This is a genomic window from Ahrensia kielensis DSM 5890 (assembly GCF_000374465.1).
GTDB lineage: Bacteria > Pseudomonadota > Alphaproteobacteria > Rhizobiales > Rhizobiaceae > Ahrensia > Ahrensia kielensis.
The window spans coordinates 57,672-115,342 of sequence record NZ_KB894529.1 but is presented as its reverse complement, the minus strand read 5'-3'; the positions used below and the strand labels follow the sequence as shown (position 1 = coordinate 115,342).

Sequence of the window (57,671 nt, the reverse complement as noted above, 5' to 3'; positions counted from 1 at the left end):
GCCTTTCAGTGAAGTCGCATCACTTGCTATTAGCGGAGAGCGCATTTTCGAAGGCCGATCAAATGTCTCACTCATGTTGGATAATTTTCTCAATAACGCGGAATGGCAACATGGCGATGTCTATATCAAGCTGCTGCAAACCATAGTCATGGCTTTCGTTGGCACTTTATTCGCAGTCGTGATTGCATTCCCATTATCCTTTGTCGCTGCACGCAACATTACACCTAATCGCTTTCTCAATCAGATATTCAAGCGCTTCTTCGATTTCTTGCGCTCCGTGGACATGTTAATTTGGGCATTGTTCTTTACACGCGCCTTTGGACCGGGGCCATTGGCAGGCATCAGCGCTATATTCTTCACAGATACAGGAACGTTCGGAAAACTTTATTCAGAAGCGCTTGAGAATATCGATGATAAACAACGCGAAGGTGTGCGTTCAGTTGGCGCTTCGCCTGCCGCAGTACAGCGCTTTGGTGTGGTGCCCCAAGTTTTACCTGTCTTTGCCAGCCAAGCCCTTTACTTTTGGGAATCAAACACACGGTCGGCAACAATCATTGGCGCGGTTGGGGCGGGCGGAATTGGTTTGAAACTTTGGGAAGCAATGCGTACCAATCAGGATTGGGAAAATGTATTTTACATGGTGATACTGATATTGATTGTCATCTTCGTGTTCGATTCAGCATCTAATGCCCTACGTAGTCGATTGATAGGAAAGCAGCAAAGCTAAACACTATGCGATATGGAATTTATTATACGCCGCCGCAAGAAAGTGCCTTGTCGCATCATGTTGCGCAATGGTTGGGCCGCAATGCTTTTACTGGCGAGACAATTGAAACAAAGCACGGGCTTGATGCTTTGCTTGCTTCGCCGCGCAAATATGGTTTTCACGGCACGCTGAAGGCTCCTTTCCATTTAGCCAATGGGGTGCGCGAAGACGAGCTTGTGGAGCTGTTTGAAACATTCGCCGCAGGCAGCGAAGCTTTCACTGTTCCCCAAATTCAACTGTCCAAACTTGGGCCGTTTTTTGCGTTGACGCCTTCTGAACCAAATGGACAGCTTGAAGCGCTCGGCAGCGCTGCTGTGCGAACATTCGAGCCCATGCGTGCACCGCTTAGCCAAGCAGATATAGAACGCCGCAATCCTGCCAAGCTTTCAGAGCAACAACGTATCTACCTTGAGCGTTGGGGCTATCCCTATGTAATGGCTGAGTTCCGTTTTCATCTAACACTAACTGGTCCTGTCGATGAAGCTAATAGTGAGCGTGTCGAAGAGGCTCTTCGAAAGCATTTTAGCATATTCCTCGATAAGCCTTTGCCAATAGAAACACTCGGCCTTTTCGTCGAGCCTGAACGCGGCGCACCGTTTTCGGTTTTGCGCGTTGCATCTCTTTTATAAATGAGAAGAAAATGACCACTGAAACAATATTCCGAAATGCAAAAATCGTGCTGGAAAATGAAGTCGTACATGGCTCCATCGTCATCAAGGACGGCAAGATTGCCGACATATCCGAAGGTGCAAGCACGATTGGTGAAGACATTGATGGCGATTATATATTGCCAGGTTTGATCGAGTTGCACACCGATCACCTTGAACAGCATTATTCACCGCGCCCTGGGGTTACTTGGAACCTGACGGCGGCGATACAAGCGCATGATGTTCAAGTCGCAGCTTCTGGTATCACCACAGTTTTTGATTGTCTTAGACTTGGGGCAGACGAAGATGGCGGCTTTGAAAACGGTGAAATGAGTGCAATGTCATCGGCAATAGCCGCAGCGCAAAGCCAAGGTCGTTTGCGTGCTGAACACCGCATCCATTTGCGCTGCGAAGTATCAGCGCCAAATGTTTTGGAACATTATGAAGAGTTTGTAGACGACCGCAATGTTGGCCTTGTTTCTCTTATGGACCATGCGCCGGGCCAACGTCAGTTCCAGACGATGGAACAGTACACTTTGTATTATAAAACGAAACGTGGGCTAACAGATGAGCAATTCAATGCGTTCGTCGCGCGCCGTAAAATGCAATCATCAAAGTATTCAGACAAGCATCGACAGTTTCTCGCCAATGCATGTCATGAGCGAAACATCGCTATTGCGAGCCATGATGATGCAACGGTTGATCATGTTGAAGAATCGAAAAATTTAGGTGTTTCTGTAGCGGAATTTCCGACCAGCTTAGAGGCGGCAACAGCATCGCATAATGCCAGTATGGGTGTTCTAATGGGCGCACCGAATGTTGTGCGCGGCAAATCTCACAGCGGCAACATTGCTGCACGTGATCTGGCGCGGGAAAAGGTATTAGACATCCTTTCATCCGATTATGTGCCGTTCAGCCTTATATATGCACCTTTCGTGCTTGCTGACGAAGTTGAAGAAATTTCGATCTCAAATGCGGTCGCTATGGTGTCAGCCAATCCGGCAAAACAAGTAGGGCTCCAAGATCGCGGCCGGTTAGAAAAGGGTCTACGTGCAGATTTTTCACGTGTGCGCCGTGAAGCAGGAAGTATTCCTGTTGTGAAATCTGTATGGCGTGAAGGGCAGCGCATTGTCTGATAGTCAGCCAATTTCAGGCCGGATTTTTGTCGTTGTGGGGCCGAGTGGTTCTGGCAAGGATACGTTGATCAATTGGCTGCGGGAGAAGCTAACGGACGAACAAAAATACATGTTCGTTCGCCGCAGCGTAACACGTTCTCCTGACGGCCAAACCGAAGATCACGACACGTTGACGAAGGAACAATTTGAGCTAGCTAAACAAAAAGGCAAGTTCGCGGTAACATGGGACGCACATGGCTTAAGCTATGGTATTCCCATTGGTGTATTGGCCCATGTGCATGCTGGCGGCATCGCGATTGCAAATGGCTCAAGAAGGGCTTTGGCCGAAATGCACAAGCAGTTTCCGCATATGGTTGTTGTAAATCTTCGCGTTGATCGTGCTGTGTTGGCTGGCAGGCTTGCGGGTAGAGGCCGCGAAGATGCCGAACAGATCAAAAAGCGGCTTGATCGTATGGACATACCATTAGCGGGCGATTTGACTGTTTTTAATATCGAAAACTCCGGTCCGATTGAAAAAGCAGGAAGATCGTTCATCGAGCTTTTATCTGATTTGGAGCATGTGCCAGCTACATAATGACTGGGTAATCTGCACATAATGGGTCAAACTAAGCCCAATTTCATAAGCGCCATGATTGTTTGTCTTGGTGCTTTTTTGGGTGCCACTAAAACTTTTCCTGTTATTTTAGCTATTTCCTTTGCTATTGCCTCTCGGCAATCAATTGTGTTGATGTGTGCTAATTTTAAGCGCAGGTTTAAATCAGGAGATAGTTTTACGGTGCAACAGATGTCTGAAAGTTCTTTAGAGGCAGCATCTGAGATGAGTGCACGCGCTAAACGTGAACGGAAGTTGAGCGGTAAAATGCTCATCTTTTTGCAAATTGCTGCACTTGTAGCGGCATTGTGGTTTCTTGTTTGGCCAAGGCTAGAGCGTCATTTTTTACTGCAAGCAGCCGAACAAAATGAAGTCACCTTGCGCTTGGTTGGAGACAGCATACGCGCCGCGCTTGATCGCTATGCACCATTGCCGCATTTGATCGCAGAGCGCCCAGAGCTTGGCATGCTTTTACAAGAACCTTCACGCTCAGATTTAATCGACATAACCAATAGCATTTTGCTCAATACTGCGCTCTCCGTTTCGGCGTCAGACGTTTACCTTATGAATACAGCGGGAACGACAATTGCCGCCAGTTCTTATCATAAAACGCGCTCATTTGTGGGGCGCAACTTTAATTTCAGACCATATTTCAAGCAGGCAATGGAGGGAGAGCTCGGTCGCTATTTTGCACTGGGTACTACATCGGGAGAGCGGGGATACTTCTTTGCCGCTCCTGTGCGTGAAGGTGCAAAAATATTAGGTGTTGTTGCCGTTAAGTTTACCGTGGATGCTTTTGAAGATGCTTGGCGCAGCGCCGCTTCCAATATCATTGTGACCGACCATAATGATATTATTTTTATGGCAAGCAATCCTGAGTGGTTGATGCGCGCGACGAAAGAGCTTTCTCCTAACGTGTTGAAATCAATTGAAGAAAATCAACAATATCCACTAGAGCGCGTTACAAACCTTGAAGTGACACATACCTTTCTTAGTTCTGCGACTGATATTTTGACAATCGAAGGCACCAGTTTTGTTGGTTCATCTGACGAAATGAGCAAGGCGCCTCATTGGACTGTCACGTCACTTGTGCCGATCAAGCCTGCTCAATTTCAAGCTTTACTCGCGCTCATTGTCTTTTCGCTTCTGGCTTTGATTTCTATTTTGGGAATTGCCTTTTTAAGGCATAGAACCGCACAGCAAATACGAACACAAAAGCTACTTGAGCGCCGCGTGAAAGAACGCACGGCTGCCTTGAGCCATGAGATTGAAGAACGCCGAAACACCGAAGAAGAACTGCGACGCACACAGGCAACCTTAATTCAGGCCGGAAAATTGTCGGCGCTGGGCCAAATGTCTGCAGCCCTTAGCCATGAGTTCAATCAACCGCTTGCAGCTGTAAAGTCCTATGCTGAAAATGCGCGTGCATTTCTTGATCGGGGGCAGGTGGACGAGGTGCGCGACAATATTGGTAGAATATCCAAAATGGCCGACAGAATGGCGGCAATTTCAAAGCATTTGAGAAACTTTGCGCGCCGACCTCAAGAAGCTGTCGGACCGGTTTCTCTTTTAACCGTTATTGATGACGCTCTGGCTGTCAGCGAGCCACGTCTTAAAACCAGCAAGGTTGTGCTCAAATATGAGCGTCCTGAACAAGAGCCATTCGTCATCGGCGGTCATGTGCGATTGCAACAGGTCATTGTAAATCTTATCTCAAATGGGATCGATGCAATGAATGGTGAAGGCCTGCTAGAGCTTAAAGTCATATCAACACAAAACGGCTGGCAAATTAATATGCGCGATCATGGTGTTGGCATATCGCCTGATGCCATTGCACAAATGTTTGACCCATTTTTTACGACAAAAGAAATGGGCAAGGGCTTGGGTTTAGGGCTGTCAATTTCTTACAATATTGTACGTGATTTTGGCGGTAATCTTTGGGGCAAAAATCACAGCGAAGGTGGTGCAGAGTTTGGTGTTGATCTCGTTGCTGCTGACCATCTTTCGATTAAGGCTGCCGAATGACTGAAACAATCTTATTTGTAGATGACGAAGAAGAACTGCTTATTGCAGCCAGCCAGACGCTCAAACTGGCTGATTTGCCCGTCACAACATTTTCAGAAGCTGAATTGGCCTTGAATAAGGTTGCGCGAGATTTTCCTGGTATCGTTGTTAGTGATATCAGAATGCCAAACATGGACGGAATGACGCTTCTGCGCAGAGCTTTGGAGATTGATCCAGCTTTACCCGTTATCCTAATCACAGGAAATGGCGATGTAGAGCTTGCAGTTGAAGCCATGCGAGCTGGTGCCTATGATTTTCTGGAAAAGCCTTATAATCCTGCGCATCTGATCGAAGTTGTTCGCCGTGCCCTCGATAAACGACGCTTAACACTTGAGAACCGCCTTTTGCGTAATCAGGTTGGCAGCAGGGATGCTATTGAAGCGCGCTTGATTGGGCGCTCCAGCGTTATGGTGCGGTTGCGCGAGCAGGTTCGCGCTGTTGCTGCAACAGATGCCGATATCCTTGTTCAAGGAGAAACGGGAACAGGTAAGGAAGTTATCGCCCGTGCAATCCATCGCGCATCTGCGCGTCAAACCAAACCATTTGTTCATATCAACTGCGCAGCACTACCCAAAGATCTGGTGGAAAGCGAACTGTTTGGCCATGTTTCAGGTGCATTTGCGGGCGCCGTAAAAAGCCGCTTTGGAAAGTTGGAACATGGCCGCGGCGGCACAATTTTCCTTGATGCGATTGATTGTCTGGAAATGAACGTTCAAGCGAAGTTTCTACAAGCGATCCAAAGTCGCCAAATAACGCCTTTAGGCTCGAACGAGATCATAGATCTGGACGTTCGTTTTATAGCAGCCTCTAAAGAGCCGCTTGATAAAGCTGTAGCCGAAGAGCGTTTTCGTGATGATCTGTTCTACCGTTTGAATGTTGTGACATTATATGCGCCGCCATTATCGGCGCGCCGCGATGACATTCCGCAGCTCTTTATGCATCTCGTTGCTGAAGCTGCGACACGCTACCGATGCCCGATGCCAGAAGTGGACAGCCAAACATTGTCTAAAATGGCAACAGGGACATGGCTAGGCAATGTGCGTGAACTGCGCAATGCCGCAGACCGTTATGTGTTAGGTTTAAGCGTCGATGACGATGATCAAATCATCGGTGATCAGAGCTTGGCCGAACGTATGAACACCCATGAACGCGCCATAATTTCTGCAACATTGGCAGCACATGGTGGGGCGCTCAAACCAACCTATGAAACGCTGGGTGTTAGCCGCAAAGCACTTTATGAGAAGATGCAAAAGCACGGATTAGACCGCGAGAATTTTTCTTAATCCTTTTTGTTGCGAGGATTTGTAACACATTCTACCCATGCAATTAGCCCTGATGTCCCGAAATCGACCCAAAGCTTAAATCTAAACTGGGAATTAGCTTTTCCAGCCAAGCTGTGGTCTTGTATAAGGGGCGCTGCTTTTGTTTTCTCGCCAAGTTCCAAAACCAAGAGGAACGAGACGGCGCTGCCGTATCGTCGGTGGAACGGGCGTATGCCCAAAGAAACATATGGGAGAGATATTATGAAATTCCTTGCAATCCTTGCATCTTGCACAATTCTATCAGTCGGCACCGCTTTTGCTCAGTCAGAAGTCGACAAATCCGATTGGCCTGCCAGCTTCACAGTTGGTACAGCGTCACAAGGCGGCACATATTTCGTCTATGGTTCCGGCTTTGCGAAAATCATCTCAGAAGATCTGGGTGTTCCAGGCGGCGGTGAAGTCACTGGCGGTCCAATGCAGAACATGGCGCTCGTTCACACAGGTGAAGCGGCATTCGGTATGACAACCATGGGCCCAGCAAATGAGTCACTCAAAGGCACAAACCCAATTGCGCCTGGACTTAACATGGATAAAGCTTGTGCGATGTTCCCGATGTACAAAACTCCATTTGGCATCACGACATTGTCTTCAACAGGCATCAGCTCAGTTGCCGATATTCCTGAAGGCGCAAAAATCGGTTTTGGCCCTGCAGGATCAACATCCGACACTTACTTCCCAGCAATGCTGGAAACGCTCGGCGTAAAGTTTGAACGTCGTAACGGTTCATGGGACGACCTTGGTTCGCAATTGCAGGACGGCCTTTTGGACGTTGTTGCGTTTGCAGTTGGTATTCCGACACCGGCAGTAAGCCAGCTCGAAGCGCAGTCCACAGTTAACTTTGTCGATTTTACGGACGAAGAGCAGGCGAAAATTATCGCTGAATTCCCTGTTGCGGATTTCACAATTTCATCAGGCACATATTCGACATTGGACCGCGATTTGAAATCAGTTTCAATGTGGAACTTCGCTGTTGCTAACTGTGATCTGCCGGAAAGCTTTGTTTACGAAGCAACCAAGGCAGTCATGGCTGACCATGACCGCATGATGGGTGTTCATAAAGCAGCAAGCGAAACGCTTATTGAAAACTGGGACAAGAATAAAGTTCTTAAGTGGCATTCAGGTGCAGCAAAATGGATGAACGAAAATGGTGCATCTATTCCAGCTGACATGACCTACGGCGGCTAATACTAGCGCCCACTAAATCGAAGGGCTGTCTTGCGACAGCCCTTTTTAGCCATCGATTATTTTGTTTGTTTGCTAACTTGCTGGCTGCTTGTGCGACCAAGCTAATTAATCGGAAAACAAAAAATAAAATCCGAATGCTTTCTGGGGGAAGAAGATTATGAGCGACACCACTCTCGATGACGAAGCTGTAAAGCCAATCAAAGCAGAAGGCGTTGATGAAGAGCCGGTGGAGAGTAACCGCCGACTATTCCAAGGAAAACTTGGGGTTTTCATGGCGGCCTATGCGGCTATTTATGCCTTGTTTCACATGCTCGCGCTTAACGGTGTTTCAATATCAAATCTGACGGGTGTGAATATCCCGTTTTTGCCAAATTTTCCGATGGAAACTTGGAATTTTCGAATTATCCATGTCGCAGGTGCTTTGGGACTTGGTTTTCTACTCTTCTCTGGTCGCAATTTTGCCGATGACGGACAAAAGCCTGCGCCCATGTTTAACATCGCCGCTATCGGCCTTGGCCTTTTAGCGCTTTTCAGTTTTGGTACGGCGCTTTCGTTCGCTGTGGAAATCAGCAACGGTGCCATGTGGAACGGCATTGACCCGACTATTAAATTTAACGAGATATGGCTTTATGGCGTGCCGCTTTTAGTGGCAACTATCGGGGCAATCGTTCTGTCATGGTTTGATAGTCGTCAACGCGGATCAATCTCCGGCCTTGATGTCACTTTGCTTATTTGCGGCGTTTCGGTTGCAGCTTATCTCATCATCATTTTTAGCACGCAGATGCGCAACTCAACGGGCACACCATTTGCGCCAATTGGAATGTCCATTGCTGCGGTTGCAGGCACTGCACTCATTTTGGAAATGACGCGGCGTGTGGCCGGACTTGCCTTGGTTATTATCTCTGCAATTTTCTTAGCCTATGTTTTCATCGGGCAGTATTTACCAGGTGTTCTTAATTCGCCTGCGATATCGTGGCAGCGCTTTTTCAGTCAGGTTTATACAGATGCGGGCATTTTAGGGCCGACCACAGCGGTTTCTTCAACCTATATTATTCTGTTCATTATTTTTGCTGGTTTTCTACAGGCGTCTAAAGTTGGTGATTATTTTGTGAACTTCGCTTTTGCTGCCGCTGGGCGTTCGCGCGGCGGGCCTGCAAAAGTTGCGATTTTTGCCTCGGGCTTGATGGGGATGATCAATGGCACATCTGCCGGTAATGTGGTTGCTACGGGATCGCTCACAATTCCGCTGATGAAGCGTGTTGGATATTCGTCAAAAGTGGCGGGTGCTGTAGAAGCTGCAGCTTCAACGGGCGGTCAAATTATGCCGCCGATTATGGGCGCTGGTGCGTTCATCATGGCTGAGGTGACGGGGATTGCGTATCAAGATATCGCGATTGCCGCTATTATTCCGGCTATCCTTTATTACGTATCTATTTATTTCATGGTCGATTTTGAGGCTGCTAAGCTCGGCATGAAGGGTATGAAGAAAGAAGAACTGCCTATTTTTGGTGAGCTGATCAAGCAGATATATCTTTTCATTCCGATTATCATTTTGATTGTCGCACTATTTATGGGCTATTCGGTAATACGCGCTGGAACGCTTGCGACTGCGGCCGCTGCGATGGTTAGCTGGCTGACACCGTACCGGATGGGCATAAAATCAATTGCCAAAGCGTTTGAACTATCAGGCTTAATGTCCATTCAGATTATCGCTGTGTGTGCGTGTGCAGGCATCATCGTTGGTGTGATTTCACTGACAGGCGTGGGCGCACGGTTCTCGAACCTTTTGCTCGGCTTAGCTGAAACCTCGCAGCTCTTGGCCATGTTCTTTGCTATGTGCATTGCAATTGTGCTTGGTATGGGCATGCCGACAACTGCGGCCTATGCGGTGGCCGCTTCGGTTGTTGCGCCGGGCTTGGTACAGCTTGGTATCCCGCTTTTGACGGCGCATTTCTTCGTGTTCTATTTTGCTGTTGTTTCCGCAATTACGCCGCCCGTTGCACTTGCATCTTATGCTGCAGCGGGAATTAGCGGTGCCAACCCCATGGAAACCAGTGTCGCCTCGTTCAAGTTTGGTATTTCAGCGTTCATTGTACCGTTCATGTTCTTCTACAACGGCGCGATTTTGATGGATGGGACATGGCCCGAGATCATCCGCGCAGCTATAACGGCAATTTTCGGCGTATTCTTATTGTCTGCTGGTGTTCAGGGCTGGTTCGTTGGTGGCCGTGTCGCATGGTTCATGCGTCTGGGGCTTATTCTGGCAGCTCTGTGTATGATTGCAGGTGGCTTAATCAGCGATCTCGTCGGCATTGGAGCAGCGGTAGGACTGTACTTTATACAGCGTACATTCAAACCTGATGCAGATGCGCAAATCTCTGTTTCAGGCAGTGATTGAGTGAAACAAGAAGCTTAAGAGCACATAAGGCTCTTAAGCTTCAAACGATTTGCGAATTTTCTCAATCTGCGAATGTTGAGAATTTTCCGAACGCTTTTTGACCCAAGACGTAAAGTTCTCAGGTGTCATGCTTCTTGAATAATAGAAGCCTTGAAGAATATCTGCACCTGACTTTTCAGCCAATAAAACCTGCTCCAGTGTTTCAACGCCTTCAACGGCAACTTGAGAGCCAAGAGAATGCGCCATTTCAATGGCGGTTTGCATTATGACTTTCACACGGGGATCGTTGATGGCGCCTCTGATGAGCGAGCCGTCAAGCTTAATCAAGTCAACAGGAATAGATGCCAGCCGTGTTAGATTTGAAAAACCTCTACCAAAATCATCGATTGCAACAGTAAAGCCCTTTTCCTGAAGTGCATTTACAGTCTCGTTGAACACACCGCGTGAAGCATCCATAACATTTTCGGTAATTTCAATCTGCATGCGGCTTGGATTAATTTTTGCAGAAGAAGTTTGCTCAATCAGATTGGGTATAAAACTATCAGCGGAGAAATGCTCTGTTCCGATATTTATAGCAATGTTGAGGTTGAAGCCTTGTTCGTCAAAATATTTGATGTCGCGCAATGCGCGGCCAATAACCCATTCGCCCAAATGTTTCATCACATGAGTTTGTTGGACAGCAGGTAAAAATAGATTTGGCTGTATAATGCCATGTATTGGGTGTTGCCAACGAACCAAAGCTTCAGCTGATGTAACTTGTTGTTTGGTAAGACAAAATTTTGGTTGATACTCTAGGTAAAGTTCGTCGTTCTCTATTGCATTCAATACAGCTGCAAGTATCTCGCTCTTTCCCCCAAGAGCGCCTTGTGTGCTGTATAATTGGAAGCGATTTTTGCCATCTGCTTTAGCTTTATACAAAGCCACATCAGAGCGTCTAAGCAGATCTTCGATATTTGTGCCATGATCTGGGTAAAGCGCACCGCCTGCTGATTGATCACATGCGATCTCAACACCAGCAACATTGATTTGTTTAGGAAATGATTTGCGCAAGTTTTCGCAGACTTCAGATATGTTCGTTGTTGAATCAGGTAATGGCAGAAGAATTGCAAATTCATCGCCGCCAATACGCGCAATGACTGGGTGGGCCGATGGCAAACCACGGAAATTGACGTCCATGAATTTTTTTGTTGTTGGGTAAAGGCTTTTTGCAAACGATTTTAGTACTTCATCGCCGATACCATGTCCGCGAATGTCATTGATCTCTTTAAATCCATCGAGATCGAAGAAAATCAGAATACCTTTTCTACCTTGCGAAACACGTGTTTCGATCTGCTTTTTGCTTTCGGATTCAAAATAAGCGCGGTTGCCAATACCGGTTAGCGCGTCTTCAAAAATCTGTTTGGCGAGCTGTTCTGAATTCTGCAGCACCGTTGCAGTCAGTTCGTTATATGCATCCACAATATGTGTGAGTTCGTGAATGCTCGTTTCAGCCTGACTTGGCGAAACAGCCATTGGACGACCAGTAGTGGATTGCTTTTTTAAAGTTACAGCAAGATTTTCCAGCGGTTTAGCCAACCATCGGATGGAAAAATACAACAGTAGAATAGCTGCGATTACGGAGCCGATAAGGCCGATGAATAAAGGGGTTAAATTTTCAAATATTCTTGCCCGAACTTCACTAAGCTCTTGGGGAACCATCACGCCCCAACCAGAATGTTCAACCGAAGAAATGCCAGCAATCATGTCCGATTGCGTGGCAGGCGAGTAAAAGTTTTCAATCCCAGCCTCGCCATTCATCATGCGTTTGACTGCTGAAACTTCGGAAATGTTTTTTATATCATTAGCCCAAGCTTGGTTCGGGTGTGCCAATACATTGCCAGCTTGATCAACAATCGCTGCGTGACCGTTTCTTCCAAAGGATACTTTTTTCGCCATATCAACGAAATATTCTGTACTAATGCACCCTATAACGAAGTTATCACCGCTGTTGCGGATGACGTGAATTGTCGGAGAACCTGTTCTCGATTTTTGAACTGGTAGAAACTGAAGCTTGGAACTCTTCGGCGTGTTTTTAATTTTTTCGAGTAATTTTGGATCAATAAACTCTAAGTTTGTCGTCCGCTTACTATTGGTGGAAAAAAGAATTTTGCCATAATCCGGAGATACAATAGAAACATCGTCAATATTCAAGTTTTCCATAAGTCTTTGAATATATTTTGTATCAACATTTTGTTGTAACGATGCTGCCGTTGCATTCACTACTGTTCGAACATCTTCTTCATAGTGATGTAAGCTATCGGCAACACTTTCGGCTAAAAGTAAGTTGCGCTCTTTCACTTCCTTTAACTCATATGCAGCCGTGCGCTGATACGTCATCCAAGTGAATGTGATGACAGGAAGCAGTCCAATTGCCAAAAAAGCAAGCAGAAAAGCTGATCGAATGCGGATCGTCATTGGCATTTATGCTCCCTAAATCATTGAAGATACATGGCCATCCTGACAAAATTTACATGAATGAGGTTGTAAAGTGCTTAACGAAAAAGGCCGTTTGCGCTGTAAATTCTATGTTTTACGCCCTGTTTAGCTTGAGGCAGGTAGCTTGCTGGCCCTCTTTTTGTGCTCTTAAAGTATCCATTATCTGTATTGTTTGGCGCGGTATATTAACTGTTGACCTTCCTGCTGCTGGAAGCCTTACAAAAGCTTATGTAAGGAGCTGACATCATGGACAAGAAAGAAAATACGTTGAGCAAAACAGGCAATCACAGTTGTTGTGGCGGAAACCACGCTGAGCACCACGACCATGGCGCGAAAACAACTGCATCGTTAACGAGCACTGATATTTTAGAAGCGGCGACAATTCCGGTTGATGGTGTCGTTAAAGATCCTGTGTGCGGCATGAGTGTAAAGCTAGATGCTGGCAAACCAAATTTTTCTTACAAAGGCAATGATTTCCATTTTTGCAGCCAAGGCTGCCATGACAAATTTGAAAATGATCCTTACTTTTACCTGTCAGGAAATAAGGCGAAGAAGAAAGACGCTGCGCCAAAAGATGCAAAATATACCTGCCCGATGGATCCGGAAATAGTTCAAGACGGACCGGGCACATGTCCTATTTGCGGTATGGCTCTGGAACCTATGGATGGTATCGCAGAAGGCCCAAACCATGAATTAATAGATTTCACTAGACGCCTCTGGCTAAGTGTTGGCGCAGCAATACCATTGTTGATTTTGACGATGGGACCAATGATTGGCTTGCCCGTTCGCGAGTGGCTTGGCGAGAAGGTGAGCCTCTATATTGAATTTGCGCTTGCAACACCTGTGGTCATTTGGGCTGCATTACCATTTTTCCAGCGCGGCTGGACGTCGGTTAAAACATGGAACTTGAACATGTGGACACTGATCATGATCGGTGTCGGTGTTGCATATCTATACTCAACCATTGCAACATTTTTGCCAAATTTATTTCCATCTGGTTTGCAAATGGCAGGTGGCCATATGCCTGTTTATTTCGAGGCAGCTGTCGTCATTGTTGCGTTGGTTTTTGTGGGCCAAGTATTGGAATTGCGCGCACGTGAACGCACGGGCGATGCTATTCGCGCACTGCTGGACTTGGCACCTAAAACAGCACGGCGCATTACGCCCGATGGCGATGAATATGATGCGCCGCTTGAAAACATCATCAAAGGCGATCGTATGCGGGTTCGCCCCGGCGAAGCAATTCCCGTGGATTCTATCGTTATAGAAGGTCGAACAACCATCGATGAAAGCATGCTAACTGGCGAACCGTTGCCTGTTGAAAAAACTGAAGGCGATAAAGTAACCGGCGGCACGCTCAACAAAAATGGTTCTTTGATTATCGAAGCTACCCATGTTGGCGATGAGACGATGCTCGCTGGTATCGTTGCAATGGTGTCTTCGGCTCAAAGATCACGCGCGCCAATTCAAGGGCTTGCAGATAGAGTAGCATCATATTTCGTGCCGACAGTTGTTCTGGTTGCAGTCTTAGCATTTGTTATTTGGATGTTGATTGGCCCCGATCCGGCATTTGTGTTTGCGATTATTTCGGCTGTGTCTGTTTTAATTATTGCCTGTCCTTGCGCACTTGGCTTGGCAACACCGATGTCGATCATGACAGCAACGGGCAGGGGCGCGCAGGCTGGTGTTTTGATTAAAGATGCTGAAGCATTAGAACGCATGGCGCGTGTGGATGTTTTGGTGGTCGATAAAACGGGCACACTGACAGAGGGTAAGCCCACGTTGACGGATGTTGTCTCTTTTGGCGATGTCGCCGAGCGTGATATGCTCGCAATGGTGCGCGGGTTAGAAGCAGGATCTGAGCATCCGTTGGCAGAAGCGATTGTTGACGGGATAACAATGAAAGACATTGCAGCAACCAAAATAAGCGATTTCGATGCTGTCACGGGCAAAGGTGTTCGCGGTAAATCGGACAGGCACACTGTTGCGCTTGGCAATGCTGCAATGATGAAACTGATTGATGTTGATCCTAGCGCAGCTGACGAGCAAGCAGACAAATTGCGCACCCAAGGTAAAACCGCAATGTATGTCGCAATCGATGGCAACCTTGCGGGTCTGATAGCAGTTACTGATCCGATCAAAACGACAACGCGCGATGCAATTGTAGCTCTGCATGCAGCAGGACTTAAAATCATCATGGCAACTGGTGACAATGAAAAGACAGCGCGTGCTGTCGCTGATCAGCTCGGAATAGATGATGTGCGTGCCGGTGTTTTGCCAGAAGATAAAAAGGCACTGGTGGATGAGCTACACAAGAAAGGTCACAAGGTTGCAATGGCTGGTGACGGTGTAAACGATGCGCCAGCGCTTGCCGCTGCTGAAGTTGGTATTGCAATGGGAACAGGTGCAGATGTTGCCGTTGAAAGTGCAAGCATAACACTGCTTAAAGGCGATTTGATCGGCATTGTTCGCGCTAGGACACTGTCAGTGGCAACGCTGCGAAACATTAAGCAGAACTTGTTCTTTGCTTTTGCTTACAATAGCGTCGGCGTGCCAATTGCTGCGGGCTTGTTATACCCGCTAACCGGCACATTACTATCCCCAATGCTTGCCGCGGCAGCGATGAGCCTTTCATCTGTTTCCGTGATAAGCAATGCGCTACGATTGCGTGCTTTGAAATTGGATTGAGGAGCTAAAAATGAATATTGGTGACGCTTCTGAAAAGACAGGGCTTCCTGCAAAAACGATCCGCTATTACGAAGATATCAAGCTTGTTAAACCATCGCGAGCATCCAACGGGTATCGCGATTATGCTGACGAAGATATTCATCGCTTGGCATTTCTTCAGCGTTCTCGCAGCCTTGGATTCACGATTGAGGAATGCCGTGTTCTTTTATCTCTTTATCAAGATAAAGATCGTGCCAGCGCTGATGTGAAGGCGTTGGCACTAGAGAAAGTCGATGAGATTGATCGCAAGCTCAAAGAGCTAAAGTCGCTAAAATCAACGTTGAAATCATTAGCCGATCATTGCCATGGCGATGATCGGCCCGACTGCCCGATCATTGATGATCTTGCCGCAGAGTTGGCCGTTAAACGTTAAATATGTGCGACATAGCCAATTTCTGGCAGAACGAAGAAATTCATTCCCTTTGGCACCTGTCCGACTGACATTGGACAGCCATAAACAAACTCCAAATTTTCTGCGGTCAGAACCTTTTTAGGGGCGCCATAAGCATGAATACGCCCTTTGTTTATGAGTATCACATGATCTGCATAATGCGCTGTAAGGTTGAGATCATGCAAAATGGCGACAACACCACCGCCGCTTTTGGCATAACCGCATGCAATGTTCATGATCTGAATTTGGTGCTTTATGTCGAGGCTGGAAATAGGTTCATCTAGGAAAAGGCAACGCGGTTTCTTTTGAAACGTTGGCTCCCAAACCTGTGCCAAAACACGCGCGAGCTGAACTCGCTGTTGTTCACCGCCTGAAAGTTCCTGATAGTAGCGTTTGCCAAAGCCTGACAGTCCAACCTTGGTCAGTGCCTCACTAATACGTAAAGGCACGTCTATATTGGCCTGAACGCCGAGTGTTAGTCCCAATCGCACGACCTCATATACCGTAAATGGGAACGACAAATTTGCTGATTGCGGAAGAACACCGCGCATGCTCGCAAGTTTAAGAGATTTCGTGGTGGAGATGTTGAACCCGTTCAAATGAGCGTTTCCATCAAATGGAATTTCACCTGTGAGTGCGCGCATCAAGGTTGTTTTGCCCGATCCGTTTGGCCCAATGATTGCGGTCAATTGTCCTTGAGCAGCCGTCATGCTGATATCGCTCAAGATTTTTTTGCCGCCCAAGTCGACGCTAATATTATTTGCTTCAAGCATATTACATATCCAACAGGCCGCGCTTACGCAGCAATATCCAGAGGAAGAAAGGTGCACCAATTGTTGCGGTAACGATGCCAATGGGCAGTTCGGCAGGCGCTACAATTTGGCGTGCAATTGCATCGGCAAGCAAAAGCATGATTGCCCCCAGCAGAGCGCAGGCAGGCAATAGATATTTGTGATCAGGACCAATGAATAAACGCAGCAAATGCGGGACAACAATGCCCACAAATCCAATGCCGCCAGAAACAGCCACAGAAGCGCCCGTAGCGCCAGCAACTGCAACAATGGCAACGCGCTTAAACAGTTGGACATTGATGCCAAGATGCTGGGCCGTTGCTTCGCCAAGCGTCATTGCGTTCAATCCACGCGCCATAATTGGCGCTAGAATAATAATTGGTAAAATGATGGGAGCAACGGCAGCTACTTTGATCCATGTAGCGCCTGCGACGGAACCAAGTCCCCAAAATGTTAGATCACGTAATTGCTGATCATCAGCCCAAAACACCAAAAGGCCTGTGAAGGCTCCGGCCATCGCACCAAGAGCGATGCCCGTTAGCAGCATCGTTGCAACAGATGTACGCCCGTTACTGGTTGATACGCGATACAGTATAAATGTCGATGCAAGTCCGCCAAGAAAAGCAGCGAGTGGAATTTGATAAATACCAAACAAAGCGCTTAGCGGTGCCAAGACCGTACCGCCGAGAACAATCGCCGTAACCGCGCCCAAACCAGCACCAGCTGATACACCAACAATGCCGGGATCAGCCAAGGGATTGCGAAACAGGCCCTGCATAATTGCGCCAGATACGGCAAGGGATGCGCCGATCATCATGCCAAGCAATGTGCGCGGCATGCGGATATCTAAAATTACAATACGTTCAACAATATCGATCGCGCTATCATCGCCGCTCAATAGCGCCCAAGCAACGGCAAGCGCTGACGAGTTGGTTGCGCCCGATGCAAGGCTAAATATTGCCGTTGCCAGTAATGCCAAGGCCAGAACGATGAGCGAAAGACGAGCGAACGCTGTGCGGTCGCCGCCTTCAATCGTTGCTATGGTGTGCGGTGTTGCGACATCAGAACTCATGATTATGAATCGCTGTCGAAAGTTTTGAAATTGCTTCACCTGTGCGCGGACCAAAACCAAGCATCAACAAACCATCCATACGAATGATTGCGCCGTTTTTAACCGCTGGTGTCGTTGATAAAGCCGCATGTTGCTCCAGCATCGAATTGCCAGAACTGTGGTCGCCGCGCCCATTCATCATCACAATCACTTCAGGGGCAGCATCAATAACCGCTTCATCGCTTAATTGTTTGTAGCCTTCGTAAGCGCTGATAACATTCTCGCCGCCAGCAAGTTCAATGATTCCATGCGCAGCGGTTTTGGTGCCAGATGCATTGATTTTTCCATCTTGCACCGAAAGAATAAACATAACTTTTGGTTTATCTTTGTTGTCGGATTTTTTGCGCGCTTCAGCGATCTCTGAGGCAACTTTAGCACGCAGAGCATCACCCTTATCGGAGACACCGAGTTCTTCAGCGATGATGCGGATGTTATCGTCAATGCCTTCAATCGTGAAGTTATCCGGCACATCCACCCATTTCATGCCTGTGCTTTTGATCACGTCGACGGCTTCTTTTGGCCCATTGTTTTCGCGTGCCAAAATCAGGTCAGGCCGAACAGACAAAACGCCCTCTGGTGATAATGCACGAATATATCCAACATCCGGTAGCGCTGTGGCTTCTTGCGGATAAAGGGATGTCGAATCGCGACCGACAAGTCTGTCTTCTTGGCCAAGCGCATAGATGATTTCTGTCACCGCACCACCAATTGCCAAAACACGTTTGGCTTCAGTGTCTGTGGCGCGGGCTTGCCCGCTTAGTATCGTAATAGCAAAAAGCACTAACGTTATTGAGGAGCAGGCAATACTAAAAGTTTTTGGTGTGCGCAGAAGCGCAAAAATACGAAAATAAGGCATCTCAATTCTCATTTGCTTCTGATTTTTTTGGTAAGGAATTTACAACTTGGTTCCACGTGGAAAGTAGGTCGGTATCATCGCCGTCCCTGCGGTATCCGTTAATCAGGATGATTTGGTTTCCTGCCGCATCAAATGCTTCGATGGAGAAAATATCGCCGCGTTTGGTTGGTTTGCGCACAAGCCATGTGCTGGCGATGTGATCTGTTCTGAGGTGAAGGTGGAAGCCTTCATCAAGCACATTGAGCCATGGGCCCATGCGTTTAATGTTCATAATGGGGCCGCTATGAATTTGAAGAATGCCCAAGTTGCGAACGAAAACCATAATCGGCAATGAATCGGCCGGTAGCCGATTGAACAAAAGTTCGACAGTATCATCTGAAAGTTGTGTGCTGAATTTTTCGCCTACGAGACGGATGGCATCAAGGCGTGGCAATTTATGCCTTCGCAGCATCGCTTGAAACGAGTGTGTGTCTTGCAGCGCTGCCCAGTCTGATTGCAAGCTTGCAATTGCTTCATTGGTCGGTGAGGCGGGCTGGCTTTCTTTTTTCTCCACAGATTTAAACGGTTGCTTTGAAGGAGGATTTGTCGCCAATGTTTTGCGAATATTATCCCACTGCTCAAGCTTGGTATTTGGCCGTGCAAATACTTTATGAACCGCAGTGCCCGTCGCATCAAAAAACTGAAAACTTCTTTGCGTAACGCCTTCATCCATCTGCTTTGTTACATGGTAGACATGCGCCCAATGTTTTCCAAATATACGCAGATCAATTTGTGATCCAAGGACGATGGAAGCGTGTTTATTGCTGCTGAAACCTTCATACACGCCAATTTTTTCATGAACAGCGCTTTCATTACGCGATAGCGCCATTACTTCACCGGCATCTTTCAACATGGAAAAGAAGGTGCTGAGGTCGACATTCAGACGTTCTACACCATGGTCTATCCATGCTTCTAAATACTGGGCTTCAGAGATACCGAGTTGAACGGCGAGATCACGCTCGCGCACTTTTGCATTTTCTTTTTTTGCGTCGCGTATTGCGGCCGCACTGATTTGCGTTTGAGCGCCCATCATTAACTCCAGCTTACTTGTTGAGGATTAACTTGCCTTGTTTCGTAATCTTAAGGCGGTAGATCGAACCTTCATGTTCAATCCCCACTTCGCGACCGTTTTCGAAAAGGCTCTCAGATTTGATAACTGGCAGTGTTTGATCGACGCCGCTGTGTAAGCGAACCTCATCATCACGACGGCCCTCTATATTATTTCGTTCCATGGACAACATCCGTTGTTGGCCTGGCTTGCAGTATGCTGGCTGGGCTGGCGTTACTGGATTTTTTAACTTGACTCATAATATCCAGTTTCTGTAGGAGGTCCATCACATAAGCTGATCTTTTTTGTCAAGTTTAAAGAATCTCTTTAACAATGACAAAATGAAAAGCGCGCCAGCCAGCATTTGCCAGCCAGCAAAAAATCCAAACAAACATAATTGGAATGAGGGCAATGGCTAATTCTATGGGGATATCAATCCGGGCAGGTCTTGTTATGGCGCTTTGTGCGACCACATCAATGACGTCAATCACACTAGCAAATGCACAGGACGCATCAGAGCGCGGAGCTACTTTGCTCCAACGTCTTATTTTAGGCGCCGGTAAAGAAAAGGTCGCGATCGATACACCGCAGGCTGTGACAGCGCTAGAACAAGAAGAACTAGACGATAAACAAGCAACAACTGCGAGTGATATTGTTAAAGCTGTGCCGAATGTAAGCATCGCTGGCGGTGCAAACCGTGCCCTTGGGCAGTCATTCAATATCCGAGGTATCGGCAAGGGTGAAGCTGCTGCTGACGAGGGTCGTATCATCGTTAATGTCGATGGTGTGCCGCAGTTTTATGAACAATATCGCATGGGTGGTTTTTTCAATGATCCTGAACTGTTCAAGCGCGTTGAAATATTGCGCGGCCCTGCATCATCCACACTCTATGGATCAGGCGCACTTGGCGGTGTTGTAAACTTTACAACCAAGGATGCTTCTGATTTTCTTGAGGACGGCGAGAGCGGTTCTTTAAAACTCAAATCGAGTTACGATTCGAATCCAAACGGATATTTGCTTAGCGGTATTCTTGCTCTGCGGATGAGCGAAAATGCAGAATTCTTGTTCGCTGGTAATTATCGCGCAGCTCAGGAATTTAAAGACGGTAATGGCGATAAGATCGAGGGCTCTGAATTTGTGACGCCAAATGGCATTGCAAAGGGAACTTTCTACCTTGACGATGAGCAAGAGCAAATTGTTCGCTTAAGCTATAGCCAGTTCACGAGCGACCAAGATGATCAAGCTTACTCGCAGTTGCAGCCAACAAGCTTTTTTGGAAATGTGGACCGCGTTGTAAACAATAGGCAAGCGCAAATTTCCTATGAAAATGCTGCGAGCGACAACCCTTGGCTCGATCTAAAGGTCTCACTCTCTTACAACAATATTACGAATGAACAGACGAATGTCAGTTCGCCAGATTTGGGATCGCTTGGTCAAGATTCACTCTATGGTTATGAGAGCTATCAGCTTTTAGCGGAAAACACATTTGAATGGGGTGGCGAAAATTTTGAAAACTTTTTGACGATTGGCGGTCAGATAATTCGCCAAAACAGAACAACAGGTACGAAAGATCCACTTGGTTTCCATCCAGAAGGTACAGACACACAGGTCGGATTTTTTGCTCAAAATGAATTTATTTGGAACGAGCGGCTAACGTTAATTCCAGGAATTCGTTTCGATTATCAGATGTTGTCAGCGGCTGACACGCTTGGCGGTTTAACAGGCGGCGTACTACCTGAAGACAATTCAGATATAGCGATTTCGCCTAAAATTGCTGCGCTCTATGAATTCAACGATAATTTCTCGATCTTTGGTTCCTATGCTCATACGCAGCGCTTTCCCTCATTGGATGAAATTTATTCCAATGATTTTAGCGCACCCACACCGCCAAATTATAGCCTAGGTCTGTCCAAAGAGAAGTCTAATAACTTTGAATTAGGTTTCGTTGTATCGACAACTGATCTTGCTGTTGAAGGCGATAGCTTCGATTTAAAAACTACCGCTTTTTACAACAAGATTGACGATCTTATCGTGCGGCAGATGAGCCAATATCCGCAATATGTAAATATTGGTGAGGCAGAGATTTACGGTGTTGAAGTTGAAGCTGCATATGACACTGAACGCTTCTTTGCCAATGCGGGCTTTGGCTTAACCATCGGTCAAGATCTTACTGCTGGCACAGCGCTGACGACTGTAGCGCCGCCTGAGGTAACTGTGGGGGCAGGGTTTAGAATACCTGATCGCGGCCTAACATTTGGCTGGGAGGGACGCTTTGTCTTTGATGAAAGCCGTGTGCCATACCCTGTTTCTACTCCCCGTGCGCCCGTTGATTTTGATGCAGAGAATTTGCGCCGAGCCGGTTTCAACACTCAAGATTTATATGTGTCTTGGCGTCCTGATGATGAAAGTCAGTTCAAAGGATGGGAAGGGGCGTTTCGTGTTGAGAACATTTTCAACACACAATATCGCGACTTCTTAGCCAACGATAATGGCAAAGGCCGTACCTTTAAACTCACCCTAGCAAAGGAGTTCGGCTGGTAAGTCGAAGATCATTTAATGGCAATTAATTACCCCAATAATCTCCTATTATATATACTCATTGCGGGCTTTTTAATTGTGCCTGCGGCACGGGCTCAAGAGCCTGTGCCGCCAGCGCTTTCGATAGAACTCAATGCGGTTGAACAAGCCGATAACAAATGCCGCCTAGTGTTTGTCGCCGAAAATAAAATGGGTAACGAACTGGATAGTTTGGCACTGGAAACGGTGTTGTTTGATGCAGCAGGCAAAGTCAGCCGCTTTGCGCTCTTCGATTTCAAAAATTTGCCTGCTGATAAAACGCGTGTTCGTCAATTCGAATTGCCCGATACGCAGTGCAGCTCTGTATCCAAAGTTTTGATCAATGGCGTTGCAGCCTGCAAAGGCGCAGCTTTCACAGGGGCTGAATGTAGCGATGCAATGCAACTCAAAAGCTCAACCAGCACGGAGATTTCAGGATGAACCTGCTTGAAAACCCAATTCTGCGGATCAAAGAATTCATTGACGTTGGAGGGCCAGTTGTTGCGCTTCTCCTATGTCTTTCAGTCATCGCTTTGGCTGTAATTCTTTTCAAAGCATGGCAATTCTCAGTGCTACGCGTGGGCAAGGGGCAACGCACACTTGCTGTTCTTAATAGCAAATCAGAAACTGCGTTTGGTCAAGCTCTCCTACAGCTAGGTTCTATGTCGGGATACTCGGCGCAAATAGCATCCTATGCCATTGGCTTGAAGCAAGCTGAGGCATCTCAATCATATAAACGCAGAGATACCGAAGAAGCACTCGCGTTGGCCGCAGCCATACAAATCAAGTCTCTGCAATCTGGCTTCAGAGCGCTTGACTCAATTGCGCAAATTGCACCGCTTATTGGTTTGTTTGGAACGGTTCTTGGCATGATAACGGCGTTCCAAGCTTTGCAACAATCTGGCAACAGCGTTGATCCTTCCATATTGGCGGGCGGTATTTGGGTGGCGCTGCTGACAACGGCAGTCGGACTGGCTGTGGCAATGCCAACCAGCATAGCGCTTACGTATTTTGAAAGCCGTGTAGAAGATCACCGCTTAGCCTTGGAGCAAATCATTGCAGCGGTGCTCAGCCCCGTTTCCGATGGCTCTAAACGCACGTCAAACGCCATTCAGGCGACGCAGCATCAGGCAGCCATACATGCGCATTGAAGCAACCCCATTTAAGCGCCGCAAGATTTCGATGACTTCATTGATTGATGTTATCTTTTTGCTGTTGTTGTTTTTTATGCTTAGCTCCACTTTTTCACGGTTCTCTGATGTTGAACTTAATTCAGGCGCAGGGCGTGGTTCTTCGCAAGACATCGCGCCGGCTTTTCTTAAGCTGACAGATAACGGCCTGACGTTGAACGGGCGTTCGATAAAATTGGAAATGTTGGGTAAAGAAGTCGCAACACTTCAAGTGAGCGCGAACATCAATGGGCTTATTTTATCCGTAGATGAAACAGCAAGCGCACAACAATTTGTCGATGTGCTGACAGCGTCACGGCGACTTTCCGGCATCAGCCTTCAAGTTGTGAAGTAAGGCATGGCCATGCGATTGGATCATTTTACCGTTAAGCGCGAGAAGGCAGAGCCAACAATTGCTTTGATCAATATCGTATTTCTGATGTTGATTTTCTTTCTTGTTGCAGCACAGATCGCGCCGCCGCTCGATGGGGATATTAAACTTGTATCGACGCAAGATCTTGAAAGCCGCGATCCACCAGATGCGCTCGTTGTATTACCCGATGGTTTAATGACCTATCGCGGTGCGTCTATTACGCCATCGCAATATTTCACCATTCAGCAGGAAAGCCATGATGGCAATTTAGAAACAATTAGACTGGTTCCAGATAGGGCGTTGTCTGCTGTTAAGCTGATTGACATTGGCAATGAGCTTAAAATCTTGGGCGCTAAAAAAATCCTTGTCGTAACTGAGCGAGGGATTTCTGAATAATGCCCGTAAAGTCAGCTTTTAAAATCGTCGCTTGCGCCGCTATTCTTGCCTCGTTGACATTGCATGTCGTTGCGATGGCGATAGCACCGCAGTTTGATGAAGAGGTGCAAATTATCGGCGGGGAAGAAACTGTCGCAGCAGCGCTTGGGAATAATTTTGAGGACCTCGTAAAGGCTGGCGATGAATTGTCGCCTATAGATGCTGAAACGCTTGAACCTGTTGAACCAGAAGCGGTGGATGCGCCGCTTGAACCAGAAGTGATTTCAGCACCAACACCGCCTACAATGGCTGCTGCAACAGTGCCTATTACGCCTGCGCCACTTACGGATATGGCGATGCTTGCGCCAACCGAACCAGCTCAAACCATTGAAGCACAGCCAGATGAACCTATCATACCTGTTCCAAACACGCGGCCTTTTCGTCAGATTGATAAGGATCGTTTGGAAAAAGCTAGTCTTGAGAAGGACAAGCCTAAGCCAAAGGTGAAGCGGGAAAAAACCACAAAGAAAGCGCAGCCCGTAAAAAAGAAAAAAACGGCATCAGGAAATGTCAAATCCAAAGCGAAATCGAACGCGAAGGCTGGCACAGCAACGGGCAATAAAGGGAAAAAGAATACGCAGGCGGGGAAAAAGAAATCGAAGAATTCTTCGAAAGCTGGCAACGCTGCGGCTTCAAACTATCCTGGTAAAGTTAGGTCTAAAATTTCGCGCACGCGGCAAAAAAATGCGGGCGGAAAAGGTGTCGCAAGAGTTCGTTTCAATGTGAATTCTTCGGGGAGCGCAACCGGTATTGTGATTGCAAACAGTTCAGGCAACTCAAAGGTTGATCGCGCTGCTATAGCGCACATAAAGCGCGCGTCTCCATTTCCAAAACCACCTGCCGGTGCGCAGCGCCAATTTGTTATTCCGCTTGAATTTAGGAGATAACGACATGAACGATAAATGCACATTTTGCATGATTGAATTACACAGTTTGGCCGCACAGCATGGCGCCAATAATGGTCCGCTACCCGCTTTGATGGATGCTTTTCAATGCGGTGCTGAGGTGCCCAATAACTTGGAAACAAAAACGGCGTTCCGTGCTGAGCAATACCGATCAACAGCAAAACTCAACCCGAAACTAAGTGAAAAATAAACACGGAGACATAGCATGTATATCGCAATGAACCGCTTCATCATTAATGAAGGTCATGAGGACGATTTTGAAAACATATGGCGCAATCGCGATTCTACCCTCAAGGAAATGCCCGGATTTCAGACCTTTCATTTACTGAAAGGCGCTCGTAACGAAGAAACAAAACAGACGCTTTATGCTTCCCATACAGTTTGGGAAGATCACGAGCATTTTGTAAGCTGGATTAATTCTGAGCAATTTAAAAATGCACACAAAAAGGCAGGCTCTAACAAAGGCATGTATGGCGGGCATCCAAACTTTGAAGGGTTTGACGCTGTACTAAGCGAATAAACGTTTGCAGGAACTAGTTATGGCGAGATGCCTGTCTAGCTTGCTAGCCGTGCCTCTCGCCAGTAATTCAAGTAATAATTATGGTCTTTGACAGACATAGAACAAACCACAAATAGATGTTTGTAGGAATAGTGAGCACTATCAGAATGTTAACGGGTTTTGGAAATCAGTTAAATATCTGTCATCTTTATGTTGTTGCTGAATATTGAAACAATTTCATGATAGGACAGCGAGCCGAATGTATCTCGCCGTTTTTGTAGATAAATCCAGATGCGAAACAAAAAATTCAGGTCGCTACCTGATTTTTGTTCGTGAGTTGATCGCTAGTTTTAAAATGCGAGTTTTAAACCGGCAGAGAGTGTGATGGATCGAAAGTCCATGCCTGCTCCATCTTTAAAAGAACCGCCCTCCTGCCTTCCCGACGCTATGATGTACTCTAAAGTGTCACCTTTGTTGCGAAAGAACTGCTCGAAATTAGCGCCAAAGGTGAACTGAGCGTTGTCAGTAACCTGATAAGCAGCTTCAGCACCCAAGCTCAAGAAGGGAATCGGTCCATATTTATCTTCGTAACGACGGCCCGTTACCCAGTGGTGGTCCGTATTCGTCGCGCCGATCGTTACGCCTGCACGCGCAAGACCTGTTAAAGTCCATTGAGCATGTTTAATTTTGGCTTCTGTACCGATAAAGATGCCAGGATAACGTTGCTCAAAAGAGATGCCTTTCTGGTCAGCCGCAAAATTTCCTATGTCATCACGAAAATCATGGTCACTATAAACGAAGGAACCTCCGTACGCGGTGCTTTTAACATTGGTGTATTTGAGGCCACCGTGCAGGTTCACGATTACTGCATCGTTCAGTGTAAAATTTCTACCCAGCGCAACATCCAGATTGATGTATTTGTCGAGTCGGGTGTCTGGGTGAATGGACCTGTCGGTCCAATTATCAAAAGCATAATCACCTGCCAACCAGTCATAATCCACCATGTGGCTATCGCCATTAAATCCAAACACGGCGTTACCTGAGATTGTCCAGTCGTTATAAAACTCTCCGTTGGCATTCAAAGTCACGACCGGCGCTTTTGTTTCCCAGGTCAGATGGCTGATACGATTGCCTGAGGCGTAAACGAGTTCATTACCCTTCAACCATGTGTAGCCAAATCCACCCGAAATAACGAAATCCGGTGAGGCAAGGCCAACTGACATATCTTCCGCTTTTGCAAGGGTGCTTATCGATACCAACGCCGCAATAGCTATTGCTAATGACTTGCTAAATAAATGTCCCATTACCACTCACTATTTTGAGATATGTCTGAAGTTAGTGTTGTCATCGTATTTCTATTTTATTTGATGAGATGAAATTTTGAATTACATGTTAAGAAGATATAAACCATAAAAATCAAGGAATACTCCATGTGCGATGGGATTTTCTTATTTTAAGGTTAAGGCCTCTTGCGCTGTAGGCTTTGGCACAGAGAGCAATATAGGCAGCTCATTAAGGTGTAGACGAACAAGTTTAGTCGTCTCCTATGTTGCTGATATGAAGTAGATATATCTGACTGCAAAGCTGCTTGAGAACCAAGTTTGCGGGTATAGGCGCCTTATTCTGCTGCCTTGATTGCGCTCAGTGCTAAAAGCCTATGGAATTTTTCGCCTTGTACAGCAACGTGCTGCAAGAGAGCCGAGGCAGCCTTATCCGTTTGGCCTTTTGACAGCGCTTCCACGATGCCTTCATGTTCATCTAATGATTGTTGAAGTCGGCCACGCAAATGCAATTGCTGCCGTCTAAATGGCTTGAGGCGGCGATAAAGCTGCAGTGTCTCAAGTTCTAAAAAATTATTTCCGCAATGTGCATAGATCGTGTGGTGAAACCGCTCATTGGCTGCAAAATACATGTCGGCATCTTGCGTTGCTACAGCCTCGCGGCAAATCGTATTTTGCTTTTGAAGTTCCTCAATCCCAGCATCGGAAATGCGTGAAGCGGCTAAGCGTCCGCACATGGATTCCAGGCCAGCCATAACCTCAAACATTTCAAGTAGCTGAATAGGGCCGGGCTGGCGCACAAAGACGCCGCGGCGCGGGTGGTGCTCAACCAAGCCAGAAGCTTGAAGCAATTGCAAAGCTTCCCGAATTGGCGTGCGTGACACATCAAATCGTTCGGCTAAACGATGCTCGTCAAGCCTGTCACCATCGGCGAGTTTACGCGTCAGGATCTCCTGCTCAATGGCATCTGCAATGATATTTGCGCGGCGTGTCGTCATAATCACAAGCATCCTATAATTTTTATAAATACGCAATAATCTAATTCTTGTATACGATAATATTGACTCCGTATGCGATTGCGTTATCGTTGCCATCTGTGCGGAGTGGGAGACTTCGCCATTTGGGAGGAATATATTATGAAGAATTCACTGTTTTCTGCTGTCGCAGCAATTGCTGTTTTAGCTGCTTCGACAGTCACAGCTGCTGAGCTGCGTTTGTCTCACCAATGGTCAGATAATGATATCAGACATAAAGTAGCGCAGATTGTTGCTGATGAAGTCGCTGCTGCCGATGTCGATTTAGATATCAAAATTTTCGGATCACAATCGCTTTTCAAAGCCCGTGAACAATATCGTCCACTAAGCCGTGGTCAGCTTGATATGACTGTTTTGCCGCTCAGCTATGCTGGTGGTCAGCAGCCATCATATAATCTAACGCTCATGCCTGGCCTTGTGAAAAATCACGACCATGCTGCGCGCCTTAGCGCATCGCCGTTCATGGAAGAGCTTGAAGCCACAATGGCTGAAGATGATGTGATCGTTCTTGTTCACGGTTATCTTGCGGGCGGTTTTGTTGGAAAAGATAAGTGTATCACGAAGCCTGAAGATGTTGCTGGAACGCAAATTCGTGCGGCGGGTAAATCTTTTGAGCAAATGTTAGCCGGTGCTGGTGCTTCTATCGCTTCGATGGCCTCATCAGAACTTTATAACGCGCTTCAAACTGGCGTTTTAACAGCGGCCAATACATCATCATCATCGTTTGTTTCTTATCGCATATATGAGCAAGTAAAGTGTTATACACCTGCTGCCGATTATGCGCTTTGGTTTATGTATCAACCATTGCTGATGAACAAGACTACTTTTGACGGCCTGACACCTGAGCAACAAGCTGCATTGAAGGCTGGTTCTGAAAAAGCACAGGCTTACTATCTTGAAGAAGCTAAGAAAGAAGATGCTGCATCAACAGAGGCTTTCGAAGCTGCAGGTGTTGAAATCGCATCCATGACAGCAGAAGACTTTGCTGCATGGCAGGCGCTTGCCAAGGAAACATCCTATAAGGCTTTTGTTGAAGAATTGCCTGATGGTCAGAAGCTGCTCGATATGGCGCTTTCAGTAGAATAACGCATCTAGGCGGCAGCGCTTTATCCGCTGCCGCCTGTTTTTGCCATGAATAAATTTAAGGAAATATCATATGGTGAGCCATAGCTCAGCTGCCACCGCTAGTACGGGAGGCAACCCGTTTTTGCGTGCGGTTGCTGCAATATCCACATTCGCTGGCTGGTGTTCGGCGGCAATGATTATGTCGGCAGTTGTCATCACCTGTCAGATGATTTTTATCCGCTTTGTCTTGAACGGATCAACCGTATGGCAAACGGAAGCTGTTATTTACCTTGCTATCGGTTCGACGCTTATTGGGCTACCCTATGTGCAGCGTCTGCGCGGTCATGTGAATGTTGATCTGGTGCCATTAGCGCTTTCCAATAAAGCACGCCTAATTATGTCGATTTTCACGCTTAGTCTTTCGGCATTAATGGTCGCGGTTATTCTTTGGTACAGCTTTGAACATTGGCATTTGACGTATGAGCGAAATTGGAAGTCAGATACAATTTGGGGTGTTCGCCTTTGGATACCTTATTTGGCTTTGCCTGTTGGTTTTGGATTGTTCTTACTACAACTGATCGCCGATCTGGTTGCCGTCATTTTAAAAATAGATAAGCCTTTCGGTTTGGAGGACAAATAATGGACCCGCTTCTCCTTGGGCTGATCGTTGCCATTACAACCATCATCATTTTATTCTCAGGCGTGTCAGTCGCACTCGGCTTGTTAATGGTTTCCGCAGCATTCTTGATGGTATTTGACGGAATGCGCTCGTTGGAATTAATTCCAGAAATTCTATTCGGTAAACTCGATAATTTTGCGCTTTTGTCTATTCCGATGTTTATCATTATGGGCGCATCCATCGCTTCCACACGCGCAGGTGCTGACCTTTATGAAGCGCTTGAACGCTGGCTAACCCGCATTCCAGGTGGCTTGGTGATTTCCAATCTCGGCGCCTGTGCACTCTTTGCAGCCATGTCAGGCTCTAGCCCTGCCACATGCGCGGCAATTGGCAAAATGGGCATTCCGGAAATGCGCAAGCGCGGTTATCCAGATGGCGTGGCGGCTGGCTCAATTGCAGCAGGTGGAACACTCGGTATTTTAATCCCGCCATCCGTGACAATGATCGTTTATGGCATTGCGACTGAAACATCGATTGGACGTTTGTTCTTAGCGGGCGTTCTTCCTGGATTGTTGCTTGTCGCTTTGTTTATGGTGTGGTCGATTTATTCGACATGGCGTTCCGGCAATATTGCGGTGCTCACAGCTGGTTCATATAGCTGGAAGGAACGCTTTGAAATTCTGCCGCGCGTCATTCCATTTCTGGTAATCATCGTTGGCGTGCTTTATGCCCTTTATGGCGGCGTGGCGACACCATCTGAGACTGCCGCCGTTGGCGCTCTTTTATGTGTGATTATCGCAATGGTGATCTACAAATTGTGGAACCCGCGTGACCTCTGGGTTATCCTTCGTGATAGCACCAAAGAGAGCGTCATGATCTTGTTCATTGTCGCTGCCGCAGGCGTGTTTTCCTATATGCTTTCAAGCTTGTTTATCACACAATCGATCGCCGAGTGGATTGGCACATTGGAGGTCAACCGCTGGGTATTGATGGGTGCAGTCAATGTGTTTTTATTGATCGCCGGTTTCTTTCTGCCGCCTGTCGCGGTGATTTTAATGGCCGCACCGATTTTGTTGCCGATCATAACAACGGCAGGTTTTGACCCTATTTGGTTCGCTGTCATCTTAACGATCAATATGGAAATCGGCCTTATTTCACCGCCGGTTGGTCTTAATCTATATGTGATCAACGGCATTGCGCCGGACATATCTTTGAAAACCATCTTGCTCGGTTCACTGCCTTATGTAGCCTGCATGATTTTCGCGATTATCCTTTTGTGCATCTTCCCAGGCATTGCAACTTGGTTGCCTGATGTTGTGATGGGGGTAGCCACATGACGCTGCTTTCTGATCTTCTAGCAGGCATATTCGAGCGGCGCCCTTTGCCCTTTGCCATTCGAAGATTTGCAAGCGAGCAGGACATTGAAGATCTGTGCCGTGACCTGCTTGGCAGCCATGGTGAGATTTCAGGCTCTTCAATGGCGTGCAGAATTCTCGATCTTTATGACGATATGGACGATGCGGGTAAGCGCGAATTCTTTGAGTTCCTTGCCGATGATATGGATATCGATACTGATGGTTTGAGTACGGCTTTGGAGGCTTATCGTGAAACGAACGACAAGGCTTCTTACAATAGCTTGATGGAGAAGGCTGAGCCTTTGAGGCAAGAACTTGCGCGGCGTTTAAACCAAGTTCCAAGCGGTACAGCACGGCTGGTGGATATGCGTGCGGACTTGCTGCGATTTGTAAAAGAGGGCGCTTCTTTTGGACGCGTGGATAGCGATTTTCGCCATTTGTTTCAGTCATGGTTTAACCGTGGCTTCCTCGTCATGCGGCCAATTTCATGGCGAAGCCCAGCGCATATTCTTGAAAAAATTATCGCTTATGAGGCGGTTCATGCAATTGAAAGTTGGGATGATCTTCGCAGCAGGCTACAACCTGAAGACCGTCGCTGTTTTGGATTTTTCCATCCTGCAATGCCAGATGAGCCTCTTATTTTCGTCGAGGTCGCCTTAACCAAAGGCATCGCACAATCAATACCGACATTGCTTGATGCTAATCATGAACCCATTGAAGCGTCATCTGCTGATACAGCAGTATTTTATTCTATTTCAAATTGCCAAAAAGGGCTTGCAGGAATTTCTTTTGGCAACTCATTGATCAAACAGGTTGTCGAAGAATTATCGCGTACGCTTCCGCAATTGAAGACTTTTGTTACGCTTTCGCCAATTCCGAATTTGCGCCGTTACGCTAAAGATAATGATTGTGAAGCGCAGCTTGATGACGATGAAAAGCGCGCCCAACTGGCGGCCCATTATCTGTTAACGGCAAAGGCTAACAACGGTCATGCTAAGGACCCTGTTGCACGCTTCCATTTAAACAATGGTGCTCTTGTTCATGATATCCACGCCAATGGTGATCCGTCATTAAAGGGGCAAGAACAGTCCGGCGGTGCAATGGTCAATTATCTCTACGACTTGAAGAAAATTGCAGAAAATCACGAAGCTTATGCCACGCAACAGTCTGTCGTTGCGACGCCGCGCGCGCAGCAATTAGCACGGCAATTTACAAGCACTGCATCAATAGAAAAAGAAAACAGCTGAAGGCGCTATTCATGACCAACCCTCTTTTTGATAAGCTCTTTGGAAAACACGCTGGCAAGAGCACGCCTTTCTTATATCTTGGCGATGATACGGTGCTTTCGCACGATGCTTTTCTGAAAATGACAGCACGTTTTGCTAATGCAATCCGCAGCCTAAATCTTGAGGCTGGGGACCGGCTTGCCGTGCAAATCGACAAATCGCCCGAAGCACTGGCCGTTTATGCAGCATGTGTTCAATCTGGCATTGTCTTTTTGCCACTCAATACCGGTTATACAGCCGATGAAGTTGACTATTTTGTCGGTAATTCCGGCGCGAAATTGGTGCTCTGTTCATCGAAGAATAGACAGGGTCTGGTTGCTGTTGCCGATACTTACAACGCACGGCTTGAAACGTTGGATGGCGATGGGACCGGAAGTTTCATCGATATAGCACAAGACCAGTCTGATGATTTCGATACTGTTGAACGTAGCGGTGATGATTTAGCAGCGTTTCTTTATACGTCAGGAACAACGGGACGTTCCAAAGGCGCGATGCTGACGCAGGACAACCTTTTATCAAATGCGCTCACATTGGTTGATTACTGGCAGTTCACATCAAAAGATGTTTTGCTGCATGCGTTGCCGATCTTTCACACACACGGCCTGTTTGTCGCCTGCAATATTACGCTTGCAGCAGGTGGATCAATGATCTTTTTGCCGAAGTTTGACATTGATCAAGTTATTGAAAATCTTCCGCGTTCAACCTCAATGATGGGTGTGCCGACTTTCTATTCGCGCCTGTTAGATGATGAGCGTTTCACGAAAGATCGCGTTTCGCATATGCGCCTTTTCGTATCGGGATCAGCGCCGCTTTTGGCTGACACGCATATTCAATTTGAAAACCGCACGGGACACCGTATTCTAGAGCGCTACGGGATGACCGAAACCAATATGAATACGTCAAACCCCTATGAGGGTGAGCGCCGAGCTGGCACAGTTGGATTTCCATTACCCGGTGTTGAACTAAAAGTTTGCGATCCTGAAACGGGAATTGAAGTAACAACAGGCGATATTGGTGTGATTGAGGTGCGCGGCCCAAACATATTCAAAGGCTATTGGCAGATGCCTGAAAAAACCAAAGAAGAACTTCGCAGCGATGGTTTTTTCATTACGGGTGATCTGGGTAAAATCGATGAGTACGGCTATGTAACCATTGTCGGCCGCAACAAAGATCTCATCATTTCTGGCGGCTATAATATCTATCCTAAAGAAATTGAATTGATCTTAGACGATCAACCTGATGTTTTGGAAAGCGCTGTTGTGGGGGTTCCACATGCTGATTTTGGTGAGAGCGTTCTTGCAATTTTGGTGCCGCAAAAGGGCATGCAAATTAATATCGCTGCGATTGAAGAAAATGTGCGCAAGTCATTGGCGCGCTTCAAGCAACCAAAACGCTATGAAATTGTCGTAGAACTCCCACGCAATACGATGGGTAAGGTTCAAAAAAACATCTTAAGAGATCAGTACAAAGACAAATAGATTTAAACTTTGAGAGCGTGATTTTCTTCGCGCTCTCATGTCCATGCAATATTTCGCAACATTCGTGAAATTCTTTGGAAATACTTATTTACTAATCGATATGCACGTTTGGGAGGACGTGCGGGTATATATATCGATAACAGATCACCTAGATAGTCTGTCGAAACAAGCGGTATCCTTGCCCTCGCACATTCCCCAATCAAAGATTTTTATGGTTGGAGACTCGTATGACGAAGCAAATCGGACATTTTATTGACGGACAACATGTTGCTGGAACATCGGGCCGCACGGCAGATGTCTACAACCCTGCGACAGGTGAGGTTCAAGCTGAGGTTGCCTTGGCCAGCCAGTCTGAACTTGATAATGCAATTGCAAATGCCAAAGCAGCCCAGCCTAAATGGGCTGCGATAAATCCTCAAAAACGCGCACGCGTATTTATGAATTTCGTTCAGTTACTGCACCGAGATATGGATAAGCTCGCTGAAGCCCTTTCGCGCGAACATGGAAAAACTTTGCCTGACGCTAAGGGCGATGTAATCCGCGGCTTAGAAGTTGCTGAATTTTGCATCGGCACACCGCATATGATGAAAGGCGAGTTTTCTGAGGGCGCTGGCCCCGGCATTGATATGCATTCTATGCCGCAAGCGCTCGGCGTTGTTGCCGGAATTACGCCGTTTAACTTTCCTGCAATGATACCGATGTGGAAGTTTTGCCCTGCCATAGCGGCGGGTAATTCTTTTATTTTAAAACCGTCTGAGCGCGATCCATCCGTACCAATGATGCTGGCCGAACTCATGGTTGAAGCTGGTTTGCCAAACGGCATTCTGAACGTTGTGAACGGTGATAAAGAAGCCGTCGATGGTATTTTAGATCATCAAGATATTGAGGCAATTGGCTTCGTAGGGTCCACACCAATTGCAGAATATATTTACACGCGCGGCTGTGCGAACGGCAAACGTGTTCAATGTTTTGGCGGTGCCAAAAACCACATGATTATCATGCCGGATGCCGATCTCGATCAAGTTGCTGATGCTTTGATTGGTGCAGGCTATGGTGCAGCAGGTGAGCGCTGTATGGCGATTTCGGTTGCCGTTCCAGTTGGAAAAGAAACAGCAGACCGCTTGATGGAAAAATTGACGCCGCGCGTTGAAGCGTTGAAAATCGCTCCATATTCAGCTGGTTCAGATGCGGATTTCGGCCCGCTTGTCACCAAGGAAGCCTTGGCACGGGTTAAAGGCTACGTCGATGCTGGTGTGGAAGCTGGTGCAGACCTTGTTGTAGACGGCCGCGAGTTTTCAATGCAAGGCTATGAAAACGGCTTCTTTATGGGCGCGTGTCTCTTCGATAATGTAACCAAAGACATGTCGATCTATAAAGAGGAGGTCTTTGGCCCTGTGCTATCCGTTGTGCGCGCCAAAACCTATGAAGAGGGCTTGGATTTAGCCATGAGCCATGAATATGGCAACGGCGTTTCAATCTATACCCGTGATGGTGATGCTGCGCGTGATTTTGCATCCCGTATCAATATCGGCATGGTAGGGATCAATGTTCCTATCCCAGTTCCGCTGGCATATTATACCTTTGGTGGCTGGAAGCGTTCGGGCTTTGGTGATCTAAATCAACATGGCGCTGACGCATTCAAGTTTTATACGCGCACAAAAACAGTAACATCCCGCTGGCCTTCTGGTATCAAGGATGGGGCGGAGTTCTCAATACCAACGATGAATTGAACAGACTAACAAATGCTGGAGCTGTGGCATGAACTTTGAGTTCACTGAAGAACAACAAGCAATTTTTGACATGGCGAAAGCCTTTGGCGAAGAACATATTGCGCCTTATGCGTCTCAATGGGAGCATGAGGGCACAATTCCTCGATCACTGTTAAAACAGGTTGGCGAGTTGGGTTTAGCTGGCATTTACGTGTCTGAAGAACATGGCGGTTCTGGCTTAACGCGGCTAGATGCCGTGTTGGTTTTTGAAGCACTCTCGATGGCCTGCCCGGCCGTTGCTGCATTCATTTCCATCCACAATATGTGTGCATGGATGATCGACCAATATGGTTCGGATGAAATGAAGACAAACTGGCTGCCGCAATTGTGTAGCTTTGACAAGGTTGCATCCTATTGTCTCACTGAACCGGGATCAGGCTCGGATGCTGCAGCACTTCGAACAAAAGCTGAGCTAAAAGGTGAGCAGTATGTTTTGAACGGCACAAAGGCGTTCATTTCAGGCGGCAACTATTCAGACCTTTATGTTGTTATGTGCCGCACGGGAGAAGATGGCCCCAAAGGCATTTCTACGGTGCTTGTTGAAGCGGGGACCGAAGGTTTAAGCTTCGGAGCGTTTGAGAAAAAGATGGGCTGGAAAGCGCAGCCCACTACGCAGGTACAATTTGACGATTGTGCCATTCCAGCCGCTAATTTACTTGGCAATGAGGGCAAAGGTTTCAGCTATGCGATGTCTGGTCTTGATGGCGGACGTTTGAATATTGCAGCTGCTGCGCTTGGCGGTGCACAAACAGCGCTTGATAAATCTGTAGCCTATGCAGCTGAACGCAAAGCATTTGGCAAAACGATTGATCAATTTCAATCTTTGCAATTCCGCTTGGCTGATATGGAAATGCGCATGCAGGCGGCGCGTGCTTTATTGTTCAAAGCAGCATCGAAGCTAGACAATAAAACGCATGATGCAACCAAATTTTGCGCTATGGCAAAACGCTTTGTTACTGACATTGCTTTTGATGTTGCCAATGACGCGCTGCAAATCCATGGCGGTTACGGTTATTTGGAAGATTACGGCATTGAGAAAATCGTGCGTGATCTTCGTGTTCATAAAATCCTTGAGGGAACCAATGAGATCATGTCCATGATCACTGCACGCGCATTAATGGCAGAGAATAGATAAGTGTCCGATATTTCCATACGCAAAAAAGGGCCAGTTGGTCATATTACACTAACACGTCCAAAATCTCTCAACGCACTATCGCATGATATGGTGTTGAAAATCGAAACTGCTTTGAAAAGCTGGCTCGAAGACGACACAGTAAAATGCGTTATGATTGACGCTGAAAGCGAAACGGCTTTCTGTGCGGGCGGCGATATCGTTGACCTTTACAATCAAGGTATGAAGCAGGACTATTTCAGCGGCCAGAAATACTGGCGTGATGAATACCGTCTCAATGCCTTTATGAGCCGTTATCCAAAACCGATTATCGCATTTATGAATGGCATCGTGATGGGCGGCGGTGTTGGCATATCTGCGCATTGCTCGAACCGTGTCGTGACGGAAAAGACAAAAATTGCACTGCCAGAATGTGCAATCGGCTTGGTGCCGGATGTGGGCACAACATCGCTATTGACCCATGCGCCAGGTTATCTTGGTGAATATCTTGGTCTAACTGGTTATCACATGAATAGCGCAGATGCCATTTACTGTGGTTTTGCAGATAAATTTGCACCAAACGATACATTGGCCGAAATTAAAAGAACGCTCTGCGAGAGCGGTAATCTTGATGATATTGAAGGCCTGTTCAAAAAGCCCTCAAAATCTGAATTATCAACGATTCAAGCTGAAATCAGTAAAGTGTTCTCACGCGGGCGGATTGAAGATGTGATGAGCGATCTAAAGCTTTCTCAATCTGAGTGGGCAATAGATGCCGTTGAAAAGATTGAACGCGGTTCACCTTTATCGTGCCAAGTAACATTTGAGCTTGTGCGCCAAGCGCGTGACACGCCGGGGATTGAAGAAGCGCTTAAACGTGAGTTCTGCTTTGTCTCACGCGCCATGCAGTACGGTGATTTCCTCGAAGGAGTTAGGGCCGCTGTCATTGACAAGGACCGCAATCCACAATGGCGTCATGCTTCAATCAATGACGTCACGATAGCACAAGTTCACACGATGCTTCGAGCGCCCGAAGGCGGCGTTTTGAAGCTTTAACGGAGGAAATGATTATGCGTATTGGTTTTATTGGCCTTGGAAATATGGGCGCGCCCATGGCGACCAAACTCGCCAAGGCAGGACATGAAGTTTTTGGTCTGGATGCAGCAGGTGCAACGGCAGAAGGTGTAAAGCAGGTTCAATCCATCAATGAGGCCGTTACCGATATGGATTGCGTTATAACGATGCTGCCAAATGGGCAGATCGTTAGAAATGTTTGCAACGAAGCGCTTGAGCTCATGTCAGCATCGAGCGTGCTGATTGATTGTTCAACAATTGATATTGAAAGTGCGCGCGCTGTGCATGTCGCTTGTTCTTCTAAAAACGTATTGAGCGTCGATGCGCCCGTGTCGGGCGGTGTCGGTGGTGCGCAAGCTGGCAGTTTGACCTTCATGGCTGGTGGCAGTCAGAACGCATTTGATATGGCAAAACCACTGCTTGATATAATGGGCGGAAAAATTGTCCATTGCGGTGAGGGCGGTGCAGGGCAAGCGGCAAAAATATGTAACAATATGATCCTTGGCATCTCGATGATCGGTGTTTGTGAAGCGTTTGCTCTTGGCGAAAAACTATCGCTTGACCCTCAAAAATTATTTGATGTTGTATCGACATCTTCAGGCTCATGTTGGTCAGTCAATACTTATTGTCCAGAGCCGGGTGTCGGGCCTCAAAGCCCTGCGGATAATGATTACAAACCGGGCTTTGCTGCCGAGCTGATGCTTAAAGATTTGTTGCTGTCTCAATCAGCTGCAGAGCTTGTGAATGCGGACACGCCAATGGGCGCACGGGCAGCTGGCTTTTATCAAAAATTTGTTGATGCAAACGGCCGTGGGCGAGATTTCTCTGCAGCGCTCGAACATTTCAAATCAGCTGGACGAGGAGATTTCGATGCCTGAACTCATCAAAATTGAACAAACAGGACGTGTTGTTCTCGTCACGCTTAATCGGCCAGAAGCACTCAATGCTTTGAACAGCCAAGTGATGAATGAGCTTTCAACGGAGCTAAAACCGTATGACCGCGATCCAAATGTCGGATGCTTTGTTATAACGGGATCACCAAAAGCATTTGCCGCTGGTGCCGATATTAAAGAAATGTCTGACAAGGATTACATGGATGTATTCCATGAGGATTTCTTTGCCGGATGGGATGCTTTTGCAAAGCTGCGTACGCCTAAAATTGCCGCAGTTTCCGGCTTTGCACTTGGTGGTGGCTGCGAATTGGCGATGATGTGCGATATTATTTATTGCAGTGAAAGCGCAAAATTTGGTCAGCCTGAAATTAAACTCGGCGTCATTCCAGGTATGGGTGGGTCGCAACGTTTGACCAAGCTGGTTGGCAAGGTCAAATCCATGGATATGATTTTGACCGGCAAGATGATGAACGCTGCCGAAGCCTTGGAAGCCAATCTTGTGGCACGTATTTTCCCCGATGACACGCTTGTATCTGAGACGCTCAAAATAGCTGAAACAATCGCAGGTTTTGGTAAGGCATCTACATTGCTAGCGCGTGAGAGTGTGGAGCGTGCGCTGGAAACCTCCCTGCAAGAAGGCATTCTCTTTGAACGGCGCGTGTTCCATTCATTGTTTGCAACAGAAGATCAATCCGAAGGCATGGTAGCTTTTACTGAAAAGCGTAAAGCTGCGTTTAAAGGACGATAGGAAATCACAATGGCCGATGTTGTTATCGCGGGCGCAAAGCGCACACCAATGGGCGGATTTCAAGGTGCTCTTGGAACCGTGAGCGCGCCTGAACTTGGCGGCATTGCTATTGCTGCTGCACTGGAAGAAAGCAAACTTTCTGCCAGCCATATTGATGAGGTTTTGATGGGCATTGTTTTGCCTGCTGGCGTCGGTCAGGCACCGGCACGCCAAGCAAGCATCGCTGCAAATATTCCGCTTGATGTACCATGTACAGCGATTAGCAAAGTATGTGGTTCAGGCATGAAGGCTGTTGCCTTGGGCTGCGATCAAATCGCTGCAGGCACAGCGAAAACTATCGTGGCTGGCGGTATGGAAAGCATGACCAGAGCACCATATCTATCCTTGAACAGTCGCAATGGTGCGCGGCTCGGTCATACCCAGCTTATCGATCATATGTTTTTTGATGGGTTGGAGGATGCCTATGAAAAAGGGGCGCTGATGGGCAAGTTTGCCGAGATGTGCGCCTCCAAATATCAACTGACGCGTGAAGCACAGGATGATTATGCACTGGCATCTTTAAGCCGTGCGCAAGAGGCACAGACTTCAGGTAAATTTACGCGAGAGATCGCGAAGGTTGTTGTTAAATCTCGCAGTGGCGAAATAGAATATATTGACGACGAGCAACCACAAAAAGCACGGCCAGAAAAAATTCGTCAGTTAAAACCTGCTTTTGATAAAGACGGTACGGTTACGGCAGCAAATGCATCGTCAATTTCTGATGGGGCAGCTGCGATTGTTTTAACAAGCGCAGAAGAAGCAAAGACGCAAGGCCTTACTGCGCGCGCACGAATTATCGGCCATGCTTCCCATGCACGCGAACCGCAATGGTTTACCACGGCACCTATTGGCGCAACGGAAAACTTGCTGAAAAAAATCGGATGGTCTGTTGAGGATGTTGATCTGTGGGAGGTTAACGAAGCCTTTGCTGTTGTGCCTATGGTGTTCATGCAGCACTTTTCTATCGCGCATGAAAAGATGAATGTGAACGGTGGTGCCTGTGCACTTGGACATCCAATTGGTGCATCGGGCGCACGCATTATCGTTACACTTTTGAACGCGCTGGAAGACCGAGGTCTAAAGCGCGGTATCGCATCCATTTGCATTGGCGGCGGTGAGGGAATGTCCATCGCCATCGAACGCTAAATCAATGGATGTTAAAGCAGAAGCTGTAAGAGACATTGTAACGCCTATTGATGCGGCAACAATTGTGTTGCTGCGAGATGGTGTCGATGGGGTGGAAGTCTATATGACTGTCCGCGCAGCGACGATGGACTTTCAGCCCAACGCTTTGGTCTTTCCAGGCGGTAAGGTTTCTAGCGGTGATATGGCATTGCTACCAAATGATCCGCTTGGTAGATTCAAAACAGCCGCAATACGCGAAACATTTGAAGAGGTTGGTGTTCTGCTTGCCAAGCGCGATAGCCAGCAATTAACCGCGCAGGACGTGGCAGAGCTTTCCGTATGGCGCAAACAGCTTGTTGAGCATTCCGCTAATATTGATGAGTTCGGAATTGAAACTGGGCTTACATTTGATTTTGATGCTCTGCATTTGATCTCTCGGTGGGTAACACCAAGGGTGATGCCAAAGCGTTTTGATACCTATTTCTTTCTGGCTAGAATGCCAGAATATCAAGTTCCTGCTCCCGATAATTATGAAGCAGTTTCGGCAAGTTGGTTTAGTCCAAAGCAAGCACTGTCGATGAGTGAACGCAGCGAATGCCTGTTACTGCCACCAACTTATTGGACGCTAAAAGAATTGGCTGAGTACGGTTCAGTTGATGAAGCCATAAGAGGTCTGGTGCGGGAAACAGTTGAGCCTGTCGAACCGGTCATTACCAAAAAAGACGGAAAAACCACTATCGAAGTGCCGGGCCGAAGCGCTCATTAAAATCACGTCACCCATTCAACATTGGCGACAAACATATAGCCGCCGCCATAAACGGTTTTAATAAATTTGGGTGCTTGCGTGCTTTCGCATAGCTTTGTTCGCAAACGCGAAATACGCACATCTATAGAGCGGTCAAAATTCTGGTCTGGATCAAGTTTTAGATTATCTAAAATCTGGGCACGCGAGAAAAGACGGTTCGTTCCCTCAAGAAACATTTTCATAATGTCCATTTCGGCCATGCTCAATTGTGTACTGGTCCCATCTTGATGAGCCAATGTGTAATTGACCATATCGAGGGTCCAATTATCGAATTTGGCTTTGGATGGTTGGCGGGCCTTATCATTCGTATGGCGGGTTTTGCTGACCCGCCGCATAACAGTTCTCACACGGGCGACCAATTCAGCTGTCTCAAATGGCTTGGAAATATAATCATCGGCGCCCATTTCCAGACCCACGATTTTATCCGTTAAAGCACGCCTTCCGGATATGATGATGCTCGCAATATTGCCACTCTCATTCAGTTTCTTGATTACATCAAGGCCGTTCTGATCTGGCAGGCCAAGATCGACCAAGCATAAATCCGGTTTCATATCATTGATATTGGCATAAAATTGCGCGGCACTTGAAAAGATTTTGCAGTCGAAACCATAGTCCATCAAAGCGATTTGTATGTTCGCTGCAATATCTGGATCGTCCTCTATGATTGCAATCTTGCCTTCGGCTGGATTTGTCATTCGTGAACCATCAACTAACTCGTGAGAACGTTTATAAGGGTTTGTTTGAATACATCTTTATCAAATGGCTTGCGCAGTATTGTGTGGTTTTCGCGTGCGGATTGCAGCAATTTATGTTGGCGCGGCAAACCACTTATTAGTAAGACTGCCAGCTCTGGGTGATACTGCCTCCATTGAGCGGCTAAGTCGACACCTGTTAATGTGCCCGGCATAATAATATCGCTAATAACGCCGGTAATTTCCGCAACTTGTTTAACAAGCGTCAGCGCTTCTTCTGCCCCGTCTGCCTCCAGACAGGGCAATCCCAAATCACCAAGATAATTACGAATGAGTGTGCGCATTTCTGGATCATCATCAACAATCAGAATGAGGTGTCCTTCGGTTTCAAAATGGGGCTGGTCAAGCGCAGTATTGGATTGCTCCGCGCGCTCTATGGGAATGTATAAGTCAACTTGCCCACCGCCATTTGTGCCATTTTTTAGCTGAAGCCATCCGCCTGATTGTTCAAGAAATCCATGAACCATTGAAAGCCCTAAACCTGTGCCTTTGCCCTGAGGTTTGGTTGTGAAAAACGGTTCGGTTCCTTTTAAAATAGCATCTTGAGAAAAGCCCTGTCCTGTATCGCTGACAGAGATCAAAATACCAGCTTGCTGATTTGCAGAACTCTCTAATCTAGCTGTGACAGTGATAACGCCTTCGCCGTCGTGCGTTTCAATTGCATCGCGCGCATTAAACAGCAAATTGAGGAGGGCATCTTGGAAGGCACCCTCATCTAACTGCAAGACTATATCTTCGGTCTCAATGTCGAGCTGTATGGAAATCGAATTAGACAAAGAAGAGGCAAATAGACGGATAAGATCACGAAGCAGTCTCGAAATGTTCGTGGCTTTTGAATCCAGTTTTTGACTAAACACATAGGACATCAAATTATCGATGATACGCGTTCCGCGCCGTGCCGCCTGTTCAGTCGAACGCAAAAGCTCTCTATGTGGTTCGTCGACATGTTTGCCAAGGCGTTCAAGATTACCCAAAATAACAGTGAGAATATTCGAAAAATCATGGGCCATACCGCTTGTCAGCTGATTGGTTGTTTCCAGTCGTTTGGCGCGTAATTGAATTTCAGTAGCCGCCATTTCAGCGGAAACATTAAGCGATTGAACGAACGCACCTTGTGCCACGCCAGACTTTCCAAAATCCGGTGAGAACGTCGTGCGCACAGATTGTATCTCGCCTTTTACGTTCTCAACCTCATAACTAAAAGTCACAGTTTTGCCAGCAAAGGCGGCTTTCAACTGCGGTATGATTAAATTGGCAATTCGCTTTGGAAATACCCCAGATATTGTTTTGCCAACAAGGTCATGACGATCAATGCCCATGACGCTAGAGAAGCGATTGTTGGAAAATTGATAGGTGAAGGTCGTATCAATATAAGCAATATGCGCTGGTACAGCGCGCGTTATGGCCCGTATACGATTCTCTGAAATTTCAAGCTCAGATTTTGCCTTCAACAATGCACGGTTTGTTGCTTCTAATGTACGGTTTGTCTCGGATAATTGTCCTGTACGGCGAAGCAATTTATCGGAGAGTTCGTCGCTTCGCGCCCGCAGCACCTGTTCATTGCGCCAAGCCTCCGTAATGTCGGAATAGATTGTAACCCAGCCACCATCTTCAAGCGGGTGTCCTTCAACAGAAATTCTGCGATTATTGGGACGCGAACGTTCGAAGTAGTGCGCTTCAAATCGGCTTGCGCGCTCCACACGGTCATGCGCTAATTCGGTAGGATCGCCGGGACCGAATTCACCTCTACGTGCTAAAAATAAAGTCAAATCCAAGAACGAAAGTCCAGGGAAAATCAACTCTTCTGGAAGGTCAAACATTTCCAGAAACCGTTGATTATAAACCAACAATTTCATGTCACTGTCAAAAATAGAAAGCGCTTGCTGAATGAGTTGTATGCCTTGTTGAACGACAAGGTTTTCAGCCGCCAAATCCCGTGCTTTTTTTGAATCCTCAGCGCGCACGTGTTTGAAACTCCTTTGAGATGCCATTCATAAGATGCCACACTTACATGGAAAATACCTCGTTTGTAGAGCAGTTTTTTAAACTGCAACATTTCGCAATATTCCTGAAATTCTTGTGCAATGTTACTTGAGTATTACAGATGAAAGTTTGGGAGGACTTGGTCATATGCTCTTGCAGGTTGACGATATCAGTTTGTCATTTGGCGGTATTAAAGCACTTCAGAATGTTTGTTTTTCTGTCAAAGAAGCTGAACTATTTTCCATAATTGGCCCCAATGGGGCAGGTAAAACGTCTATGCTAAATTGCATATCAGGACGTTATTCGCCCGATAAAGGGTCTATCAAATTTGCTGGTGAAGAACTGCTTGGTCGCAAGACAAGTGAGCGACCAGAAATAGGCATTGGGCGCACATTTCAAAACCTTGCGCTTTTCGATCATATGACCGTGCTCGACAATATTATGGTTGGTCGTCACCACCTTTTGAAAAACAATTTTCTAACCGGTATGGCCTATTGGTTTGGCGCTCAAAAGGAAGAGCTAGAGCATCGCCGCCATGTAGAAGACATTATCGACTTCCTTGAAATTCAGCACATTCGCAATGCACAGGCTGGCACCTTGTCATACGGCTTGCGTAAGCGTGTTGAGCTGGCGCGAGCAATCGCTCTGGGCCCAAAACTTGTTCTTCTTGATGAGCCAATGGCTGGCATGAATATGGAAGAAAAAGAGGACATGGCCCGTTTCGTTGTCGATCTCAATCAGGAGCTCGGCATGACTGTTATCATGATTGAGCATGACATGGGTGTTGTTATGGATATCTCTGACCGTGTGATGGTTTTAGATTTTGGTTCGAAAGTTTGTGACGGTTTGCCTGAAGAAGTCATGGCGAATGATCATGTTCAAAAGGCCTATCTCGGTGCTGACTTTGACGATGAGCCTGAAACCGCTTCGCAAAAAGAGGTGGCATAATGAGCAAAATTTCCACCAAAGGGGATGGCCTCAACACGTTGCCGAAATTGCTTGCTAATAATGCAAAGAATTTTCCAAGCGAGACAGCTTTAAGAGAAAAGACTTTCGGTATTTGGGTCTCTCAAACATGGGCAGACTACAACAATAATGTGCGCCGCATTGCGCTGGGGCTTACCAAGCTTGGCATTAAAAAAGGCGATGTTGTTGGTATTATTGGCGACAACCGCCCTGACTGGGTTGCGGGTGAAGTTGCTGCGCAAGCATGCGGTGCTTGCACGCTTGGCCTTTACCGTGACCTGATGGAGCAGGAGCTTGCTTATCTGATTAATTATGCAGGTACACGCTTTGTGTTCGCTGAAGATGAAGAGCAGGTCGACAAGTTTTTGAACCTTGCGGATGAATGTCCGACGATTGAAAAAATCATCTTTGAAGACCCGCGCGGTATGCGCAAATATGAAGACCCGCGTTTGCTGCAATTAGAAGATTTGCGCCAGATGGGCGATGCGCTTCATGCCAAAGATCAATCACTCTATGATACGCTCGTCGCAAACTCGAACGGTGATGATGTCGCCATTCTTTGCGCCACATCGGGCACGACATCCAACCCGAAGCTTGCGATGTTGTCAGCGCGCAGTGTTATTGATCACTGTCATGATTATCTAACCGTCGACCCGAAAACTCACATGGACGAATATGTGTCCACGTTGCCTATGCCTTGGATCATGGAGCAAATTTATGCGGTGGGCATGTCGCTTATTTCGCGCATGACGGTCAACTTTGTTGAGTCTCCAGAAACATCAATGTCGGACATGCGTGAGATCGGCCCAACCTTCGTGCTTTTCGCGCCAAGGGTCTGGGAAGATATCGTTGCTACCGTGCGCGCGCGGATGATGGATTCATCATGGATCAATCGTGTGCTGTATGATTATTTTTCCAAACGCGGCATCAATGCGTTTGAGGCAGGCAGAACGTCTGCCAGCGCAAGACTATGTTTATTCAATGCGCTAAAAGACCGTCTTGGCCTCAGCCGTGTGACATCGGCTGCGACGGGCGGCGCAGCACTTGGGCCTGATACATTCAAGTTCTTCCTCGCAATGGGCGTTCCTCTGCGCCAGCTTTACGGCCAGACGGAACTCTTGGGCGCTTATACAATTCATAAGCAAGGCGATGTTGATTTTGACACGGTAGGCGTGCCGTTTACCGACGAAGTCAAAGTTGAAATCAAAGACCCAGATGCTGAAGGCATCGGTGAGATAATTACCCGTCACAACAATATGTTCCTTGGATATTACAATAATGAAGAAGCATCCAAGAAGGACATTGTCGACGGCTGGATGCTCACGGGTGATGCAGGTTACTTCAATGAAAACGGCCACCTCGTCGTGATTGACCGCATCGTGGATCTTGCCGAAATGAAAAGCGGTTTGAGGTTCTCGCCGCAATTCATCGAGAACAAATTGAAATTCTGTCCTTATATCGGCGAAGCTGTAATCTTAGGGGCAGGGCGCGATCATTTGGCGGCAATCGTCTGCATTCGCTATTCGATCTTGGCTAAATGGGCCGAGAAACGACGTATTTCCTTTACCACATACACTGACTTATCGTCTCGACCTGAAGTGTATGAATTGATTGAAAAGGAAATCACCGAAATCAACAAAACGCTTCCCGAAGCGCAGCAGATCAAGAAATTTGTTCTGCTTTATAAAGAACTTGATGCCGATGACGGTGAGCTTACGCGAACCCGCAAAGTGCGACGCTCTGTCGTTGCTGAAAAATACGCTGACATTATCGATACGATTTATTCGGACAAAGGATATGTCGATATCGACACGATGATCACCTTCCAAGATGGCTCCCAGCAGCGCATCCAGACCGTTATAGCCGTTCGCGACTTGCCTGGTCAGGATGTGCCTGTTCTGCCTGTAGCCGCGGAATAGGAGAATAACATGAACTGGTTTCTTCTCACACAATTACTGGCAAATGGATTGATCGTTGGCATGCTCTATGGCGTTGTCGCCATGTGTTTTGTATTGATCTACAAATCCACGCAGGTTGTAAACTTTGCACAGGGCGAATTTTTGGTTCTGGGTGCATGGGTTTGTCTAGCGATGGTCGTTAAAGCTGGACTGCCATTCTATGTCGCTTTTCCGTTTACGCTGGTTTTTATGACCATCTTCGGCATCCTTATACAGACGGTAATTTTGAGGCCATTGATCGGCGAACCGATCATTTCGATCATCATGGTGACAATCGCTCTGTCGATTATCATGCAGTCGGTTTTGAATTGGACTTTCGGAAATTCAAGCGCCAGCTTCCCGCAGATATTCCCCGTTGAAAACGTATCTCTGTTCGGGCTGCAAGTCGAAACAGCTTACATCATGAGCTTGGTTCTCTCCTTCTTCGTGATGGCGCTATTCTACGCTTTTTTCCAATACTCAAAATACGGCCTTGCGATGCGCGCGACCGCCTATGATCAACAAGCGGCCCAAAGTCTTGGCGTTTCTGTTGGGCAGGTGTTTGCCATGAGCTGGGCAATCTCAGCGGTTGTCTCTGGCATTGCTGGCATCATTATTGGCATCGTCAGCGGCGTGTCTTCATCGCTTGCCGTGATTGGTATCAAAGTGTTTCCAGCCGTTATTGTCGGCGGGCTGGATTCCATTGTTGGCGCTATCGTTGGCGGCGTCATTATCGGCTTGTTGGAAAACTTTGCCGAGTTTGTAGATGGCCAATATCTGCAGTGGGGCAATCTCTACACTATCGCGCCGTTCTACGTCCTAATCATCATTTTGGTCATCAAGCCTTACGGCCTGTTTGGCACCCGCGACATTGAGAGGATCTGATCATGGGATCGACAGCACTTCGCCCATGCGGTGACTTCCGAACAACATATAAAACAGACCAATATTTATTTCAGACTAAGGTGATCGGCTGGACTGCCGCTGTCGCGCTTGTTGTGATGATTTTGGCTCCTGTTTTGATGAGCAGCTACGTTGTTAACTTGCTTATTCTTGTCGGTATCTCTGGTATTTCTGCACTGGGCCTTAATGTCCTTGTCGGCATGACCGGACAGATTAGTTTGGGCCATGCGGCGTTCTATGGCTTTGGCGCATTCTCATCGGCCTATTTGGCCAATAATTATGGTGTTCCTGTCCTGATTGCTATCCCACTTGCGGGTGTCATGACGGCAATCGTGGGTATGGTTTTTGGCCTACCGGCAGCGCGTATTAAAGGGCTGTATCTCGCCATTGCAACGCTGGCATCACAGTTTATTCTGGTCGATTTCTTTTCTCGCGCCACTTGGTTCACCAATGGTTATGGTGTCGATGCATCAAAGCCGGATTTCTTCGGTATTCCGCTCGATACGGATGAGAAATATTTCTATGTTGTGCTGGCTTGGGCGGTCATTTCGATGATTACGGTTGCCAACCTAAAACGCTCGCGTGATGGCCGCGCGCTTGTTGCGGTACGCGATCATTATCTTTCTGCTGAAATCATGGGCATCAACCTTACAAAATATCGTATTTTGGCCTTTGGTATCTCGTCGTTTTTTGCAGGCGTGGCTGGCGCACTTTATGCGCATTACATCGAATTTGTGTCGGTTGAAACTTTCTCAATTGCTCTTTCTATCAACTTCTTGGCGATGATTATCATCGGTGGGCTTGGCTCGGTGCCAGGCGCATTCCTTGGTGCGATGTTTATCGAACTCTTGCCGCAACTTGTTCAAATCATTAGCGGTTTTCTGATCTCGGTTGGACCATCAGTCTTTGGGATAATTGAAAACGGCAAATCATATGTCGAGCAGATCACGGTCGGTACCGTCATTATTTTATTCTTGATTTTCGAACCGGAGGGGATCGCGCATCGCATTGGTCAAATCCGCAAATCGATAAAGCTATATCCGTTCTCTTATTAAAACGGATTTCACCGGCGGCTGCTTGGGAGAGTCGTTGCCACCTAAATGCATAATGGGAGGATATCTTGAAAAAGTTTTCATTTATAATGGCTGGTCTTGCATCAGTTACAATGTTGGGCGGTGTTGTTGCCTATGCGCAAAGCGAGCCAGACAGTATCTTTGTCGGCAATTTGGTTGACTATACTGGACCAACGGCTTTCGTTAGCAAGTTTTACGGCCCAGGCATCAAGGATGCAGTTGAGTACATCAATCGAAATGGCGGTATTGATGGTACGACGATTGAGCTAGAACAAATCGACTATGCTTATAAAGTGCCGCAAGCGATTGCGACATACAAACGCTGGACATCCAATGGCAAGATGGTCGGATTACAAGGTTGGGGTACAGGCGATACCGAAGCCCTTATCTCTTTTGTTGCGAAAGACAAAATCCCAACTTGGTCCGCTTCTTATTCAGGGCACCTGACCGATCCGACGGGCATCAACCCAAAAACAACAAAGCCTGCGCCGTATAACTTTTTCTACGGCCCAAGCTATTCAGATGCATGCCGTGCAATGGTTCAGTGGGCAAAGACTGATGCTGAGGAAAAGGGCCTTGGAAACCCTAAATTTGTGCATCTAGGTGATAACCACCCTTATCCAAATGCACCCAAAGAAGCATGTGCAGAATATGCTACGGAGCTTGGACTTGAAGTGCTTAACCCAATCGTGGTGCCTATGGCCCCCGGTGACTTTAAAGCGCAGTGCCTAACCATCAAAGACTCTGGTGCAAACTATGCTTTCGTGGCGAACCTCGGCGGCTCTGTTGTCTCGCTTTTGAAGTCTTGTAAGACCGTTGGTGCGGATGTCACTTACATGGCCAATATTTGGGGCGGTGACTATTTGACCGTCGAAGCATCTGGTGCTGTAGATTATATTTTCCCAACAGCATCTCCATTCTGGGAAGCGGATGCACCGGGTATGGATTTGGTCAGAAAGATGTATGAGGAAGGTACTTCCGATAAATCTCAAAAACCAACACACCATTACATTCGCGGCGTTTGTAGTGCCTTTTATATGAAAGAGGCAATGGAGTGGGCGAAAGCCAATGGTGGTTTAACGGGCGAAAATATTCGCAACGGCATGTACGCAAAAACGGACTGGGTTCCAGTTGGTTTGGAAGGCGTATGTGAGCCATCAACATGGACTGAAAAAGACCATCGCGGCACAACAACTGTATCTGTGAACAAAGGTTCTTTGATCGACGGCAAGGTGCAAATCGAGAAAATTTCTACGGTTGAGCTTCCACGTCGTGATGACTGGATTGGTTACTAAAATATCGATCTGCGGCCGGATCATCCGGCCGCAATACCTTCTTACAACCCGGAGCAAGCGAAATGCTACAGGTCGCCACTGAGCCCAAGAAAGCAGTAGCCATGGAAAATGATATCTTATTGGCAGTCGACAACATTGAGGTTGTCTATAATGAATATGTGCTCGTGCTTCGTGGTTTGAGCTTAGAAGTTCAGCGCGGTTCAATTACCGCCTTGCTCGGCGCTAACGGCGCTGGAAAGTCCACCACACTAAAAGCAATCAGCGGTTTGTTAAAGTCTGAAGATGGTAAAATTACGCGCGGCGATATCAAGTTTGATGGCCAGATAATCAGCAATCAAGAGCCAGATACAACAGTGCGCGCTGGTGTTTCGCAGGTTATGGAAGGCCGCCGTATCATTCAGGATATGACCGCGCTAGAAAATCTTAAATTGGGCGCTTTCACACGCAAAGATCGCGCCAATATTGCTGACGATATTGATCTTGTTTATTCTTATTTTCCACGCTTGAAAGAGCGCACTGGATTGGCCGGATATCTATCTGGCGGCGAGCAGCAAATGCTAGCCATTGGCCGCGCTATGATGGCCCGCCCGAAACTTATTTTAATGGACGAGCCATCGATGGGCTTGTCGCCGCTTCTGGTCAAAGAAGTCTTTGGCATCATTAAGAAACTTAATCGTGATTTCGGCGTAACAATTTTGCTCGTTGAACAAAATGCGGCAATGGCACTCAGCTGCGCATCCCATGGATATATCATGGAGAACGGCAAGGTTGTGCTTGATGGCACGGCGGCTGAATTGCGCGAGAACGAAGATATCAAAGAATTCTATCTCGGCGGTAGCGGCGAACGCAAAAGCTTCAAAAACATAAAATCATTCAAGCGTCGCAAGCGGTGGCTTTAAGGAAAAATCATGGAACCGTTCAGAAAAGTGCTGCCCATGGATGTGGATGATCCGCGCGAGTATCAAACGCAAGAAGAAAGACGCGCTTCTCAATTCAGTGCACTTACGTCAAAATTATCGACATTGGCTGATAATAAATATTACGCCCGTGCTTATAGCGGCAAGAAGCCAGTTGCTGCGTGGGACGACTTGCAAAATCTTCCTATTTTAAGAAAAGAAGATTTGATTGCGATCCAGCGCAATGAGGCGCCATTTGGCGGCATCGTTGCTGATGGCACAATTGCTGATTATTTATTTGTTTCGCCTGGTCCCATTCATGAGCCGGGCTTTATGAAGCCTGAATTTTGGCGTGCGTCCCGTGCAATGATAGCTGCTGGCTTTGAGGCCGGTGATATTGTTCACAATACTTTTTCTTATCATTTGACGCCCGGTGCATGGATTTTTGATTCGGGCGCTCGCTCAATTGGTTGTTCCGTCATTCCAGCTGGCAATGCACAGTTAGAGCAACAAATTACTGCAATTTTCCAATATGGCGCTGTCGCTTACGCAGGTACGCCAGACTTTCTGAAAACATTACTGGAAGCCTGCCAAGCTGCAGATCGTGGTCCAGTTCCAATTAAAAAAGCGATTGTGAGCGGCGGTGCTTTAACGCCGGGTTTGCGCGAGTTTTTTGAAAAGTCGAATGTAAATGTGCGCCAGTGCTATGCGACGGCTGAGCTTGGTTTGATTGGTTATGAAGTCGATACAAGCGGTCAGCTGATTGTCGATGAAGATGTGATCGTTGAAATCGTTGATCCTGAAACAGGTGCAGCAATGCCATTTGGCGCTGTGGGCGAGGTTGTTGTCACGACATTGCGCGAAGATTATCCGCTCATCCGCTTTGGTACGGGCGATCTTTCTTCGTTTATTCAACCTGAAGACCGAAGCGCTGCCATTGGTGAGCGAACAGGGCCGGTGCTTGCTGGATGGCTTGGACGCGCGGACCAGACATCGAAAGTCAGAGGCATGTTTGTTCGCCCGACACAATTGAATCATTTGTGCCAATCAATTGATGGGCTTCAACGTGTGAGGCTGGTGATTGATCGCGACAATGAGAAAGACGACATCATGTTGTTTTGTGAAATGGAAAACCAGCTCACAGCGACCGGTGAGGCGGCTGCGATTGAAAAGATTTCAAACCTGTTTCGTGAAATTTGCCATGTCAAAACAAAAGTGACTTTGGTTGATCGCGGTACAATGATTGATGACGGCAAAGTCATCGTGGATATGCGCTAGCTCAAAAAATATATGATGTCAGGTCCACTGTGTGATTGCTTGACAATCATATAGCGTTAGATTAATTTAACGAACGTTCATTTAATTGTGGATTTTACAATGGCGCGTAAAGTCGGTTCAGTTGGAAGTATCACTGCAGAAGCAATACTCACACAAGCGTGCAAATTGTTCGCACGTTTTGGGTATGCGGCAGTTTCAATGCGCCAGATAGCTGCGGCTGTTGGTGTGCAAGCAAGTGCGATTTATCAGCATTATCCCAACAAGCAGGAAATTCTGGTCGCCCTATTAAATAACCATATGGATTCGTTGCTGGAAGCTTGGAATAATGAAGTGCGCGACGAAGATGCTGCGGCAGCGCTTGAACGTTTTGTTCGCTTCCACATCCGCTATCATATCAGCAGGCCCGACGAAGTTTTCCTATCTTATATGGAACTGCGCTCTCTGGAAGATCAGGGATTTCGAATTATCGAACGTAAGCGCCACACTTACGAGAATATAGCCAAAACAATTTTAAGGCATGGAGCCGATGAGGGCACGTTCAGTGCTTCTGATCCCCATGTGGCCGCGATGGCAATTCTAGCGATGCTGACAGGTGTCAATACTTGGTATCGCTCGGGCGGACGCCTGTCTCAGCAGAAAATTGAAGATTTATACGTTGGCATGGTTATGGGGTCGGTTGGATTAACCGCCGTTACAAAAGCATAATGGGAGAGAATAATGTTTAACCAAACAATGGATTTTGGCCTTGGTGAAGAAATCGATGCATTGCGCGATATGGTACGGCGCTTTGCACAGGATGAGATCGCACCGCGTGCAGCAGAAATAGATGCTTCGAATAATTTCCCAGCAGATTTGTGGGAAAAGATGGGTGCTCTCGGCTTGCACGGTATTACTGTGCCAGAAGAACTTGGCGGCTCGGATATGGGCTATCTTGCCCACGCGGTTGCTATCGAAGAGATAAGTCGTGCGTCGGCGTCTGTTGGCCTTAGCTATGGTGCGCACTCCAATCTTTGCATCAATCAGATCAACCGTTGGGGCACGCCTGAACAAAAGGCTAAATATCTTCCTAAACTGATTTCAGGCGAACATGTTGGCTCATTAGCGATGTCTGAGCCAGGTGCTGGTTCCGATGTTGTGTCCATGAAATTGCGCGCTGAAAAGCGCAATGACAAGTTCGTGCTCAATGGCAACAAAATGTGGATCACCAATGGCCCCGATGCCTCAACGCTGGTCGTTTATGCCAAAACCGATCCTGCTGCTGGTCCTAAAGGAATAACGGCTTTCTTGGTTGAAAGAGACATGGCTGGATTTTCTACGGCACAAAAACTCGACAAGCTTGGTATGCGCGGCTCAAACACATGCGAGCTTGTGTTCAAAGATTGTGAAGTGCCATTTGAGAACATTCTTGGCGAAGAAGGAAAAGGCGTCAATGTTTTGATGTCAGGCCTTGATTATGAGCGTGTTGTTCTAGCCGCTGGTCCAATCGGCATTATGGCCGCCGCAATGGATATTGTTGTGCCCTATGTTCACGAGCGTGAGCAGTTCGGCAAACCAATTGGCACATTCCAGCTAATGCAAGGTAAGCTCGCGGATATGTACACCACGATGAATGCTTGCCGTGCTTATGTTTATGCTGTTGCACAAGGCTGCGACCGCGGCGAGACAAGCCGAAAAGATTCTGCGGGATGTATTCTCTATGCCGCTGAAAAAGCAACGCAAGTTGCTCTTGAGGCTATCCAATGTTTGGGCGGTAATGGCTATACGAGCGAATATGCGACAGGCCGTTTGCTGCGTGATGCAAAGCTCTATGAAATCGGTGCTGGCACCAGTGAAATCCGCCGTATGTTGATCGGCCGCGAACTCTTCACAGAAACGGCATAATCATGACGGTCCTTTCATTCATCACGATCCCCAATGATGATAACGCTGCAGCTATGCAGGCGCAGTATGATATTGTGGCTCAAGAAGCTGCCCGCATTATTGAGGGCGGCCCTGAGCGTGCAAAAGAACGGCATGTCAAACGTGGCAAGTTGCTACCCCGTGACCGAATTCAAGGGTTGCTTGATCCAGGTTCTCCGTTTTTGGAAATCGGTCTCTTTGCGGCCAAGGATGTTTATGTCGATGACATTCCATCTGCGGGTGCAATTGCTGGTATCGGCAAGGTGGAAGGCCGCGACTGCATGATCGTGTGCAATGATGCGACTGTTAAGGGCGGCACCTATTATCCGTTGACGGTGAAAAAGCATCTTCGCGCACAAGAGATAGCGGAGGAAAATCTTCTGCCATGTCTCTACCTTGTTGATAGTGGCGGCGCGAACCTGCCCAATCAGGATGAGGTGTTTCCCGACCGCGATCACTTCGGGCGGATTTTTTATAACCAAGCCCGCATGAGCGCGAAGGGTATTGCGCAGATCGCCGTTGTTATGGGCAATTGCACAGCAGGCGGAGCTTATGTGCCTGCGATGTGCGATGAGACAATTATGGTCAAAGAACAGGCCATGATTTTTCTGGCCGGACCACCGCTTGTCAAAGAAGCGACGGGTGAGGAAGTGGACGCTGAAACGCTCGGCGGCGCAGATACGCATACGCGCCTATCAGGTGTAGCAGATTATCTGGCCGAAGATGATGCCCATGCGCTTGCACTGGCCCGCCAGATTGTGCGCACGCTTGGCAAAGCGCCTCAAACAAATGTAAACCTTGCAACAGCAAAAGCACCTGCATATCCTGCGCAGGATCTTATGGGGCTTATTCCGGTAGATACCAAACAACCTTATGATGTGCGCGATATCATTGCGCGTATTGTTGATGGTTCGGAGTTTGATGAGTTCAAAGCGCGTTATGGCACAACGCTCGTAACTGGCTTTTCGCATATTGAAGGCATTCCGGTTGGGATTATAGCGAATAATGGTGCGCTGTTTTCTGAAAGCTCGTTGAAGGGAACGCACTTTATTGAGCTATGTTGTCAGCGCAAAATTCCGCTTCTTTTTCTGCAGAATATTACAGGCTTTATGGTGGGCTCAAAAGTTGAAGCCGGCGGTATTGCCAAAGATGGTGCTAAACTTGTGAACGCCGTCTCGACAGCCAATGTGCCCAAGATCACGGTCATTATTGGTGGCTCTTATGGTGCGGGAAATTACGGCATGTGCGGACGTGCTTTTAGTCCGCGGTTTGTTTGGATGTGGCCAAACGCACGTATCTCAGTGATGGGCGGTGCACAGGCCGCAGGCGTTTTGGCGACTGTGACACGCGCAGGAAAAGAAGCGCGCGGCGAGGAATGGAGCGCCCAAGAAGAGGCGGCATTCAAGCAGCCTATTCTTGATCAATTCGAAAAGCAGTCACACCCATTTTATGCTTCGGCACGTCTTTGGGATGATGGTATTATTGACCCGCGCAAAACCCGCGATGTGGTGGCACTTAGCCTAAAAGCTTGCCTTAACGCACCGGTAGAGGAGACAAGCTTCGGCTTGTTTAGAATGTAACATGTTCTCAAAAATCCTTATTGCCAATCGTGGCGAAATCGCTTGCCGTGTTATGCAAACAGCAACGCAGATGGGCATTAAAACGGTCGCTGTTTATTCAGATGCCGATGCATCGTCCCGCCATGTTGCCATGGCAGATGAGGCGGTGCGCATTGGTCCTGCCCCCGTTGGTGAAAGCTATCTGAAGGGCGACATCATTATTGCTGCTGCCTTGCAAACAGGTGCGCAGGCTATCCATCCAGGTTATGGCTTCTTGTCCGAGAACCCTGATTTTGTGGAGGCGGTGGAAGCTGCCGGACTGACATTCATCGGCCCAAGTGCCAAAGCCATTCGCGCAATGGGGCTAAAAGATGCGGCCAAAGCGCTGATGGTCAAGGCAGGTGTTCCGGTTGTGCCGGGCTATCACGGTGAAAATCAGGATGCAGCGTTTCTTAAAACTCAAGCCGATGAGATCGGTTATCCGGTTTTAATCAAAGCGCGTGCTGGCGGCGGCGGCAAGGGCATGCGGCTGGTTGAAAAACCGGAAGATTTTGCATCTGCTCTGGAAAGTGCTGCCCGTGAAGGAAAAAGCGCCTTTGGCGATGCTGCGGTTCTGATTGAACGTTATATTACATCACCGCGTCATATCGAAGTACAGGTATTTGGCGACAGCCACGGCAATGTGGTTCATTTATATGAGCGTGATTGTTCATTACAGCGCAGGCACCAAAAAGTCATTGAAGAAGCACCAGCGCCAGGCATGACCGACGATGTGCGTGCCGCGATGACAGATGCTGCGGTTAAAGCGGCGCAAGCAATCGACTATGTGGGCGCAGGTACGATTGAATTTATCGTGGATGGGTCTGGCGCGCTGCGCACAGACGGGTTCTGGTTCATGGAAATGAACACGCGTCTGCAAGTTGAACATCCGGTAACCGAAGCCATTACAGGCAAAGACCTTGTTGCGGCTCAATTGCGGGTTGCGGCAGGCGAACCATTGCCATTTAGTCAAGCTGATCTGTCGATCAACGGTCATGCCTTCGAAGCGCGGCTTTATGCTGAAGATGTACCGGCAGGGTTTTTGCCTGCAACCGGTCATATCGCGCATTTGGCATTCTCGGATATTGCCCGTAACGATAGCGGCGTGCGCGCTGGTGATGATATTACGCCTTATTATGACCCGATGGTCGCGAAAGTTATCACGCATGGTGCTAATCGCGCCGAAGCATTGTTGCGACTAAGTGCAGCGCTTGGTGACACGCATGTGGCCGGAACGGTGACCAACCTTTCCTTTTTGCAGGCATTGGCCGCACATGAGGGCTTCAAAAAGGGCGAGGTCAATACAGGCCTAATCGCTGATGAGATCGATCATCTGACTTTGCCAGCGGCATTAAGCGATGAAGTTACTGCCATTGCAACGCTTGCTGCTTTAAACATCAACCCGCAAACCGATGGTTGGCGTTTATGGGGTGAGGCATCCCATACGGTTTGTTTGCGTTTTGCTGATGAACTGCTTGAGCGTAAAATCATATTATCTGGAGCAGGTGCCGCTCGTTTAACAATGCCTGATGGTACTTTATGTGCAGCGTTAGACAATGTTGTGCGCACGCAAGATAGTTGTTCTTTTATGATGGATAGTCAGCGGCGTTCTGCCCGTGTTGCCACATTTATGCGGGGCAATGAAACAGTCGTATCTGTTCATTTTAATGGACACACATTTGAGTTTACGCGTCCTGATCCTTTGTCTGGGCGCAGCGATGATAAGCTCAGCGCTTCGGCAGTCATTGCACCGATGACAGGTGTGGTTCGTCTTGTGAATGTTGCTGAAAAATCCAAAGTGGAGGCAGGGCAGCGCGTCATTGTCATTGAGGCAATGAAAATGGAAATGGCGTTGGAAGCACCACGCGACGGCATTGTCGCTGCTATCTCATGCAAGGTCGGTCAGGCAGTTGAAAGCGGCTCTA

The 57,671-nt window shown here is 47.4% G+C and carries 51 protein-coding genes and 2 pseudogenes (2 of these 53 cut by a window edge); 41 read left to right on the top strand and 12 right to left on the bottom strand.

What is annotated here, in order from left to right; all coding sequences use genetic code 11:
* The 8 genes from phnE to C504_RS0106675 form a co-directional block, all read left to right on the top strand.
* On the top strand, positions 1–727 hold the final stretch of the coding sequence (gene phnE / locus C504_RS0106710) for a phosphonate ABC transporter, permease protein PhnE (protein WP_018688552.1). The gene continues 857 nt to the left of window position 1, outside the view; the window shows 727 of its 1,584 coding nt (coding positions 858–1,584); the start codon falls outside the window, past its left edge; the stop codon is at positions 725–727.
* Between the two features lie 5 nt (positions 728–732).
* The gene (locus C504_RS0106705; RefSeq protein ID WP_018688551.1) at positions 733–1,395 is read left to right on the top strand and encodes a DUF1045 domain-containing protein; all 663 of its coding nucleotides are present in this window, start codon (positions 733–735) and stop codon (positions 1,393–1,395) included.
* Positions 1,396–1,406: 11 nt separating this feature from the next.
* On the top strand, positions 1,407–2,549 hold the full coding sequence (locus C504_RS0106700) for an alpha-D-ribose 1-methylphosphonate 5-triphosphate diphosphatase (protein WP_018688550.1): 1,143 nt from the start codon (positions 1,407–1,409) through the stop codon (positions 2,547–2,549).
* The gene (gene phnN / locus C504_RS0106695; RefSeq protein WP_018688549.1) at positions 2,542–3,123 is read left to right on the top strand and encodes a phosphonate metabolism protein/1,5-bisphosphokinase (PRPP-forming) PhnN; all 582 of its coding nucleotides are present in this window, start codon (positions 2,542–2,544) and stop codon (positions 3,121–3,123) included. Before C504_RS0106700 ends, phnN begins: the two co-directional genes overlap by 8 nt.
* 210 nt (positions 3,124–3,333) lie before the next feature.
* The gene (locus tag C504_RS0106690) at positions 3,334–5,166 is read left to right on the top strand and encodes a sensor histidine kinase (RefSeq protein ID WP_245555140.1); all 1,833 of its coding nucleotides are present in this window, start codon (positions 3,334–3,336) and stop codon (positions 5,164–5,166) included.
* The gene (locus C504_RS0106685; protein ID WP_018688547.1) at positions 5,163–6,488 is read left to right on the top strand and encodes a sigma-54-dependent transcriptional regulator; all 1,326 of its coding nucleotides are present in this window, start codon (positions 5,163–5,165) and stop codon (positions 6,486–6,488) included. The genes C504_RS0106690 and C504_RS0106685 overlap by 4 nt, the downstream gene beginning before the upstream one ends.
* Positions 6,489–6,728: 240 nt before the next feature.
* A complete protein-coding gene (locus C504_RS0106680) occupies positions 6,729–7,712 on the top strand; it encodes a TAXI family TRAP transporter solute-binding subunit (RefSeq protein ID WP_018688546.1) in 984 nt (327 codons plus the stop codon).
* Positions 7,713–7,869: 157 nt separating this feature from the next.
* Entirely contained in the window at positions 7,870–10,110 is a 2,241-nt protein-coding gene (locus tag C504_RS0106675; protein WP_018688545.1) for a TRAP transporter permease, read from the top strand.
* A 33-nt stretch (positions 10,111–10,143) separates the two neighbouring features.
* On the opposite strand, the gene C504_RS0106670 is transcribed toward C504_RS0106675, so the two are convergent.
* The gene (locus C504_RS0106670) at positions 10,144–12,570 is read right to left on the bottom strand and encodes a bifunctional diguanylate cyclase/phosphodiesterase (RefSeq protein ID WP_018688544.1); all 2,427 of its coding nucleotides are present in this window, start codon (positions 12,568–12,570) and stop codon (positions 10,144–10,146) included.
* Positions 12,571–12,831: 261 nt separating this feature from the next.
* Here C504_RS0106670 and C504_RS0106665 point away from each other — a divergent pair, with 261 nt between their 5' ends.
* Both C504_RS0106665 and cueR read left to right on the top strand, forming a co-directional pair.
* Positions 12,832–15,273: a heavy metal translocating P-type ATPase gene (locus tag C504_RS0106665; RefSeq protein WP_018688543.1), complete on the top strand. Its 2,442-nt coding sequence runs from the start codon at positions 12,832–12,834 to the stop codon at positions 15,271–15,273.
* A 10-nt stretch (positions 15,274–15,283) separates the two neighbouring features.
* The gene (gene cueR, locus C504_RS0106660; protein WP_018688542.1) at positions 15,284–15,685 is read left to right on the top strand and encodes a Cu(I)-responsive transcriptional regulator; all 402 of its coding nucleotides are present in this window, start codon (positions 15,284–15,286) and stop codon (positions 15,683–15,685) included.
* Here the strand turns inward: cueR and C504_RS0106655 are convergent.
* Genes C504_RS0106655 through hemP form a run of 5 tightly spaced genes read right to left on the bottom strand, consistent with a single transcriptional unit; the run spans position 15,682 to position 19,732 of the window.
* Positions 15,682–16,476, bottom strand: coding sequence for a heme ABC transporter ATP-binding protein (locus C504_RS0106655; protein ID WP_018688541.1), 795 nt, complete (start codon positions 16,474–16,476; stop codon positions 15,682–15,684). The genes cueR and C504_RS0106655 overlap by 4 nt on opposite strands.
* Before the next feature lies 1 nt (position 16,477).
* A complete protein-coding gene (locus C504_RS0106650; protein ID WP_018688540.1) occupies positions 16,478–17,566 on the bottom strand; it encodes a FecCD family ABC transporter permease in 1,089 nt (362 codons plus the stop codon).
* On the bottom strand, positions 17,556–18,473 hold the full coding sequence (locus C504_RS0106645) for a heme/hemin ABC transporter substrate-binding protein (RefSeq protein ID WP_245555138.1): 918 nt from the start codon (positions 18,471–18,473) through the stop codon (positions 17,556–17,558). Before C504_RS0106645 ends, C504_RS0106650 begins: the two co-directional genes overlap by 11 nt.
* Positions 18,463–19,533 (bottom strand): hemin-degrading factor, encoded by a 1,071-nt coding sequence (locus C504_RS0106640; RefSeq protein ID WP_083923146.1) that lies wholly within the window; start codon positions 19,531–19,533, stop codon positions 18,463–18,465. The genes C504_RS0106645 and C504_RS0106640 overlap by 11 nt, the downstream gene beginning before the upstream one ends.
* Before the next feature lie 10 nt (positions 19,534–19,543).
* Positions 19,544–19,732, bottom strand: coding sequence for a hemin uptake protein HemP (gene hemP, locus C504_RS0106635; RefSeq protein WP_026317282.1), 189 nt, complete (start codon positions 19,730–19,732; stop codon positions 19,544–19,546).
* A 227-nt stretch (positions 19,733–19,959) separates the two neighbouring features.
* On the opposite strand from hemP, the gene C504_RS0106625 reads away from it, so the two are divergent.
* The 8 genes from C504_RS0106625 to hmuQ are packed head-to-tail and all read left to right on the top strand — an operon-like array spanning position 19,960 to position 25,506.
* Positions 19,960–22,089 (top strand): TonB-dependent receptor domain-containing protein, encoded by a 2,130-nt coding sequence (locus tag C504_RS0106625; protein ID WP_245555137.1) that lies wholly within the window; start codon positions 19,960–19,962, stop codon positions 22,087–22,089.
* Positions 22,090–22,104: 15 nt separating this feature from the next.
* Positions 22,105–22,545: a hypothetical protein gene (locus C504_RS0106620; protein ID WP_018688534.1), complete on the top strand. Its 441-nt coding sequence runs from the start codon at positions 22,105–22,107 to the stop codon at positions 22,543–22,545.
* Positions 22,542–23,255 carry a MotA/TolQ/ExbB proton channel family protein gene (locus C504_RS0106615; protein WP_018688533.1) on the top strand — a complete coding sequence of 238 codons (714 nt, stop codon included), beginning with the start codon at positions 22,542–22,544 and terminating at the stop codon, positions 23,253–23,255. Before C504_RS0106620 ends, C504_RS0106615 begins: the two co-directional genes overlap by 4 nt.
* Positions 23,245–23,628 (top strand): biopolymer transporter ExbD, encoded by a 384-nt coding sequence (locus tag C504_RS0106610; protein ID WP_018688532.1) that lies wholly within the window; start codon positions 23,245–23,247, stop codon positions 23,626–23,628. The genes C504_RS0106615 and C504_RS0106610 overlap by 11 nt, the downstream gene beginning before the upstream one ends.
* Positions 23,629–23,631: 3 nt before the next feature.
* A complete protein-coding gene (locus tag C504_RS0106605) occupies positions 23,632–24,042 on the top strand; it encodes an ExbD/TolR family protein (RefSeq protein ID WP_018688531.1) in 411 nt (136 codons plus the stop codon).
* A complete protein-coding gene (gene tolA / locus C504_RS18290; protein ID WP_018688530.1) occupies positions 24,042–24,968 on the top strand; it encodes a cell envelope integrity protein TolA in 927 nt (308 codons plus the stop codon). The genes C504_RS0106605 and tolA overlap by 1 nt, the downstream gene beginning before the upstream one ends.
* Before the next feature lie 4 nt (positions 24,969–24,972).
* A complete protein-coding gene (locus C504_RS0106595) occupies positions 24,973–25,176 on the top strand; it encodes a hypothetical protein (RefSeq protein WP_018688529.1) in 204 nt (67 codons plus the stop codon).
* A gap of 15 nt (positions 25,177–25,191) precedes the next feature.
* Positions 25,192–25,506, top strand: a complete 315-nt coding sequence (hmuQ, locus tag C504_RS0106590; RefSeq protein WP_018688528.1) for a heme-degrading protein HmuQ — start codon at positions 25,192–25,194, stop codon at positions 25,504–25,506.
* Positions 25,507–25,835: 329 nt separating this feature from the next.
* On the opposite strand, the gene C504_RS0106585 is transcribed toward hmuQ, so the two are convergent.
* A complete protein-coding gene (locus C504_RS0106585) occupies positions 25,836–26,789 on the bottom strand; it encodes an omptin family outer membrane protease (protein ID WP_018688527.1) in 954 nt (317 codons plus the stop codon).
* 314 nt (positions 26,790–27,103) lie between these two features.
* Positions 27,104–27,763 carry a GntR family transcriptional regulator gene (locus C504_RS0106580; protein ID WP_026317278.1) on the bottom strand — a complete coding sequence of 220 codons (660 nt, stop codon included), beginning with the start codon at positions 27,761–27,763 and terminating at the stop codon, positions 27,104–27,106.
* A 138-nt stretch (positions 27,764–27,901) separates the two neighbouring features.
* Between C504_RS0106580 and dctP the strand changes: the two genes are divergently transcribed.
* From dctP to C504_RS17355, 12 genes are all read left to right on the top strand, one after another.
* Positions 27,902–28,885: a TRAP transporter substrate-binding protein DctP gene (gene dctP, locus C504_RS0106575; RefSeq protein ID WP_018688525.1), complete on the top strand. Its 984-nt coding sequence runs from the start codon at positions 27,902–27,904 to the stop codon at positions 28,883–28,885.
* 70 nt (positions 28,886–28,955) lie between these two features.
* Positions 28,956–29,504: a TRAP transporter small permease gene (locus C504_RS0106570; RefSeq protein ID WP_018688524.1), complete on the top strand. Its 549-nt coding sequence runs from the start codon at positions 28,956–28,958 to the stop codon at positions 29,502–29,504.
* Positions 29,504–30,820 (top strand): TRAP transporter large permease, encoded by a 1,317-nt coding sequence (locus C504_RS0106565; protein ID WP_018688523.1) that lies wholly within the window; start codon positions 29,504–29,506, stop codon positions 30,818–30,820. The genes C504_RS0106570 and C504_RS0106565 overlap by 1 nt, the downstream gene beginning before the upstream one ends.
* A complete protein-coding gene (locus tag C504_RS0106560; RefSeq protein ID WP_018688522.1) occupies positions 30,817–32,085 on the top strand; it encodes a malonyl-CoA decarboxylase in 1,269 nt (422 codons plus the stop codon). Before C504_RS0106565 ends, C504_RS0106560 begins: the two co-directional genes overlap by 4 nt.
* Positions 32,086–32,096: 11 nt before the next feature.
* Complete coding sequence (locus C504_RS0106555) at positions 32,097–33,602, top strand: malonate--CoA ligase (RefSeq protein ID WP_018688521.1); 1,506 nt, start codon at positions 32,097–32,099, stop codon at positions 33,600–33,602.
* A 227-nt stretch (positions 33,603–33,829) separates the two neighbouring features.
* Positions 33,830–35,332 carry a CoA-acylating methylmalonate-semialdehyde dehydrogenase gene (locus C504_RS0106550; protein ID WP_018688520.1) on the top strand — a complete coding sequence of 501 codons (1,503 nt, stop codon included), beginning with the start codon at positions 33,830–33,832 and terminating at the stop codon, positions 35,330–35,332.
* Between the two features lie 28 nt (positions 35,333–35,360).
* The gene (locus C504_RS0106545; RefSeq protein WP_018688519.1) at positions 35,361–36,506 is read left to right on the top strand and encodes an acyl-CoA dehydrogenase family protein; all 1,146 of its coding nucleotides are present in this window, start codon (positions 35,361–35,363) and stop codon (positions 36,504–36,506) included.
* Positions 36,507–37,538 carry an enoyl-CoA hydratase/isomerase family protein gene (locus C504_RS0106540; RefSeq protein ID WP_018688518.1) on the top strand — a complete coding sequence of 344 codons (1,032 nt, stop codon included), beginning with the start codon at positions 36,507–36,509 and terminating at the stop codon, positions 37,536–37,538. It begins immediately after the preceding gene.
* Between the two features lie 8 nt (positions 37,539–37,546).
* A complete protein-coding gene (gene mmsB, locus C504_RS0106535) occupies positions 37,547–38,434 on the top strand; it encodes a 3-hydroxyisobutyrate dehydrogenase (RefSeq protein ID WP_018688517.1) in 888 nt (295 codons plus the stop codon).
* Positions 38,427–39,197 (top strand): enoyl-CoA hydratase, encoded by a 771-nt coding sequence (locus tag C504_RS0106530; RefSeq protein ID WP_018688516.1) that lies wholly within the window; start codon positions 38,427–38,429, stop codon positions 39,195–39,197. The genes mmsB and C504_RS0106530 overlap by 8 nt, the downstream gene beginning before the upstream one ends.
* Positions 39,198–39,206: 9 nt before the next feature.
* Positions 39,207–40,382: a thiolase family protein gene (locus C504_RS0106525; protein ID WP_018688515.1), complete on the top strand. Its 1,176-nt coding sequence runs from the start codon at positions 39,207–39,209 to the stop codon at positions 40,380–40,382.
* Positions 40,383–40,386: 4 nt separating this feature from the next.
* Positions 40,387–41,127 (top strand): NUDIX hydrolase, encoded by a 741-nt coding sequence (locus C504_RS17355; RefSeq protein WP_018688514.1) that lies wholly within the window; start codon positions 40,387–40,389, stop codon positions 41,125–41,127.
* 2 nt (positions 41,128–41,129) lie between these two features.
* Here the strand turns inward: C504_RS17355 and C504_RS19085 are convergent, their stop codons facing one another.
* The 4 genes and pseudogenes from C504_RS19085 to C504_RS17350 form a co-directional block, all read right to left on the bottom strand.
* Complete coding sequence (locus C504_RS19085; protein ID WP_425393373.1) at positions 41,130–41,417, bottom strand: winged helix-turn-helix domain-containing protein; 288 nt, start codon at positions 41,415–41,417, stop codon at positions 41,130–41,132.
* Positions 41,418–41,491: 74 nt separating this feature from the next.
* Positions 41,492–41,594, bottom strand: a pseudogene (locus C504_RS19080) (DNA-binding response regulator); the annotation flags it as partial.
* Positions 41,568–41,783, bottom strand: a pseudogene (locus C504_RS19075) (response regulator); the annotation flags it as partial. The pseudogenes C504_RS19075 and C504_RS19080, both read right to left, overlap by 27 nt.
* A 92-nt stretch (positions 41,784–41,875) precedes the next feature.
* Positions 41,876–43,882, bottom strand: a complete 2,007-nt coding sequence (locus C504_RS17350; protein WP_018688512.1) for a PAS-domain containing protein — start codon at positions 43,880–43,882, stop codon at positions 41,876–41,878.
* Between the two features lie 166 nt (positions 43,883–44,048).
* Between C504_RS17350 and C504_RS0106505 the strand changes: the two genes are divergently transcribed.
* The 11 genes from C504_RS0106505 to C504_RS0106455 form a co-directional block, all read left to right on the top strand.
* Positions 44,049–44,849 carry an ABC transporter ATP-binding protein gene (locus C504_RS0106505; RefSeq protein WP_018688511.1) on the top strand — a complete coding sequence of 267 codons (801 nt, stop codon included), beginning with the start codon at positions 44,049–44,051 and terminating at the stop codon, positions 44,847–44,849.
* Positions 44,849–46,786 (top strand): AMP-binding protein, encoded by a 1,938-nt coding sequence (locus tag C504_RS0106500; protein WP_018688510.1) that lies wholly within the window; start codon positions 44,849–44,851, stop codon positions 46,784–46,786. The genes C504_RS0106505 and C504_RS0106500 overlap by 1 nt, the downstream gene beginning before the upstream one ends.
* A gap of 9 nt (positions 46,787–46,795) precedes the next feature.
* Positions 46,796–47,689, top strand: coding sequence for a branched-chain amino acid ABC transporter permease (locus tag C504_RS0106495; protein WP_018688509.1), 894 nt, complete (start codon positions 46,796–46,798; stop codon positions 47,687–47,689).
* A 2-nt stretch (positions 47,690–47,691) separates the two neighbouring features.
* Positions 47,692–48,762: a branched-chain amino acid ABC transporter permease gene (locus tag C504_RS0106490; RefSeq protein WP_018688508.1), complete on the top strand. Its 1,071-nt coding sequence runs from the start codon at positions 47,692–47,694 to the stop codon at positions 48,760–48,762.
* 86 nt (positions 48,763–48,848) lie between these two features.
* The gene (locus C504_RS0106485) at positions 48,849–50,075 is read left to right on the top strand and encodes an ABC transporter substrate-binding protein (RefSeq protein WP_018688507.1); all 1,227 of its coding nucleotides are present in this window, start codon (positions 48,849–48,851) and stop codon (positions 50,073–50,075) included.
* A 62-nt stretch (positions 50,076–50,137) separates the two neighbouring features.
* On the top strand, positions 50,138–50,974 hold the full coding sequence (locus C504_RS0106480; RefSeq protein WP_018688506.1) for an ABC transporter ATP-binding protein: 837 nt from the start codon (positions 50,138–50,140) through the stop codon (positions 50,972–50,974).
* A gap of 9 nt (positions 50,975–50,983) precedes the next feature.
* Positions 50,984–52,249 carry a phenylacetate--CoA ligase family protein gene (locus tag C504_RS0106475; RefSeq protein ID WP_018688505.1) on the top strand — a complete coding sequence of 422 codons (1,266 nt, stop codon included), beginning with the start codon at positions 50,984–50,986 and terminating at the stop codon, positions 52,247–52,249.
* 99 nt (positions 52,250–52,348) lie between these two features.
* Complete coding sequence (locus C504_RS0106470) at positions 52,349–52,954, top strand: TetR/AcrR family transcriptional regulator (protein ID WP_018688504.1); 606 nt, start codon at positions 52,349–52,351, stop codon at positions 52,952–52,954.
* Positions 52,955–52,981: 27 nt separating this feature from the next.
* Positions 52,982–54,130: an isovaleryl-CoA dehydrogenase gene (locus tag C504_RS0106465; protein ID WP_483756895.1), complete on the top strand. Its 1,149-nt coding sequence runs from the start codon at positions 52,982–52,984 to the stop codon at positions 54,128–54,130.
* Between the two features lie 2 nt (positions 54,131–54,132).
* Positions 54,133–55,728 (top strand): carboxyl transferase domain-containing protein, encoded by a 1,596-nt coding sequence (locus C504_RS0106460; protein WP_018688502.1) that lies wholly within the window; start codon positions 54,133–54,135, stop codon positions 55,726–55,728.
* A gap of 1 nt (position 55,729) precedes the next feature.
* On the top strand, positions 55,730–57,671 hold the 5' portion of the coding sequence (locus C504_RS0106455; protein WP_018688501.1) for an acetyl/propionyl/methylcrotonyl-CoA carboxylase subunit alpha. It continues 29 nt past the right edge of the window; 1,942 of the gene's 1,971 nt are visible here — the first part of the coding sequence; it begins with the start codon at positions 55,730–55,732; its stop codon lies beyond the right edge, outside the window.

Bases quoted from the DNA above. Each gene is read 5' to 3' on its own strand.
- C504_RS17355 (WP_018688514.1), top strand. From the start codon at position 40,387: ATGGATGTTAAAGCAGAAGCTGTAAGAGACATTGTAACGCCTATTGAT.
- C504_RS0106705 (WP_018688551.1), top strand. From the start codon at position 733: ATGCGATATGGAATTTATTATACGCCGCCGCAAGAAAGTGCCTTGTCG.
- C504_RS0106645 (WP_245555138.1), bottom strand. From the start codon at position 18,473: ATGAGAATTGAGATGCCTTATTTTCGTATTTTTGCGCTTCTGCGCACA.
- mmsB (WP_018688517.1), top strand. From the start codon at position 37,547: ATGATTATGCGTATTGGTTTTATTGGCCTTGGAAATATGGGCGCGCCC.
- C504_RS0106560 (WP_018688522.1), top strand. From the start codon at position 30,817: ATGACGCTGCTTTCTGATCTTCTAGCAGGCATATTCGAGCGGCGCCCT.
- C504_RS0106470 (WP_018688504.1), top strand. From the start codon at position 52,349: ATGGCGCGTAAAGTCGGTTCAGTTGGAAGTATCACTGCAGAAGCAATA.
- C504_RS0106580 (WP_026317278.1), bottom strand. From the start codon at position 27,763: ATGACGACACGCCGCGCAAATATCATTGCAGATGCCATTGAGCAGGAG.
- C504_RS0106680 (WP_018688546.1), top strand. From the start codon at position 6,729: ATGAAATTCCTTGCAATCCTTGCATCTTGCACAATTCTATCAGTCGGC.
- C504_RS0106615 (WP_018688533.1), top strand. From the start codon at position 22,542: ATGAACCTGCTTGAAAACCCAATTCTGCGGATCAAAGAATTCATTGAC.
- C504_RS0106595 (WP_018688529.1), top strand. From the start codon at position 24,973: ATGAACGATAAATGCACATTTTGCATGATTGAATTACACAGTTTGGCC.
- C504_RS0106640 (WP_083923146.1), bottom strand. From the start codon at position 19,533: ATGATGGGCGCTCAAACGCAAATCAGTGCGGCCGCAATACGCGACGCA.
- C504_RS0106475 (WP_018688505.1), top strand. From the start codon at position 50,984: ATGGAACCGTTCAGAAAAGTGCTGCCCATGGATGTGGATGATCCGCGC.
- C504_RS0106555 (WP_018688521.1), top strand. From the start codon at position 32,097: ATGACCAACCCTCTTTTTGATAAGCTCTTTGGAAAACACGCTGGCAAG.
- C504_RS0106550 (WP_018688520.1), top strand. From the start codon at position 33,830: ATGACGAAGCAAATCGGACATTTTATTGACGGACAACATGTTGCTGGA.
- C504_RS0106465 (WP_483756895.1), top strand. From the start codon at position 52,982: ATGGATTTTGGCCTTGGTGAAGAAATCGATGCATTGCGCGATATGGTA.
- C504_RS0106655 (WP_018688541.1), bottom strand. From the start codon at position 16,476: ATGCTTGAAGCAAATAATATTAGCGTCGACTTGGGCGGCAAAAAAATC.
- C504_RS0106460 (WP_018688502.1), top strand. From the start codon at position 54,133: ATGACGGTCCTTTCATTCATCACGATCCCCAATGATGATAACGCTGCA.
- C504_RS0106480 (WP_018688506.1), top strand. From the start codon at position 50,138: ATGCTACAGGTCGCCACTGAGCCCAAGAAAGCAGTAGCCATGGAAAAT.
- C504_RS0106625 (WP_245555137.1), top strand. From the start codon at position 19,960: ATGGCTAATTCTATGGGGATATCAATCCGGGCAGGTCTTGTTATGGCG.
- dctP (WP_018688525.1), top strand. From the start codon at position 27,902: ATGAAGAATTCACTGTTTTCTGCTGTCGCAGCAATTGCTGTTTTAGCT.
- C504_RS0106650 (WP_018688540.1), bottom strand. From the start codon at position 17,566: ATGAGTTCTGATGTCGCAACACCGCACACCATAGCAACGATTGAAGGC.
- C504_RS0106620 (WP_018688534.1), top strand. From the start codon at position 22,105: ATGGCAATTAATTACCCCAATAATCTCCTATTATATATACTCATTGCG.
- C504_RS0106610 (WP_018688532.1), top strand. From the start codon at position 23,245: ATGCGCATTGAAGCAACCCCATTTAAGCGCCGCAAGATTTCGATGACT.
- C504_RS0106675 (WP_018688545.1), top strand. From the start codon at position 7,870: ATGAGCGACACCACTCTCGATGACGAAGCTGTAAAGCCAATCAAAGCA.
- C504_RS0106665 (WP_018688543.1), top strand. From the start codon at position 12,832: ATGGACAAGAAAGAAAATACGTTGAGCAAAACAGGCAATCACAGTTGT.
- C504_RS0106530 (WP_018688516.1), top strand. From the start codon at position 38,427: ATGCCTGAACTCATCAAAATTGAACAAACAGGACGTGTTGTTCTCGTC.
- cueR (WP_018688542.1), top strand. From the start codon at position 15,284: ATGAATATTGGTGACGCTTCTGAAAAGACAGGGCTTCCTGCAAAAACG.
- C504_RS0106490 (WP_018688508.1), top strand. From the start codon at position 47,692: ATGGGATCGACAGCACTTCGCCCATGCGGTGACTTCCGAACAACATAT.
- C504_RS0106570 (WP_018688524.1), top strand. From the start codon at position 28,956: ATGGTGAGCCATAGCTCAGCTGCCACCGCTAGTACGGGAGGCAACCCG.
- hmuQ (WP_018688528.1), top strand. From the start codon at position 25,192: ATGTATATCGCAATGAACCGCTTCATCATTAATGAAGGTCATGAGGAC.
- hemP (WP_026317282.1), bottom strand. From the start codon at position 19,732: ATGGAACGAAATAATATAGAGGGCCGTCGTGATGATGAGGTTCGCTTA.
- C504_RS0106525 (WP_018688515.1), top strand. From the start codon at position 39,207: ATGGCCGATGTTGTTATCGCGGGCGCAAAGCGCACACCAATGGGCGGA.
- C504_RS0106685 (WP_018688547.1), top strand. From the start codon at position 5,163: ATGACTGAAACAATCTTATTTGTAGATGACGAAGAAGAACTGCTTATT.
- C504_RS19085 (WP_425393373.1), bottom strand. From the start codon at position 41,417: ATGGTCAATTACACATTGGCTCATCAAGATGGGACCAGTACACAATTG.
- C504_RS0106565 (WP_018688523.1), top strand. From the start codon at position 29,504: ATGGACCCGCTTCTCCTTGGGCTGATCGTTGCCATTACAACCATCATC.
- C504_RS0106670 (WP_018688544.1), bottom strand. From the start codon at position 12,570: ATGCCAATGACGATCCGCATTCGATCAGCTTTTCTGCTTGCTTTTTTG.
- C504_RS0106545 (WP_018688519.1), top strand. From the start codon at position 35,361: ATGAACTTTGAGTTCACTGAAGAACAACAAGCAATTTTTGACATGGCG.
- C504_RS0106585 (WP_018688527.1), bottom strand. From the start codon at position 26,789: ATGGGACATTTATTTAGCAAGTCATTAGCAATAGCTATTGCGGCGTTG.
- C504_RS0106485 (WP_018688507.1), top strand. From the start codon at position 48,849: ATGGCTGGTCTTGCATCAGTTACAATGTTGGGCGGTGTTGTTGCCTAT.
- C504_RS0106505 (WP_018688511.1), top strand. From the start codon at position 44,049: ATGCTCTTGCAGGTTGACGATATCAGTTTGTCATTTGGCGGTATTAAA.
- C504_RS0106500 (WP_018688510.1), top strand. From the start codon at position 44,849: ATGAGCAAAATTTCCACCAAAGGGGATGGCCTCAACACGTTGCCGAAA.
- C504_RS0106495 (WP_018688509.1), top strand. From the start codon at position 46,796: ATGAACTGGTTTCTTCTCACACAATTACTGGCAAATGGATTGATCGTT.
- C504_RS0106700 (WP_018688550.1), top strand. From the start codon at position 1,407: ATGACCACTGAAACAATATTCCGAAATGCAAAAATCGTGCTGGAAAAT.
- tolA (WP_018688530.1), top strand. From the start codon at position 24,042: ATGCCCGTAAAGTCAGCTTTTAAAATCGTCGCTTGCGCCGCTATTCTT.
- C504_RS0106690 (WP_245555140.1), top strand. From the start codon at position 3,334: ATGTCTGAAAGTTCTTTAGAGGCAGCATCTGAGATGAGTGCACGCGCT.
- C504_RS0106605 (WP_018688531.1), top strand. From the start codon at position 23,632: ATGGCCATGCGATTGGATCATTTTACCGTTAAGCGCGAGAAGGCAGAG.